Genomic DNA, 56868 nt, shown 5'->3' with positions numbered 1-56868 from the left:
CTCAGGCCCGGCCGCATCATCGATCTGAATGAGCGGACGATGCGCCATTTCGATCCGAGCATGGAGCTTGGAGTCATTCCCGACGTCGCGGTCAGACCGCTGTCTGGCGACGATTGGACGCCTGGGCCGGTCGGCTGACGGCGTGACGTCGCGGCGCAATCCCGTTCGCATCGCGCCAAGACCGTGGGTCTGCGCGGCCCTGGTGCAATTTTAGTGATGGTCCCAGGGAGACCGCTCGCGTAGTGTCATTCGCTAAGCCCACGCAGTTGCTCCATGCCTCCGATCTTTACCCATCGCCTCCGCCGCTCCATCAGGGTCGTTTCAGTCCGCTGGCGAAGACGCCTAACCTTCTTGATCGGCGGCATCGCGGTCGGGGCCTCGGCCGTCGCTCTGGCCAAGTTAGCAGACTGGGCGCAAGTCGCGTTCGCCTACCTGCTGTCGGAATCGCGCTACGCTGCAGTCCTGGTGACCCCGCTCGGGTTTGCGCTGTCCGTCTATCTGACGAACCGCTTCTTTCCAAACTCGCAAGGTAGCGGCATCCCACAAGCGATTGCCGCGCGCCAGCTCACCGAGCACGCAGCGCGCAAGAAGCTCGTCTCGATCCGCATTGCCGTCGGGAAGGTGTTGTTGACGCTCCTCGGGCTGCTTTGCGGTGCGTCGGCGGGCCGGGAGGGGCCGACCGTGCAGGTCGGGGCTTCCGTCATGTTCGCCCTTGGCCGCATGTCGCCACGCCGCCAGCCGGGCCTGATCCTGGCCGGCGCTGCGGCCGGGGTCGCAGCCGCATTCAACACGCCGCTCGCGGGCATCGTGTTCGGCATCGAGGAGATGAGCAGAGCCTATGAGACCAGGACGAGCAGCCTGGTCATCGGCGCTGTGATCGCGGCAGGCCTGACCTCGTTGGCCCTGGTTGGAAACTACGATTACTTCGGTAGCAGCTCGACGATGCTGCGAAACGGCGCGGACTGGCTCGCCGTGCCGTTATGCGGCATCGCCGGCGGATTGGCGGGTGGCGCGTTCAGCAGGCTTCTCATCGAGGTCGCGCGCGGATTGCCTGGCCGGCTGGGACCACTGACAAAGCGATATCCTCTGCCGTTTGCCGCGGCATGCGGCCTCGGCGTTGCCCTTTGCGGCCTGGCCTCTGGAGACATGATCTATGGCACCGGCTATGCGCAAGTGAAGTCGGCGCTGGAGAGCGACATGCCGCTTCCCTGGGATTTCGGGGTGTTGAAGCTCGCTGCGACCGCGCTTTCCGCGATCAGCGGCATTCCCGGCGGGATCTTCTCGCCTTCGCTCGCCGTTGGCGCCGGCATCGGCACGAACATCGCTCATCTGTTTCCGGACGCCCCGCTCGGTGCGTTCATGTTGCTCGGAATGGTCTCCTATTTTGCCGGCGTCGTGCAGGCTCCGATCACGGCTTTCGTCATCGTGACCGAGATGACCAACAATCACGCCATGGTGGTGCCGTTGATGGCCTCCGCATTGATCGCCCAGGCAGCGTCGCGCCTCGTGTGCCCTGAAGGCATTTACCACGCGCTCGCCAAGGGCTTTCTGCGAGCGCACTCCACGGAAGTCCCTGCGCCGTAATTGCCTTCGACCTGAGCGTTCCCTGCACCTGCTCAAGCCTTAACACAACGCAGTCGCGTGACGGCTTGTGGCAGCGAGGCCAGGAGCAGCACGAGGCAGACGCAGAACAGTACGATGTCCTTGAACAGGAACTCGCCCGCCAGATTCCAGGCCATCGGGTCGGTCGAGATGCTCCATTTCACGACTCCAGGGGTCGTGAAAAAGAACGACCAGGTGACGGCGAATGTCACCACGCCCATGAACGAACCCAACGCCGACAGGATCGGGCTGAATGCGCCGGCGGCGAGCAAGCCTGCGATCACAAATTCGGCGACACCGAGGAAATAGGCTTCGCCTCTAAATCCAAAGATCGACAACCATGAGACAAAAGGACTGTTGCTGATGAATTGCACGATGCCTTGCGCCGACTGAAGCGTGAACTTCTGCATGCCGAACGACACGAAGATCACGACCATGACCCAGCGCAAGATGGACAGAGGTCGATAGGATCCCGCCCCATCTTCTGCAATGTGGAAGGTCGTTCTCGTCAGCTCTCTCATTTTTGCCAGCCTTTGTGATGATGCGTTGCTGGCTCTACGGCGGCGCTCCTCGGCTCGTTACGTGCGCTCGGTCGGTTTCAGTTCACGGTTATGTGCGGCGCGGCCGGGCCTCGATGACACAAGATTACAGTTGGTCGCAGGAATATTTGATCCCGAGGCGTAATATTCCCCGGCGCGGCCCCGAATACGCTCTTGGGCTGAACTGAATTGCGGAGGACGGATATGCTCGGAGAGGTGATCGTCATTGGGGACCTCAAGCTGCGGGATGGCGCTTCGCGTGAAGAGTACGATCGCCTGGGCGAGCGCATGTATGGAATAGTCAGCGCCATTCCGGGATTCCTGTCGGTGAAGTCGTTCAAGGCGGATGACGGAGAGGAGGTCACCGTCTTTCGCTTTGCTTCAGAGCAAGCGCTCGAAAGCTGGCGCACCCAGCCCGACCATGTCGAAGCCATGAAGCGAGGCCACGCTGAATTCTACGCCAGCGGATTTTTGCAGGTCTGCAAGGTCATCCGCGAAGTTGGACCGTTTGAGCACGGGTAATGCCCTGACGGCCAACGAAAAACTGCCGCCCCAAAAGTCTCAAATGCCGTTTTGGCACAAACTGCACAGGCTTGCGGCCCTGTCATGGGGGCATGGGCAGCGAGCTGATCGTGCGTGTGGTGACCATTGCGGCCGGTGTTTTCACCGTCGTCGCCGTGTCCGCGCTCTTATTGTTCAGCTATTGATCTATCTCAACTGGCGCGCCCCAAGCGGGTGTTTCCTGTCATGGCAGGACATGCGAACGGGGTGCAATAATGCGGCCGTGGGCTTTGCATTTGCTGGTTTGGGGGCTGACCGCCATCGGCCCGATAGCCATCGCTTCCATGATGCTCTGAGACCGTTGGTTTGCGACGGCCCATTGCAGGTCGCGGCATGCCGATGGATGATGAGGCATGACAGGTCGGCAACCCATCCTCATCGTTTTCGGCGGCCTTCCGGCGACCGGAAAGACCACGCTCTCGCGCGAGCTGACGAGACGGTTTGCTGCGACCTATATCCGCGTCGACGCGATCGAGCAGAGCTTGCGTGCGGCGGGCCACGAAGTCGGCCCGATGGGCTACGTCATCGCCAATGCACTGGCGGCCGAGAACCTGCGGCTCGGCCGCGTGGTTGTCGCGGATTGCGTCAATCCGGTGTTGGCAAGCCGCGATGGCTGGCGGCAAACGGCCATGCAATCATCGGCGCGCATCGCCGAGATCGAAGTGATCTGCAGCGACGTCGCTCTGCACCGGCAGCGCGCAGAAGTGCGCACGTCCGACATCGCCGGCCTCAAACTGCCGACCTGGCAGAACATCGTCGGCCCGCATTATGAGCCGTGGGATCGCGACCATCTGGTGCTCGATACCGCCCATGATTCGATCGATCGCCTGCTCGAACGCGTCGAGATCTATCTTCGCGACGGGATCGGGTGATCTGGTTCCGCTCCCGCGCGACATATTGTCAGCGCCATCTCGTCATCATCCGTTCAAAATGCGTTGCTAGTTTCCTGTCTGACGATTGGTCCGCCGGATGTACGTGGACTGCATCGCGAGCCTCGGCCCTCGTGCCGGGGCTTTTCGTTGTCGAAGCACGCATCAGCGCGGCTGTTCGCGCTATCGCTCGCGACTCCGCAGGGTCCCGATCAGCCGCCCAACCAGGTCGTCGATCTTGCGCAGCGCCGTTGGCGGATCGAGCAACTCGATATCGTCCACGTTCCAATATTCGACACGGTGGGCGACAGCAGCAAAGCGGCGCTCGATCATGGGGCGATGCTCGGCATCCTTCAGCGCGACCACAAGCGCCGCTTGCGCAAAGTCGTCGACAGTGCAGAGCACCGGGTTGCGCGTAGCGCCTTCCGGCGCGACGCCTTTCGCTTGCAAGGCATTCAGGGTGTAGGGCGACATCGGCCCCACGTTTTCAGGAAAGAGATTTTCGGCGACCGCGCGCGAGAAGGCGTGCCATTCCAGTCGTTCGACCCCGGCCTGATGGTTGAAAATCTCCTCGGCATAGCGGCTTCGATAGTAGTTGCCCGTGCAGAGAAACAGCACGCGACTGGTCTTGTTCATCAGACAATGCTTCCGTGATCGATTTCAGGCGCGGATCGTGCGATCGAGCGATATCCCCGTCTCGCGGATCATCATCTCGTCATCCTGATCCTGCCGGCGGAGCGTTACGCCAATCCTAACGCTTCATGAGTGCTGATGCTCAGTCAAAGTAACTTTGAGCCTGAGGATTTAGGTCGCCATCCAGGCATCGTCGGATGGTTTCCGCTCCTGACCGGCAGCGAAGGAGCAGCGCACGGTGCTGAGGTCTGTTCAGCGAGGCATGGCGGACTAGATATACTTCGGTTGATATACTCCGGTTGAGCCCTTCGCATTGTGACCCGCAGCGGACGTTCGATGTTGAGCCGAGATGGCCGCGGTGCTACGTCTCCGACTACATCATTCCTGTGAGGTCTGATGCGGGCGGGCGACCAGGCTTACGGACTGCCGCCCACCATTTGGAAATTGGAATACTTGAAGCCATTGGCTCCGCCTCCGGACGTTTTTCAAAATCGGCCGGGAAATGTTCATGGACGTCATTTCCCTCCGTTCTTCCCATTGACTCGGAGGCGGGCTTTTTCTGTCAAACGCTACGAAAAAGCGTTTCGCCATGTCTTTTCTGATAGGCCGAGCCCATTGCAGGGCAGGTAATGATCGCAGAGCAGGTAATGATCGTTCGAGCGCCGGACGAGTGTATCATTACGTCCTGGCTTCCCTAATATGTGCAACTTGCGGTATTCAATTCGTAAGCACCGCATCGGCTCAATGCGCAGCCCGCGATGTGTTGCAGAACCAGCTAAAGTTCAGGCCGCGCTCGGCCCAAGCGTCCCAACAGCCTATCAAGTCCGCCCGCGATATTGCCACATGGAAGACGATTGCAGTCGGCTCCTTCGCTGACTCGATAAGTCTGCGCAATGCGCTGGATGGTATGGGCTGCAATGTCGGTGGGCAGGCCGCCGAAATCTTGGCTCGGCCGGCGTTCAGTGTCAGCTCTCAAGAGATAGATGTAGAGCTTGTCATCGTATCTCCGGCCCAGCTTGGACTCACGTCCGATACCGTGCCCTTGGCCAACATTTACGCACGCGCTCGACAGCTCGGCTTTGAACTTGCTGCGGCTGAGGTCGGCCCGCAATTGCGTATCCAGTACTTCGACCAGCCCATGGGCGAATTTCTCACCATCGGAATGAATCCAATCAAGACGTGGGGTGGCGAGCTCGTCATTTTCAATGTGGCAAATGGCGGAGCCGGACTGATCCTAATCGGCCAAGACGGCAGAGCCGGAGCGGAGATGCCAGCAGCAACTCGTTTCGTTTTCGCTCGGTCTCATCACCCCGCACCGGGTGCCGAGCTCGTCGAGGGGGCAGAAACATTGTTAGCACCGATCGCTGATTGGTAGTCCGCTTCTGGCCCGCTGCTGACGCGCCCCGACGAGGTGGCAATGTTCGCTTGCGGGGTCGGGCGGACGTGCCTTCGCCGGTTGATCGGATTCGCGAGAGCCGCTCACTCGAGGAGGCGTTTTCGGTGACAGGCCAAGCGTCCACCGCCGCCATGATGCCATCATGCCAGTGCTTTGCCCGACGCGTCAAATGGATTTCGTAAAATCCGCAAATATCCGGGCTCGGTCCGTCAAGCCATTGATTTGGCTCACCCCGTCTACTGTGCATGGGGTTGTTTTCGAGATTTTGCTGGAAGCGGGCACACTTCTGGCGTCGCGGGCGGCGGCCGCGCGATCATCCCGCCTTTGCGATGCGGCTCTCGGCGGCGTCCGAGCGCAGGTTCTGGAAGAACTTTTCGACCTCGCGCGACAGCGTGTCCGCCGTCGCAGTCAGGCTGCTTGCGGCCGTCAGCACCGAGGCTGCCGCCGTGTCGGTCTCGCCGATGGCGTCGCGGAGCGAGGTGATGTTGGCGACCAGCGTCTCGTTGCCCTGGGCTGCGCTTTGTGCGTTGGAGGAGATTTCGCGGGTGGCCTGGTCCTGCTGGCCAACGGCGCCGGCGATCGCTGAGGTGACCTCGTTGATCTCGCGCACCGCGCCGCCGATCTCGCGAACGGCTTCGACCGCGTTGCGGGTGGACGACTGGATCATCGCGACGTTCTCGCTGATGTCCGCGGTCGCCTTCGCGGTCTGACCCGCCAGCGCCTTGACCTCGTGGGCGACGACGGCAAAGCCGCGGCCGGCGTCGCCGGCACGTGCAGCCTCGATGGTGGCGTTGAGCGCGAGCAGGTTGGTCTGCTCGGCGATCGTCTGAATCAGGGTCAGCACGCCGTCGATGCGCTGCGTGGCGGCGGCGAGGCTCTCGATCTCGGCGATCGATTTCTCGGTGCGCTGGCCAGTCTGCTCGACCGCGCCCGCGGACTGCCGCACCTGGCGGCCGATCTCTTCGACGGATGCCGACAGCTCCTCGGCGGCACCTGCCACTGCGGTGACGTTGTGCGAGGCCTGCTCGGTGGCGTTGGCCGCCGTGCCGGCGCGGCTGTTGGCATCCGCGGTGACGCGGGTGATGGTCTGCGCGGTCTCGCGCATGACCGAGGCGTTGTCGCTGAGGCCGCGCATGATCGCGCCGATCGCCTCGCGGAACGCTTCGACGGACTGCTCGATGTGATGTGCGCGCTGCTCGCGCGCCGCGGAATCCTGCGAGACCTGCGAGGCGAGGTTGCGGTTGCGGCCCATCGCGTCCTGGAACACTTCGATGGCGCGAGCGAGCGCGCCGATCTCGTCGGCGCGGCCGGCGTGCGGCACCACGACGTTCTCGGCGCCGTCGGCGACCTGCTTGATGGTCGCGGTGATCGCGGCGAGCGGCCGGGCGATCGAGCGGGCGATAATGATGATGCCGATCACGACCAGCGCCAGCGCGACGCCGCCGAGACACGTCAGCACGAAGGAGAGCGTGCGGTTGGTCTCGGTTTCCTGGGCGATCTGCCTGGCGCGCCCGGCATAGACCTTGGAGAGCGCCTCGAGGTCCTTGTTCAGCGCCGAGCGCACGGCGCGGTTGGCGTCGTTGTCGCCCCATTCGCGGCCCGCGGCTGCGTTGATCTCGACGCCGCGGCGCACCAGCTCCTTGCGGAAGTCGACGAACTGCTCGATGCGCTTCTTGAAGGTGGCGAACTGCTCGGCGTCGTCGGCCTTGACGATGCTCTCCCATCCCTTCACCACGCCCAGGATCTGCCCGTTGAACTTGAGCAGGCCGTCGCCGTATTTCTTTACCACGGCCGGTTCGGTCGACATGTAGACGCCGCGCGATTCCATCACGACCGCGTAGACCAGCGAGTTGACGCGCTCGACGTTGAGCGCCGCCGCATTGGCCGTCTCGATCGCGCTGGTCAGCTCGGCGCCGCGACGGCTGTTGTAGTCGGACAGCATCGAGATCGCTGCGGTGAGCAGCGCAAACAGCGCGAAGATCGCATAGAGCTTGGTGGCCAGCGAGAAACGGCCCGCCAGGCCGGCGGCATTCCCAGATCGATTGGATGTCATGGTGTTCGGGGCCCGAATGGCGAGGTGTGGCCGGACAGCTCGGTTTTCTAAAATTGATGCAAAACTATGCAGAATGAAGATGGACGCTGCGTTAACGCGCCCGTTGGCCCCCTTCGCCCTTGGTCGAAGGAAAGGTAAGATATTTCAGCGTCTTGATCCCAAGGTATAGTTTCGGGATCGCCGCGAAGTCGGTCATTGGCCGACGAACCCCGGAGGGGCCCTTGATCTACCGCCACACGATCGACGCCACGACCTACACCTTCCCCGATCTGCGCGACCTCCTCGCCAAGGCGACGCCGCCGCGCTCCGGCGACCGGCTCGCCGGCATTGCCGCGGCCAGCGCCGAGCAGATGATCGCCGCGCGGATGGCGCTGGCGGATGTCCCCCTCGGACAATTCCTTAACGAGGCCGTCATCCCCTATGAGGCCGACGAGGTCACCCGCCTCGTCATCGACAGCCATGACGCCAAGGCGTTTGCCCCCGTGGCCTCGCTGACGTTAGGGGCTTTCCGCGACTGGCTGCTGTCGGACGCCGCCACGCCGGAGGTCTTGCGCAAGCTCGCGCCCGGCATCACGCCGGAGATGGCGGCCGCGGTGTCAAAGCTGATGCGCAACCAGGACCTGATCCTGGCGGCGCGGAAATGCGAGGTCGTCACCGCCTTCCGCAACACCATCGGCCTGAGGGGCCGGATGAGCACGCGGCTGCAGCCCAACCATCCCTTCGACGATGCCAGGGGAATCACCGCCTCGATCCTCGATGGCCTGCTGTTGGGGGCTGGCGATGCCTGCATCGGCATCAATCCGGCGAGCGACGATCCGGCCGTGATCGCGCAATTGCTGCTGTTCTTGGACGAGATCATCGCGCGACTGAAGATCCCGACGCAAGGTTGCGTGCTGACCCATGTCACCACGACGCTGGCGCTGATCGGGCAGGGCGTGCCGGTCGACCTCGTCTTTCAGTCGGTCGCCGGCACCGAAGCCGCCAACCGCAGCTTTGGCATCGACCTCGCGCTGCTGAAGGAAGCGCAGGCGGCCGGGCTGTCGCAGAAGCGCGGCACGGTCGGCGAGAACGTGATGTATTTCGAGACCGGGCAGGGCTCGGCGCTGTCGGCGGGCGCCCATCACGGCGTCGACCAGCAGACCTGCGAGGCGCGCGCCTATGCGGTGGCCCGTGCCTATGCGCCATTGCTGGTCAACAGCGTGGTCGGCTTCATCGGTCCGGAATATCTCTACGACGGCAAGGAGATCATCCGGGCGGGGCTGGAGGACCATTTCTGCGGCAAGCTGCTCGGCCTGCCGCTCGGCATCGATATCTGCTACACCAACCATGCCGAGGCGGATCAGGACGACATGGACAATCTCCTGACGCTGCTCGCCGCCGCCGGCGTCACCTTCATCATGGGGGTGCCGGGCGCCGACGACGTCATGCTGAACTACCAGTCCACCTCCTTCCACGACGCGCTCTATGTCCGCGACGTCTTCGGTGCGGCCCGTGCGCCCGAGTTCGACGACTGGCTGGTCCAGACCGGACTTGCGGGGGCCGACTTCCGGCTTGCCGGCGACCCAGGCCTGTTGCCCGATTTCGCCTCCCGGCTGATCGCGTGACCAGAAAAGTCGCAAAAATCTTCCCCTCACCGGCATGAACCGGGGAAACCATTGGCGCGTCTCATGAATTAGTTCGGTGCCACAATATTGAGGAATTCCGGTAGCAGCGTTACGTTATGTTTCTGGAGACCTCGTCAGTACCGTTCGTAGAACGTGATTGGGGGAAGTTCGATGCGCGCTGAAAGCAACGGAACGAGCCGGCATATTCTCTGCGTCTTCCCGCGTTACACGTCGTCCTTCGGCACCTTCGAGTACGCCTATCCGCTGACCGACGGCGTCCGCGCCTTCATGCCGCCGCAGGGCCTGCTGTTGCTCGCGGCCTATCTGCCGAAGGAGTGGCAGGTCAAATTCGTCGACGAGAACCTTCGCCGCGCGACGAAAGAAGAGTTCGAATGGGCGGAGGCCGTCTTCGTCAGCGGCATGCACATCCAGCGCCAGCAGATGAACGACATCTGCCGGCGCGCCCATGAGTTCGACCTGCCGGTCGCGCTCGGCGGCCCCTCGGTCAGCGCGTGCCCGGACTATTACCCGTCGTTCGACTACCTCCATGTCGGCGAGCTCGGCGACGCCACCAATCAGCTGATCGAGATTCTTTCGCGCGATACCTCGCGTCCCGAAAGCCAGGTGGTGCTGACGGCCAAAGACCGCGTGCCGATGACGGAGTTTCCGATCCCGGCCTATGAGCTCGCTGACGTGAAGCGCTATTTCCTCGGCAGCATCCAGTATTCCAGCGGCTGCCCCTATCAGTGCGAGTTCTGCGACATCCCCGGCCTGTACGGCCGCAACCCGCGCATCAAGACGCCGGAGCAGATCATCGCCGAGCTCGATCGCCTGCGCGAATGCGGCATGACCGACACGGTCTATTTCGTCGACGACAATTTCATCGGCAACCGCAAGGCGGCGATGGACCTGCTGCCGCATCTGATCGCGTGGCAGAAGAAGACCGGCTACGTGATGCGGCTCGCCTGCGAGGCGACGCTCAACATCGCCAAGCGCCCGGAAATCCTCGAGAAGATGCGTGAGGCCATGTTCCTCACCATCTTCTGCGGCATCGAGACCCCTGATCCCGACGCGCTGCACGCGATGCACAAGGACCACAACATGATGGTGCCGATCCTCGAGGGCGTGCGCACCATCAACTCCTACGGCATGGAGGTCGTCTCCGGCATCATCATGGGACTCGACACCGACAAGCCGAATACATCCGATGCGTTGCTGGCCTTCATCGAGGAATCCCAGATCCCGCTTCTCACCATCAACCTGCTTCAGGCGCTGCCGAAGACGCCGCTATGGGACCGTCTCGAGCGCGAGGGACGCCTGGTCGACGACGACGGGCGTGATTCCAACGTCAACTTCCTGCTGCCTTATGACGAGGTCGTTGCATCCTGGAAGCACGCGATGGCCGTGGCCTACGAGCCCGAGAATGTCTATGGGCGCTTCCAGTATCAATGCGACCACGTTTATGTGCATCGCCTCAAGGTGCCGACGCCGGACGAGATGAAGACCTGGCCGAACATCCGGCGCGGCCTCATCATGCTGCGCAACATCTTCTGGAAGGTCGGCGTGCTCGGCGACTACAGGCGCGTATTCTGGAAGTTCGCGCTAGGGCGCATCAGACGCGGCGATATCGAGGGCCTGATCGGCTGCACCATGATCGCGCATCATCTCATCACCTTTGCGCGTGCGGCATCGAGCGGCAAGCAGAACGCGTCGAACTATTCGATCCGGCTGCGCGAAGCGGCCGTTCCCGCCGAATGAGCGACAAGCCCGTTCCGGCGCGCCAGACCGTCGACCTGAAGTCGTTCACGCCTGCGCGCGTCGCGCTCGGGCGCAGCGGCGCCAGCCTGCCGACAAAGCCGCTGCTCGATTTCACGCTGGCCCACGCCCGCGCCCGCGATGCCGTGCACGCCGCCTTCGATGCGCCGGGTCTGGTTGCCGGGGTGAGGGCGCTCGGCCTCGGTGCCACCGAGGTCACGAGCCGGGCCGCCGATCGCAGGGATTATCTGCGCCGGCCGGATCTCGGACGCCAGCTCGATGCCGGCTCTGCCGCGGCGCTGGCGGACGGTGCCAGCGCGCCGTGCCAGCTTGCGATCGTCATCGGCGACGGGTTGTCGGCCGCCGCGGTTCATGCTCATACGGTCGCGCTGCTGCAAAGCCTGCTGCCGCTGCTCGGCGAGGACGCCGCTGTCGCGATCGGCCATGTCGTCGTCGCCTCAGGCGCGCGGGTTGCGCTCGGCGACGAGATCGGGGCCATTCTCGGCGCCCGCATGGTTTTGATGATGATCGGCGAGCGGCCAGGCCTGTCCGCACCCGACAGCCTCGGGGCTTATCTGACCTTCGCGCCGAAGCCCGGACTGACCGATGCCGAGCGCAACTGCGTGTCAAACATCCACAAGGCTGGGTTGAGCTATCGTGAGGCAGCCCTCAAGATAGCCTGGCTGGTCCGCGAGGGACTGGCGCGGGAGGTCACGGGCGTGGCACTCAAGGACGAGAGCGCCGACCGTGCGCCGCGTCGAATTGGCACGGCTTTGCCCGAATGACGGGCATTCCGGCAAAATCGCCGCATCTTGATCGATTTGGAGACCCTTGGCGTGCTTGCGAGAAGGGTGATTGACCTGCTAAACCGCTGCCGGCGATTTTCCGCGCATTTTCAAAGGGCAAGCCTCCCATTGGCATGGCGTTTTCAAGCCGTTCGCGGGGCGCAATAAGCTCACAGACCGAGCCGATTTAGGAACTGGACAAGGCATGCTCGAAAAGCACCGCGAGAATGAGGTTCATGTCGACAAGGTCGAGCAGGGGCCTGCAACCTCCATCGCCTTCGGGCTGGAGCGTCTCGGGCTGATTGCGGTCCGGGCGCCGATCGTCTCCTGCATCATCCTGCTCGTTCTGATCGTCGGTGCTGTGTTCGGCATTTATCGGATCAAGATCGACGATTCGCTGTCGCAGCTGTTCCGCTCCAACACGCGCGAGTTCAAGCAGTACGAAGAGGTGACGAAGAAGTTCCCGGCCGAGGAATTCGACGTCCTCGTCGTGGTCGAGGGCAAGACCCTGCTGGCGCGGAACAACCTCGAGAAGCTGCGCGATTTCATCACCGACATGCAGCTGGTCGAGGGCACGCGCGGCCTGGTCTCGCTGTTCTCGGCGCGCCAGGCGCCGGCGCCGGGCAAGCTGCCGGCCGCATTGTTCCCGGCCGAGCTGCCCGAAGGCGCGGCCTATGACCAGTTCATCGAGACCGTCAAAAACAACGAGATCATCCGCGGCAAGCTCTTGTCCGAGGACGGCACGCTCGCGCTGATCGTGCTCTCGCTCGATCCGCAGGTGGTCGCCTCGAGCAAGCTCACCAAGACCGTCGGCGACATCCGCGCGCTGATGAAGGAGGATCTCGGCGACACCGGGCTCAGCGTTCAGCTCTCCGGCGTGCCGGTGATGCAGCTCGAGATCCGCAACGCGGTCGAGCGCGACGGCCTCACCTACAACATCCTCGGCATTCTCGCCGGCTGCGTCATCGCCATCATCTTCTTCCGCAAGATCTCGTTCATGGTGGTGGCCGCGTTCCCGCCGATGATCGCGATCCTGATCGCACTCGGCGCGCTCGGCTGGGCCAATTTCAATCTCAACATGTTCCTGAACGTGATGACGCCGCTCATCATGGTGATCTCGTTCTCGGACTCGATGCAGCTCACCTTCGCCGCACGCGACCGGCTGATCGCGGGCCAGGACAAGTTCACCGCGTTCAAGAATGCGGTGCTGGTGGTGGGCCCGGCCTGCGTGCTAACGCACGGCACCGCCGGCATTTCCTTCATCGCGCTCCAGTTCTCCGACTCCGACCTGATCCGCAAATTCGGCGAGGCGGGCCTCGCCGCGACCATCATTGCGCTGATCACGGTGCTTTCGCTGGTGCCGGTGTTCGGCGTGCTGTTCGTGCGCAACGAAAAGATCTTTGCCGTCAAATTCCAGAGCGCGGACGCCGGCGTGCAGGCGTTGCGCAATTTCTGCTACTGGATCGCGGTGCGCATGGTCGGCCGGCCCGGCCTGTTCAGCTTGATTGCGGTGCTGTTCGTCGGTGGCCTTGGCGTCATCTACGCCCATCTGGAGCCGCGCTACCGGCTCGCCGACCAGGTACCGGACAAGCGCCAGGCGGTGGCCGCCAGCAATCGGCTCGACGCCAAGCTGACCGGCGCCAATCCGGTCAACGTGCTGATCCAGTTCCCCAAGGGTGAAACGCTCTACTCGCCGGAGACGCTGCAAACCATCGCGGACGTGCATGCGACCGTGGAGAAGGCGGCCGGCGTCGGCAATGTCTGGTCGCTGGAGACGCTGCGCCGCTGGCTGGCCGAAAAGGCCGGCAGCGACGACGTTGCGACTCTGGAGGAATATGTCAACGTCATCCCCGAGCATCTGGTGCGACGGTTCATCGACGCCGAGCAGGATGCGGTGGTCGTGGCCGGTCGCGTGCCGGACAAGGACTCCAGCCAGCTCTTGCCGATCGTCGACAAGCTCGACTCCGAGCTCGACGCCGTCCGCAAGAAGCACCCCGGCTACGAGGTTGCCGTCACCGGTCTCGCCGCCATCGCTGCGCGCAACTCGGCCGGCATGATCGAGAAGCTGAACCGCGGCCTTACCGTCGAATTCGCGCTGGTCGCGATCTTCATCGGCCTCGCCTTCCGCTCCTGGGTGGTGATGTTTGCCTGCATCCTGCCGGGCATCTTCCCGGTGGTGATGTCGGGAACGGTGCTGTGGGCGATGGGCGAGGGGCTGCAATTCGCCAGCGTCGTGGCGCTCACCGTCTCGTTCGGCCTGGGCTTGAGCGCCACCATCCACTTCCTCAATCGTCTGCGGCTGGAGAGCAGGCCAGGCGTCGGCTCGGCGCTTGCGGTGGAACGCGCGACCGTGCTGGTCGGCCCGGCGCTGATCCTGACCACGGTGGTTCTGGCCTGTGGCCTCGTCGTCACCGTGTTCTCGGACCTGCCGTCGCTGCGGCTGTTCGGCTGGCTCAGCGCCTTCTCGATGGTGGCGGCGCTGGTCGCCGATCTCTTCATCCTGCGGCCGACGGCGATGTGGCTGATCAACCTGCACGCCAAGCTTCAGGGCCCCGATAAGCCGGCGATCTGAGCGGGGTCATCACGCGGCCATCGAATCGCAGCAAGCTGGCAGCGGTTCGGAGGCTTTATGCGCGACGTGCGGCACGATTTCTCGATCACGGCGTTTCAGCAGAAGCGGGGCGGCGATGCGGCCGCCTTCTTCGTCCCATTCCTGGCGCCGGGCATGACCTTGCTCGACGTCGGCTGCGGTCCGGGGACCATTACCGCCGCGCTTGCAGGGGTTGTGGGTACTGCGATCGGCGTCGATATTGAGCCGCATGCTATCGCGATGGCCAAGCAGCTTGCTACGCGTTCGGGCTCGACCAATCTGTTCTTTGTCGAAGCCGACATGACCGCGCTGCCGTTCGAGGACGGTGCGCTCGACGCGGTGTTCTTTCACGCGGTGCTCTATCATCAGAGCCAGGCGAAGCTGACGAAAACGCTGGCGGGAGGCACGACGTGTACTGAAGCCGGGTGGCCTGCTGGGCATGCGCGATGCCGATGTCGGCGGCAACATTCTCTATCCTGAGCTTGATGGAGTGCGCCTCGCGTTCGGACTCTGGCAGCGCTGGTACGAGCACGACGATCCGGAGGCGCTTTGCTTTGGTCTCCGGCAGAGCGCCATTGTTCGCGCTCACGGCTTCATGCCGGTCTGGGCCGGCGCAAGCTACGTCAACCATAGCGCCGATGCGGTGAGCCGCGCCGAGGCGGTCGCGGATGCCCGACGAAGCCTGCTTGGCCTCGGGCCGCAGCTTGTGCGCAAAGCGCTTGCCACCAATGACGAGATCCAGGCGGCACTCGCCGGATGGGAGGCCTGGGGAGGCGATCCGGACGCCGTGTACTTCAGGTCTCGATGTGAATGCGTCGCGCGGAGAGACTGATCGCGTCGGCGGATATGTCGAGGCGGACCCTGATCTGCCGTCCATGTCAGCAAAAGCCCCGGGCTCGCGAAAACCGGGGGCGCATTTCCTTGGAAGAGGGAAGGGCTTTCAGCCCTTCGTCATCGTGATGTTGACGCCGCGGATCTCGCCCTTGGATGAGATCTGCACGGTCTGCTTGGAGCCGTTGGTGCGCAGAGACAGATTGGCGGCGAAGCCGTTGGCCTCGACGAATACCTCGATCTGGCCGCCGCCGGCGGTGCCCTGAAGGTTGCCGAAGATGTTGCGGTTGGACTCGCTCCAATTGCCGGAGATGCGCTCGCCCTGGCTGGTCACGTCGCTGGTGAGGTCGAACTTGTAGCTGTCCGACGCGCAGTGCAGCGCCTGCTTGAGGCTGAGACCGGTGCCAGCGACCTTGTAGTCGGCCTTGCAGCGGATGCGCTCGGTCGAGCCGTCGGAGAGCGACACGGTGCCGGTGCCGGTCCACGCGCCGTCGAAGCCGGCGAACGGCCCGGACGACTGAGCATGGCCTGCCGCAACTGAGAAGAGCAGCGCCGCACCAATGCCGGCCGCCTTGATCGTCAGTTCAGATCGCCGAAAGAATTTCATCATCAATATCCCGTTTTGGAACGACGCCCGTTCATGAAAGGTCGTCTCGCCGCATCGAAGGTTTAGTGTTGCGAGCCCGTCGCAGGTTCAAGAGCCTGCGTCGGGTTCAAAGCCTAACCACCCCCAATGTCAGGCTCGCCAAGCAGTCTTGCCACCGTCTGACCCCGCATTTTCTCTGTTTCCATGTATTTCTGGCCGAGATGGTCAGTCGGACAGATGCAGCTCTGCAACAGGTATGCAGTAAAACGCCGCGTTCCCGAATTATGACGTAGTATCAACCCCTTACATCTGCCAATGAAGACCGAGGGAAGACCTGATTTGGTAGGCGTGGCGCCAATTTGGCCGCATTTGCCAGCGCTTGTGCCTTCTCCGGAGCCGCTCTTTCCGCGGCAACTTGCCATCAGGACAATCCGTTCCCGTCGTCCGCTCTGTGCTGCCCGGGATTGGTGCGATTCTGCCGTCAGAATGAAGGAATACAATGCGTAAGCTTCTCGTCGCTCTCACCGTGGTGTCGGCAACCCTGTCCACGGGTGCGTTCGCCCAGCAGGGGCGTGGCACGGATGCCGAGCAGAAGGCCTGCACGCGTGATGTGCAGAAGTTCTGCCGTCCGGTCATCGACCAGGGCGATTTCACCGTCCTGGCCTGCCTCAAGGAGAACCGGGCCAAGATCTCGCAGGCCTGCGACCAGGTCCTGAAGAACCACAACCAGTAAGCTCGGCCACTGGCCCACAAAGGCGGCCGTGGGGCCGCCTTTTTCAGGCCGGATCCGCAGGGCTGCCATCGAGAGACAGGATTGGTTTTGCGGCCGTATTCCCCTATATGGGGGCCGCGGCGGCGCCGGCATTAGGCCCGCGCGAGCGCAAAAGCCCTTCCTGTCCAAACGATTGTTGATCAGCCCTCGATGACCTCTGCGAGCGAATTGCGATCCGGCAAGGGTGACCGCGACGAGAATTTTCCCGTCGCGTCCTGGATCATTCATCCGCGTCATCGCGCTCTTATCCTGGCGTACTACAATTTCGTCCGCACCGCCGACGACATCGCCGATCACCCGACCCTGCCGGCGGACGACAAGCTTCGCTATCTCGACCTGCTCGAGGCGGAGCTGCTCGGCAAGGGCGACACCCAGGCCGAAGCCGTCGCGCTGCGGCGCGCGCTGACCGAGCGGGGCATGGCGCCGCGCCACGCGCTGGACGTGCTCATCGCGTTCCGCATGGACGTGACGAAGCTGCGCTACGAGAACTGGGACGAGGTCATCCATTATTGCCGCTATTCGGCGATGCCGGTCGGCCGCTTCATGCTCGACGTCCATGGTGAGAGCACCTCGACCTGGGCTGCGTCGGATGCGCTCTGCGCGGGCCTCCAGATCAACAACCATCTTCAGGATTGCGGCAAGGATTTCCGCGAGCTCAACCGTGTCTATCTGCCGCGCGATGCGCTGGCCGCAAGCGGCGCCTCGGTCGAGCAGCTTGGGCTTGCGCAGTCGCCGCCGGCGATGCTGGCCTGCCTCCAGGGGCTCGCCGTGCGCAACGAAGCGCTGCTCAACGAGGGCAGGTCGCTGAGCGCGGAGATCAGGGATTTCCGCCTCGGCGTCGATGTCTCGGTGATCCAGGCCTATGCCGACCGCATCGTGCGTCTGTTGAAGGCGCGCGATCCCCTGCGCGAGCGCGTGCATCTGAACAAGTTTGAACTGCTCACCTTCAGCCTCGCCGGCATGATCGGCGAAGTCGGCCGTCGCGCGATCGGCCGCAAGCCCATCTCGAATCCGGGGACTGCCCATGACGCTTGAGGCGACCGCGCCCAGCGCCAATTATGGCTCGTCCGCATCCGGCAGCTCCTTCTACGCTGCGATGCGCATCCTGCCGCGCGACCAGCGCGAGGCGATGTTCCAGATCTACAGCTTCTGCCGCCAGGTCGACGACATCGCCGATTCAGACGGCCCGCGCGACGAGCGGCTCGCTGCACTTCAGCAGTGGCGCAACGACATCGATGCGCTCTACCAGGGCAATCCGCCGCCGCGGCTTGCCGACTATGTCGGCTCCGTGAGGACCTTCGGCCTGAAGCGGGAGGATTTCCTCGCCATCGTCGACGGCATGGAGATGGATGTACCGCAGGACATCCGCGCGCCCGACATGGCGACGCTCGATCTCTATTGCGATCGTGTCGCGAGCGCGGTCGGACGGTTGTCCGTGCGGGTGTTCGGCCTGCCCGAGCAAGACGGCATCGAGCTCGCTTACCATCTCGGCCGCGCGCTGCAGCTCACCAACATCCTGCGCGACATCGACGAGGACGCAACGCTCGGCCGGCTCTATCTGCCGCGCGAGGCGCTGCTGCATGCCGGCATCACGTCCAACGATCCGAATCGCGTGATCGCCGAGCGCGCGCTGCCAAAGGTCTGTCTGCCGCTGACGCAGCGCGCGAAAATGCATTTCGAGAAGTCGGACGAGATCATGAACCGCAACAAGCGCCGCACGGTGCGCGCGCCCCGGATCATGTCGAAGTACTATCACGCCATTCTGGACCTCTTGATCGCGCGCGGCTTCAATGCGCCGCGCGAGCCGGTGCGTGTGTCGAAGGTCACACGCTTCGCGATCCTGTTCCGCTACGCTTTCATCTGATGCAAAACACAGCTCACATCATCGGTGCCGGAATTTCCGGCCTCTCCGCAGCCGTGCGGCTCGCCAATGCCGGCTTCAAGGTCGCCGTGCACGAAGCGACACACCAGGCCGGCGGCCGCTGCCGCTCCTATTTCGACGGCGCCACCAATCTCATGATCGACAACGGCAATCATCTGCTGCTGTCGGGCAATAGCCACGCGCGCGCCTATGCGCGCTCGATCGGCACCGAGGCGGGCCTGGTCGGGCCCGAAACCGCGCAGTTTCCCTTCGTCGACATCAAGACCGGGCAGCGTTGGCAGATCGATCTCGGCGCCGGCCGGTTGCCGACCTGGGTGCTCGATGAGAGCCGCCGCGTGCCTGACACCGGGCTCACCGATTATCTCAAGCTGGCGCCGCTGATCTGGGCATCGGAACAGACGCTGGTCGGCAAGTCCATTCCCTGCGAAGGCATCCTCTATCAGCGCCTGGTGCAGCCGCTGCTGCTCGCGGCGCTCAATGTCGATCCGCCCGAGGGTTCGGCCGGGCTTGCCGGCGCGATCGTGCGCGAGACGCTGCTGGCGGGCGGGCAGGCTTGCCGTCCGTTGATCGCGCGCGACGGCCTCAGCGCTGTGTTGATCGAGCCTGCCGTGAAATTTTTGGCTGAGCGCGGCCATACCGTTCAGCTCGGCCATGAGCTGCGTTCTTTCGTCACCAATGACGGCAAAGTCGGTGCGCTGAATTTCGGCGGCGAGGATGTGGTCCAGCTCGCTGCGGGCGATGTGATCGTGATGGCGGTGCCGCCGCGCGCGGCGACGAGCCTGCTGCCGGGCCTGACGGCGCCGACCGAATTCCGCGCCATCGTAAATGCGCATTTCCGCGTTGAGCCGCCGCCGGGCTCGGCGCCGATCCTCGGCGTGATCGGCGGCATCGTGGAATGGCTGTTTGCGTTTCCGAACCGACTCTCCGTCACCATCAGCAATGGCGACCGTCTCGTCGACATGCCGCGCGAGGAACTCGCGCAGGCGATCTGGAACGACGTCTGCGAGGCGAGCGGCGTGTCCGGCGAGCTGCCAGCTCAACTTCCTCCGTGGCAGATCGTGCGCGAGCGCCGTGCCACATTTGCGGCCACGCCGGCGCAGAATGCCCTGCGTCCTGGGCCGGTCACCGCGCTGAAAAACCTGTTCCTTGCCGGCGACTGGACTGCTACGGGATTGCCGGCAACGATCGAGGGATCGGTCCGGTCCGGTGATCGCGCCGCCGATCTGGTTTTGGCCGCCAAAGGATTTTGAAAAGCGGCCCTGACGGGCAATGTCCCCGTCATTTTCAATCGACTATCGGAGCAATCGAGCGACATGGATTCCGTGAACGCGACCAGCCGCGAAGCTTTGGAATCGAGCACTCTGGAATCGAGCATCGCGTCAGCCACGCAAGGCGTGCTCGGCTTACAGCAACCCGACGGCCATTGGGTGTTCGAGCTCGAGGCCGACTGCACGATCCCGGCCGAATACGTCCTGCTGCGCCATTATCTCGCAGAGCCGGTCGACACCGCGCTCGAGGCCAAGATTGGCAACTATCTGCGCCGCGTCCAGGGTGCCCATGGCGGCTGGCCGCTGGTGCATGACGGCGCGTTCGACATGAGCGCCAGCGTGAAGGCCTATTTCGCGCTGAAGATGATCGGCGATTCCGTGGACGCGCCGCACATGCTGCGCGCGCGCGAGGCGATCCACGCGCACGGCGGTGCGATCCACAGCAACGTCTTCACCCGCTTCCTGCTGGCGACGTTCGGCGTCGTGACATGGCGCGCGGTGCCGGTGCTGCCGATCGAGATCATGCTGCTGCCGTTCTGGTCGCCGTTCCACCTCAACAAGATTTCCTACTGGGCGCGCACCACCATGGTGCCGCTGATGGTCATCGCCGCGCTGAAGCCGCTGGCGAAGAATCCGAAGGGCGTCGGCATCGACGAATTGTTCCTCCAGGATCCGCGCTCGATCGGCATGACCGCCAAGGCGCCGCACCAGAGCATGGCCTGGTTCCTGCTGTTTCGTTCGCTCGATGCCGTCTTGCGTGTCGTCGAGCCGATGTTTCCGAAGCGCCTGCGCCAGCGCGCGATCGATGCCGCGCTCGCCTTCACCGAAGAGCGGCTCAACGGCGAGGACGGCATGGGCGCGATCTATCCGCCCATGGCCAACATCGTCATGATGTACGATGCGCTCGGCAAGGACGAGAACTTCCCGCCACGCGCGATCACGCGCCGGGGCATCGACAAGCTGCTCGTGATCAAGGACGACGAGGCCTACTGCCAGCCCTGCGTCTCTCCGATCTGGGACACGACGCTGACCGCGCACGCGCTGCTGGAAGCCGGCGGCGACAAGGCGGTGCCTGCGGCCAAGCAGGGCCTCGATTGGCTGATCCCGAAGCAGGAGCTCGAGGTGAAGGGCGACTGGGCGGTGAAGCGCCCCGACGTGCGTCCGGGCGGCTGGGCGTTTCAGTACAACAATGCCCATTACCCCGATCTCGACGACACCGCCGTGGTGGTGATGTCGATGGACCGCATGCGCCGGGAACACGGCGTGACCGGCTATGACGCGGCGATCGACCGCGGCCGGGAGTGGATCGAGGGCATGCAGAGCGACGACGGCGGCTGGGCGGCGTTCGACGTCAACAACCTCGAATATTATCTGAACAACATCCCGTTCTCGGACCACGGCGCGCTGCTCGATCCGCCGACAGAGGACGTCACGGCGCGCTGCATCTCGATGCTGGCGCAGCTCGGCGAGACCGAGAAGACCAGCAAGCATGTGGCCGACGGCGTGGCCTATCTGCGCAAGACCCAGCATCCGGAAGGCTCCTGGTACGGCCGCTGGGGCATGAACTTCATCTATGGAACCTGGTCGGTGCTCTGTGCCCTCAACATGGCCGGCGTCGATCGCAACGATCCCATGATGCGCAAGGCGGCCGGCTGGCTGGCCTCGATTCAGAACAAGGACGGCGGCTGGGGCGAGGACGCGGTCAGCTACCGGCTGGACTACAAGGGCTGGGAACCCGCTCCCTCGACCGCCTCGCAAACTGCATGGGCCTTGCTTGCTCTGATGGCTGCTGGCGAGGTTGATCACCCGGCCGTCGCTCGCGGAGTGGAGTACCTGATTGCAACACAGAACGAAAAAGGACTGTGGGACGAGAGCCGCTACACCGCCACAGGCTTCCCCCGCGTGTTCTATCTGCGGTACCATGGTTATCCAAAGTTCTTCCCGCTATGGGCGCTGGCGCGGTACCGGAACTTGCGGAGCACCAACAGCAGGGTGGTAGGGGTCGGAATGTGACTTTGGGGACGGGGGACTATGTTACCGCGGGCAATGCCATTGATCCGCGGCCGATATTGATCGTGACCGGTTTGGTTCAGGAGGCCCGCATTGCTGCCGGGCCAGGAATGGCTGTCATCTGCTCGTCCAGCAGCCCGACTCAGTTGCGGGCGCTTCTGACGGTGGTGGATCCCGAGACGATTCGCGGTGTGATCTCGTTCGGCGTGGCCGGCGGGCTCGACCCGACGCTGCGTTCCGGCGACGTCGTGGTGGCGACCGAGGTGCTCTCGGGCGATGCCCGCTGGGGCGCCGGCCTGTCGCTCAGCGACGACCTCATCGACAAGCTGACCTCCGGCCGTCGCCGGGTCGTGCGCGGCAGCCTTGCCGGTGCCGAGGAAGTGGTCACGGGCAGCACCTGCAAGGCGGCGCTGCATTCCGAGACCGGCGCCTCGGCCGTCGACATGGAAAGCCACATCGCGGCCGCCTACGCTGCGGAAGCCGGGCTGCCCTTTGCCGCGGTCCGCGTCATCAGCGATCCCGCCCACCGCGCACTGCCGGCGCTGGCCCGCGCTGCCATCAAGCCGAACGGCCAGATCGACCTCGCCGCCGTCCTGCGCGGCATCGTGCGCAATCCCGCGACGCTCCATGCGCTGGTCTCGACCGGCCTCGACTTCAACCGCGCGCTCCGCAGCTTGCGCGGCTGCCGCGACTTCCTGATCGGCACCGAACTGACAGGCAGCGAGGTCCTGGTCTCGAGAGCGGCCTGAGCGGCTTCGTCGAGCTGAGAATGCTGACAATAAGGGCCCGGTCGCCATTGGCGCCGGGCCTCATTCTTTGAGTGCCTAGCGGGCGGGGCGAACCCATTGAACGTGAGCCCGTCTGCGCCTATCTTACCTTTGTCTTACATCGGAAGGTCAGGCCAATGGCTGGCGCGGAAAAGCTCACCACCACCGTTTCCACGAAGGGACAGGTCATCCTGCCCAGCGCCATTCGTCAGCGGCGGGAATGGAAGGCGGGAACGCGGCTCACGGTTGAGGAAACACCGGAGGGCGTGCTGCTGAAGCCAGCGCCGGCCTTTGCCGAGACGCGGCCGGAGGACGTATTCGGCGTACTCGCCTACAGGGGCAAGCCGAAGACGCTGGAAGAGATGGACGCAGGCGTGCTTGCGGAAGCCAGGCGCCGGCATGCTCGCGATTGATACCAACCTGATCGTCCGCTACCTGACCGGGGACCATGCCCAACAGTCGGCACGTGCCCGCGCCTTGATCGACGGCGAGTCGGTCTTCGTCGCCATCACGATCATTCTCGAAGTCGAATGGGTGCTGCGAAGCGCCTACGGGTATCAGGCTGCGAACGTCGCGCGTGCGCTTCGCGTCTTCGCGGGGCTTCCAACCGTGAGGGTCGAGGATGGCGCGACGGTCGCGGAGGCACTAGACCTCGCCGAGAAGGAAATGGATTTCGCAGATGCGCTGCATCTGACACGAACCGGACATTGCGAGGGGTTCGTCACGTTCGATCGCAAGCTTGTTAAAGCGGCGAAAGCCGCTGGCCATCAGGGGGTGCGCGACGCATGATCATTGCGGTGACACCGAACTAACAAAAGGCCCGATCGCCATGGGCGATCGGGCCTAGACAAATGTTGGGCATTGCTTCTACTTGATAGAAGTGGCTCGCGCTCAGCCATGTCACCCAGCGTGGCAATGGCCGGGCCCGCACGTTCTTCGAGGATGGCGACTATGCGCTCTATCGCGATCTGCTCGCCGCCAATTGCAGGGCGGCCGGGGTCGAGATGTGGGCGTGGTGCCTGATGCCGAACCATGTGCATCTCATCCTGGTGCCGTCCGACGCCGACGGGCTGCGCCGCGCACTTGCGCGCGTGCATCGGTCCTATGCCGGCACACTTCAGGCGCGGCGCAAACGCACGGGGGCATTTTTGGCAGGGCCGGTTCGGCGCGGTCGCGATGGATGAGGACCATCTCGCGGCGGCGCTGCGCTACGTGTCGCTCAACCCAGTGCAGGACTGCGATGGTCGAGCACGCGCGCACATTTGCGCGGCAAGGACGACGGGGTAACTGCGCTGGCACCGATCAGGGACCGCTTTCCGCGTTTCGCCGATCTGCTCGACAGCGTGCCGGAGGACGATCTGTTCGCATCGCTGCGCGCCGCTGAGAGCATCGGCCGGCCGCTCGGCAACGATCGCTTCATGGCACGCCTCGAGCGACTGGCGGGGCGACCTCTGAGACCAGCCAAACGCGGACCGAAGCCTAGGAGCGACCGTGATGGCGAATAAAGTGCACCGCAATCGCACCGCAATCGATCCCGACCCTGCGAGGGTTTCGTCACTTTCGATCGCAAGCTTGTTAAAGCGGCTGGCTATCAAGGGGTGCGCGACGCATGATCTTTGCGGTGACACCAAACTAACAAAAGAATAGGCCCCGGTCACCGTAATGGTGGTTCCTATCCGCCGCGCCGAATCGTCAGCCACTCCTGTTACGTCACCACACGCACATCATTCAAATTGCGCATGCTGATCGCAACGAACCGAAGCGCCGTCCACAATATCGGGAATACTGTTGCAAAACGTCGCCAGAAGCCGAGTTCGGAAAGCCTCCATGACAAAACCTTGGATGGTATGTGACCACTTTGCGCCGCTGCCCGAAAGTAGCGAAGGGCTTCGCTCTTGTTTATCTCGCCTCCGTTCCTGGCCAAATCCGCCGCCATCAGATAAAGCGCAGGGCCATACCCGGCGTCGCAATCGGCCTTGATGTCGTCTCTTAAGGATGCATCCCCCTCAAGATATTTCATTTTCGCGATGTTAAAGCGTGCCCACTCAGGCGACTTCTCTTCCAACTGACGAAGCAATGCCATGGCCATTGGGACGTCTTTCGAAACCAACCGCCCTTTGAAATAATCCCAAGCCAGATGGAACAAGGCTTCCGTGTCGCCCAAAGCGGCGCGCCGACGATATTCTCCTTGCGAGCGATATTCTTGTTCAAGCGATAGTTTCACCATGTTCCTCGCCTTGCCCAGGATGAGGACGAAGATTGGCGCCAAGGGATGCGCCCGCAGCGCACTCAATGTTACCATCACAGCTGCCCCGTAGAGAACGAAGTTACGGCACCGGTGGCGATGTAATTATGGTGGTAATTACGGTGACGCGCGGTGGACTGCGCGGTGATACTGAGGAGGCTGCGAACCCTCTCGCAATTTCTTAGTCGGCAGCTGCTATTGATTCCGCTTGATAGAAGTGGCGCTGGCGCTCAGCGAGGGTTCAACCGGCTGCGCCCAATCCGGCTGATAAGCTCATATGCGGGTTATGACCAATGAAGAGTGACTGATCTTGAACCTGAGGTCAGGCGAATTTTTCGCGTCGCTATCAGAGCTGCCCTCAGTCGACATCACGTCGACGCAATCCTTGAGCTTCAGTGGACTACGGCCTGCTCTGATAGGCCGAGATCGAAACGGATATCCCGAACTCTGCGAGCATTGCAATAAGCTCTCTGTCGAAGGCGGCGGTTCTTGATAGAACCTCATCCATAAAGATCCCAACATCAAGATTCATCAGCTGTACTTGTTCCCGGCACTCAAGTGCGCCGATGAGCCCGTCTTTGTTTTGGGCTATAAACTGTTTTATTTGTTCCGCGAGCTCAGTGCTGCTTGTCGCGCTGGCGACATCATAGAACAATAGTTCATCTCCATCGTCTGACACGTCCGCTCGGTAAAAAGAGTTCGCAAAGCGCGTGGAGATCCCCGCCTTGAGGGAAGTGCCCTTAATTTGCAGAACACAAAGCATTGATCCCCCTAAAAGACAGGCATCGGGATGGGCATCAAGGGACCACCACCCCCTGGAGGCGTACCCGGCCGCGGTCCGGGCATCGGAATTATAGGAGGCGGGGCAAATCTGAACCCCCGTCCACCCTTATTGTCGGGCCCCGGGCGACCTTGTCTGCACCACTCCTCATAGGGCTCTTTCGTATCTTCCGGGGTCTCCATGTCAGGATCCCCCGGTCTCTTCCACTTGCGATGATACCATTTCCAAAAATCAGGAGGCAAACCAAAAGTTTTGTCCTTTGGCGCTAGACCATCTAGGTCTACATCATTCACCGGATTCCCACCGGCATAGCTATAGAGATTCGCAACCGCATCGCTCGACTCGCCGATGGGATCGCGCGATAACCATCGCCCGGCAACCGGATCGTAGGCGCGATACTGCGTGAGATAGAGACCACTATCCGCATTGTAGAACATGCCAGCGAAATTGAAGTCAGTGAGCGGCGTTGTACCCTGTAGGGTGCGGCCATAAGGGTCATATCCAAAGGCTGGCGCGCTCGCTGTAGTGGCAAAGACGCGTCGAGTTGATCCGATCTGGTCAGGTCCATAGTAGTAGGATTGAGCCGAGGAACCCGGAAGGAACTCGCCCTCCGCGTAGTAAGCGCGTGTGGGGACATTGCTTGGTGCCTGACAGATGCTGCTCCCACACCACAAATATGAGGTCGTCGTCGCGACGCCGCTCAAGGGCGTGCTCGATATGGCTGTGCGCCGACTCAATCCATCATAGGCGAGCTCGGTTTGCTTGCCCGACTGTCCCGGATAGGTGATCCTGATCAGGCGATTCTCGGCATCCCAAATATAATTGCGCTGTCCGTCTGCTAGGAGGTTGCCGTTAGCGTCGAACGTCAGCGCTTGCCCAGAGAGATTGGTGAGCTGATTGAGATTGTTGTAGCTCGCCGTCTGTGTCAACGTACTTGGATAGACGGTCCCGCTCTCGCTGGTCTCGCTGATTGCACTGATCAAGTTCTCAGGGGTCGTGGAGTAGCCATACGTCGAGAACTGTCCGGACGAAAGTCCGACATTGCTGATACTTGCGAGACGCCGGTCTCCGCTATTTGGCAGATAGCTCCAGACCGTCGACATAGTCGAATTAGTCAATTGGCGCTGCGTAATCTGGCCGGTCTGCCCGAGATAGCTCAGCGTGAATGTGCCGAGATCGCTCGTATGGATGGCCAGACGGCCTATCGGATCATAGCCAAACGTCTCTGCGTATTACGGTGACAGTGCACTAAATTGACACCACGCGCTTTCGCGGTCATGCTGCGGCATGGCTCGTCTTGCCCGTGTCGTCATCCCCGGTCATCCCCACCATGTCACCCAGCGTGGCAATGGCCGGGCCCGCACGTTCTTCGAGGATGGCGACTATGCGCTCTATCGCGATCTGCTGGCAGCCAATTGCAGGGCGGCCGGGGTCGAGGTGTGGGCGTGGTGCCTTATGCCGAACCATGTGCATCTCATCCTGGTGCCGTCCGACGCGGACGGGCTGCGCCGCGCACTCGCGCGGGTGCATCGGTCCTATGCCGGCACGCTCCAGGCGCGGCGCAAACGCACCGGGCATTTCTGGCAGGGCCGGTTCGGCGCGGTCGCCATGGACGAAGACCATCTCGCGGCGGCGTTGCGCTACGTGTCGCTCAATCCGGTGCGTGCCCGGCTCGTCGCGCGGGCGCAGGACTGGCGATGGTCGAGCACGCGCGCGCATTTGCGCGGCAAGGACGACGGGGTAACTGCGCTGGCGCCGATCAGGGACCGCTTCCCGCGTTTCGCCGATTTGCTCGACAGCGCGCCGGAGGACGATCTGTTCGCATCCCTGCGCGCCGCGGAGAGCATCGGCCGGCCGCTCGGCAACAATCGCTTCATGGCACGTCTCGAGCGACTGGCGGGACGACCTCTGAGACTGGCCAAACGCGGACCGAAGCCTCGGAGCGACGGTGATGGCGAATAATAAAGTGCACTGTCACCGTAATCCCGAGAACAACAATTGATCGACTTCCATGGCGGCGCGCAGAGCATGGGTGGGACATCAAGAAACATGATCAACGGCATATCGAATATAAACCCGCTCAGATCGTACTACATCCAACAATCAATCAACCTATTTGGAGCTTTGCCAGACAACTCGCCTGGGGCTCGTGGGCAGTGACGGATGATTGGGATGCAAGACGAACCTGAATTGGAATATGCTAAGATGAAAGAGTTTCTTTCATTTTATGCTGAGCGATTTCTCAAGGCTGAGGGTTTGCCGCCGAACAAACAGCCCATAGCCAGCCTTGAAGCGTTAGAGAAAAAGAGCATGAAGTTGGCCTTCAATGGGCTCCGCCAAGCGATCAATGATTGCGTGGAAATGTCGTTACATTTTGACCATGCGGAGGTTGAGAAATTAGACTCCCAGCTTCGAAGTCGCGGCATTATCACACTCTCTGAATTGCGGAGGCGATATTCGAAAAGCTACGCAAAGATCATGAAGCGAGGCCAGATAAAAAACGAAACCGAGTATTATCTCGTCCTCAACGTTCTGCACGATCCAACTGAAAAGACTCCTGAAGAGCGCAAGTTGCTAGAAGAACTGATTTCCGACTATGAAGCCGCATAGTATGGCCAGGCCTAAGTGGCTCAGCGGCTTTGCCGTGCCGATTGCTTTCTGTGCCGTTATTCTATGCTCTGACCCAGCCTCAGCCGGTGGCTGGGCCGCTGATACGCTTGCCAACGATGATGCATCTGATCTCTTGGGCCAGATTGTTCCTAACGGCAGTGTGGAATTGATCCGTAGTGCTCTCGACGCCGCTTTAACCCCTGTATCGCCTGTCAACGATGAGAGAGCTTCGCGCGCTTTGGCAGCCGCCGAAATGGTTGCGGCGATGATGGGAAGTCCGTCACGTTATCTACCTGCTCCATGCAAAGAATGGGCGGCGCTCCATTCAAAGGATGCAAATCGAGACCTCATACAGTTGGCGGTCAGAACCGTCGATCGGGTCGTTAAGGACTCGGGGACGCAAGAGCTGATGCAAGAAGGCGGCGCAAAGAATTTACAGGATTGGCAGATGAGTGTGACGAATCTCAAGGCGCGGCTTATCAGCCGGTGACGGAGAAACCGGCGCTTCGCGCAACAAACTGCAACAGTTCGCAACAAAACGCTTCGCAATGCTCTGTCGCGAAGTGGCCTCCAGCATGCAAATCCCTGCAGTGTTCTGCGTAATTTTGTCGAGATTTGCAGAAGAAAGCAGAGGTTTGCAGAACTCGCACCTGTGCATCCACGGGCCGGATGCTTCCGGAAGCGAGCGCGCGGATGTCTTATGCGCTGGGCGTGGAGTGGGCCAGCCCGTCGTCGAATTACGGAATTACGGTGACAGTGCTGCGCTGGACTGCACCCTCAAGTGAGACACGATAATTGCTGTGACAGGCTCTCGATTCGTCGATCGTACTGCTCGCCTGCAAGTTGGTTTTCGAGAAAGCAGGGATTGCGCGCGTCGCCTACGGGCTGGCCGGTGCCACTTTCGATGATGGCATAGTGCCACTGTTTTGCCCGACGCGTCAAATGGAATTCGTGAAATACGAAATTGAGGCCGACCTTCGATTGCGCTCGAATTGACGGCGCGCCTCGAATCGCGGTGCAGCGCTGCGGAATCGCCGTCCCGTTGTCCGTTTGTCGCTGATCTGCGCGATGCCGCAATGGCTTAGCCGTACGGCGTGGTGCCGTTCGGTCGGCGCGTTTCTACTGTGCATGGGGTTGTTTTTCACTTTTTTGCTGGAGGGGCGAGCCGGCCTCGTCCTGCAAAGAAAAGAGAGGAGTGGATGCGGGCCGCGTGCCTTGTCCCTGGATTCTCGTTAAGCTTGAGTTAGGCAAATGAAAAGGCCCGGTCGCCAACGGCGGCCGGGCCTTCTTGTTCAGGGTGTCGTCCGCGCTTACGCCGCAGTCGAGGCCTTCCGTGCCGCCTTCTCCTGGGCGGCGAGGGCCTCGTCCTTGCGAATCTCCGACAGGCGCTTCTGCACTTCCGCGGAGAAGATGTACTGCGCCGGGCGCTGCTTCGACATGTCGATCTCCGGCGCCATCGGGCCCGAGGTCCTGATGCCGCGCAGCGACACCCACATCGCCTTGATCGGGTTGTTGAGAGCGGCGGTCGCGGCCGTCGGCTCGTAGCCGCAATGGGCCATACAGTCGGCGCACTTCTCGTACTTGCCGGTGCCGTAGGTCTCCCAGTCGGTGGTGTCCATCAGCTCCTTGAAGGTCTTTGCGTAGCCTTCACCGAGCAGGTAGCAGGGCTTCTGCCAGCCGAAGATGTTGCGCGCGGGCATGCCCCACGGCGTGCACTCGTATTCCTGGTTGCCGGCGAGGAAGTCGAGGAACAGGCCGGAATGCATGAAATTCCACTTCTTGCCCTTGCCCATCGCAAAGACGTCGCGGAACAGCTTCTTGGTCTTGGTGCGGTTGAGGAAGTGCTCCTGGTCCGGCGCGCGCTCATAGGCGTAGCCGGGCGACATCGACACGCCGACACCGAGCTCGACGGTGAGGTCGAGGAATTTTGCGATCTCCTCGGCCGGATGGCCGTCGAAGATGGTGGCGTTGACGTTGACGGTGAAGCCGCGCGCCTTCGCCGCCTTGATCGCGGACACGGCGCGGTCGAACACGCCCTTCTGCGACACGGCCTTGTCGTGATGGTCCTTCAGGCCGTCGAGATGCACCGAGAAGAACAGGTAGGGCGAGGGCTCGAACAGGTCGAGCTTCTTCTCGAGCAGCAGCGCGTTGGTGCAGAGCGAGACGAACTTCTTGCGCGCGACGAGGCCGCGCACGATCTCGCCGATCTCCTTGTGGATCAGCGGCTCGCCGCCGGGAATCGCCACCATCGGCGCGCCGCACTCGTCGGCCGCGTCCCAGCACTCCTGTGCGGTCATGCGGCGGTTGAGGATCGCATCCGGATAATCGATCTTGCCGCAGCCGACGCAGGCGAGATTGCAGCGGAACAGCGGCTCCAGCATCAGCACGAGCGGATAGCGTTTGCGGCCAAGCAGTTTCTGCTTGAGCAAATAGCCGCCGATACGCATTTCCTTGAAGAAGGGGATAGCCATTACACGTTTCTTTCTGGGCTTGAAATTCGGGTAGGGTCAGCTTGCAGCCAGTTGGGCCGGAAGCCTGAATTCGATGTTTTCCTCGCGGCCCGGGAGCACCGAGACCGTCACCGGTCCGATCCGCCGCAGCGCTTCGATCACGTCATCCACCAGCACCTCGGGCGCCGAGGCGCCGGCCGTTAGGCCGACGGTCCTGGCACCTTTCAACCACTCCGGATTGAGCTCGCGGCCATCGGCGATCAGATAACTCGCGACCCCGGCCTCAGTGCCGATTTCGCGGAGCCGATTCGAGTTCGAGCTATTGGTAGCGCCCACCACCAAGATCACGTCGACCAGCTTGCTCAGTTCCCTTACCGCAGATTGGCGGTTCTGTGTCGCATAGCAGATATCCCGGATGTCTGGGCCTTGAATATCTGTAAATTTGGCTTGAAGAGCCCCGATAATGTCCCTGGTGTCGTCGACCGACAGCGTGGTCTGGGTGATGTAGGCCACTGGCGTATCCGCCGGCAGCGCCAAGGCCTTGGCTTCTTCAGCGCTCTGGACCAGCAGAACGGGCCCGGGAACCTGGCCCATCGTGCCCTCGACCTCAGGGTGGCCGGCATGGCCGATCAGGATCAGGGTGCGGCCCTTGGTGATGTAGCGCTTCCCCTGATTGTGAACTTTCGTGACCAGGGGGCAGGTGGCATTCAGCACTGGAAGATCCCGCGCGGCGGCTTCTTCCTCAACGCTGCGGGCGACGCCATGGGCACTGAAAACGGTGACAGCTTTCGGTGGGACTTCGGACAGTTCCTCGACGAAGATCGCGCCTTTGTCCCTCAGGCTCTCGACGACGTATTTGTTGTGCACGATCTCATGGCGCACGTAGACGGGCGGGCCGTATTTCTCCAGGGCCCGCTCCACGATCTCGATCGCGCGCACCACGCCCGCACAAAAGCCGCGCGGCTGCGCTAGATAAACTTCCATTGGACGCCCATCACGCAAATTGCACCAATCCGCTCAATTGTCCCAGGCGGCACCTTGATACGGGCCAATGCTGCAATATCCGCACCACTGGTCTCTCGATCGCGGTAACCGCCCACCCCATCTGGAACCCCGGCGCATGCAGGCACAGCACTTTGTGTCAAAAAATCGGCGAAAAGAAAAGGCGGAACAAGTCGCGGGTTCCCGGTCGGGTCAATTTCAGGTATTATAATACTTCATTTCGTCTAAGCAAGACGACGACTTTGCGCTCACCCCTTCGTCACTTTACCGCCTCAACTCGACGGCTATACCGCCCTCTTCGCATGATTTCGCCATGGTCTCCCGGCGTTTACTTCGAACCTGGTTCCCGCGAGAGCCACTCAAAACAGCAATAGGTTTCGCTCGGGAACTCCGATAAACAGCGGGCGTTTCCGGCAGGCTGTTAACACTAGAAAGAAAAGAAGTGCTGCAGAGCGTAGTCGTTGCCATCGTCAGGGCCTGTACCCGGTTTGCCTCCCTCGTCGTCGTTCTCGGGCTCCTGCTGGCGGTGGGGGCGGGCTATTACACGTCCCACCACTTCGCCATCAACACCGACATCAATTCGCTGATTGCCCAGAACCTCGACTGGCGCCAGCGCGACCAGCAATTCGACAAGGCCTTCGACCGCGACGCGACGATTCTCGCGGTGGTCGAGGCCAGGACGCCTGAGATGGCGACCGCGGCCGCGGACGCGCTGTTTGCCAAGCTGAAGGACAACAAGACCGAATTCCAGTCGATGCAGCAGCTCGGCACCGGTGAGTTCTTCGAGAAGAACGGTCTGTTGTTCCTGCCGACCGAGGAAGTCGGCAAGATCACGAGCCAGTTCGAATCCGCAGCGCCCCTGATCGAGATCATGGCCGGCGATCCGTCGATCCGCGGCCTGACCGGCGCACTGGAGACGGGGCTCGCCGGTGTCAAGCGCGGCCAGGTCAAGCTCGACAGCACAGAGCGGCCGTTCAACCAGATCGCAGAGACGGTCGAGACCGTGCTCAACAAGGGCAATGCGATCTTCTCCTGGCGCGAGCTCGTCAGCGACAAGCCGCTGGAGGATTCGGACAAGCGTGCCTTCATCGAGTTCAAGCCGATCCTTGACTACAACGCGCTGGAGCCCGGCAAGGGCGCAACCGACGCGATCCGCAAGGCAGCGGTCGATCTCGATTTTGCGACAAAATATCAGGCGCGAGTACGGCTGACAGGTCCGGTCCCGATCGCCAACGAGGAATACGCCACCGTCCAGGAAGGCGCTATCGTCAACGGCGTCGGCACGGTGCTCGTCGTGCTCCTGATCCTGTGGCTCGCGCTGCACTCTTCGAAGATCATCTTCGCGGTGTTCGTCAATCTCTTCGTCGGCCTCGCGCTGACGACCGCGGCGGGCCTGATGATGGTCGGCTCTTTCAATTTGCTGTCGATCGCCTTCGCAGTGCTGTTCGTCGGTCTTGGCGTCGATTTCGGCATCCAGTACAGCGTTCGCTATCGCTCGGAGCGCTACAAGCACAATGATCTGACCGGCGCGCTGGTGCTCGCGGCGAAGCGCTCGGCGGTGCCGCTGTCGCTGGCGGCAATGGCGACCGCCGCCGGCTTCCTCTGTTTCCTGCCGACCGACTACAAGGGCATCTCCGAGCTCGGCCAGATCGCCGGCGTCGGCATGCTGGTGGCGTTCGTCTCCAGTATCACCGTGCTGCCCGCGATGCTGAAGCTGCTGAATCCGCCCGGTGAGATGGAGCCGGTCGGCTATGCCTTCCTGGCGCCGCTCGATTACTTCCTGGAGAAGCACCGTGTATTGGTCGTGGGCGGCACGTTGGTGCTGGCGCTCGCCGGCCTGCCGCTTCTCTACTTCCTGAAGTTCGACTTCAACCCGATGAACCTGCGCAACCCGAAGGCGGAATCGATCGCGACCTTCCTCGACCTGCGAAAGGATCCCAACACTGGCGCCAACGCCGTCAACGTGATGACCACGTCGGAAGAGCAGGCCAAGCAGGTCGAAGCGAAGCTGGAGAAAGTACCTCAAGTGTTGCGCGTGATGTCGCTCGACAGCTTCGTGCCGGAAGACCAGCAGCCGAAGCTGAAGCTGATCGCGCAGGGTGCCAAGATACTGAACCCCGCGCTCAACCCTGACCAGGTCGACGCGGCGCCGTCGGATCAGGAAAACGTCGAGGCGCTGAAATCCTCAGCCGACAATCTGCGCCGGACCGCTGGTGACGCCAAAGGCCCAGGCGCGGTCGCCTCGCGGCGGCTCGCGGACGCGCTCGAGAAGCTCGCCAATTCGGATGAGCCGACCCGCAACAAGGCGCAGGACGTATTCGTCACACCGATGAAGATCGTGTTCGACCAGCTCAGGAACGCAATGCAGGCCGAGCCGGTCACCCTGAAGTCACTGCCGCCCGATCTCGTCAACGCCTGGAAGAGCAAGGACGGAATCATCCGCGTCGAGGCGCAGCCGAAGGGCGATCCCAACGACAACGATACGCTGCGCAAATTCGCTGCAGCCGTGCTCGAGGCCGAGCCGACCGCGATCGGCGGGCCGGTCTCGATCCTCAAGTCGGGCGACACCGTGGTGAGGGCGTTCATCCATGCCGGCATCTACGCGCTGCTGGTGATCGGCCTGTTGCTGTGGATCACGCTGCGCCGCATCGTCGACGTGCTGATGACGCTGGTGCCGCTTCTGGTTGCGGGCGCGGTGACGCTCGAGATCTGCGTGTTGATCGGCCTGCCGCTCAACTTCGCCAACATCGTCGCGTTCCCGTTGCTGCTCGGCGTGGGCGTTGCGTTCAAGATCTATTATGTCGTGGCGTGGCGGTCCGGCAGGACAAACCTGCTTCAGACCAGCCTGACGCGCGCGATCTTTTTCAGCGCACTGACGACGGCGACTGCGTTCGGCAGCCTGTGGCTGTCGAGCCATCCAGGCACGTCCAGCATGGGCAAGCTGCTCGCACTGTCTCTGGTGACGACGCTTGCCGCAGTGCTGTTGTTTCAGCCGGCCCTAATGGGCAAACCCCGCAATCTCAGGGAGTAGGCAGATGTCGCCGACGGGATCGGCGGTTGCGCTCTTCTGGCCAGGCTTGCCGGCGGCGGCAGCGTTCTTCGGTGCCGGGGTAGCGGGCGCTGGCGCTGCAGCAGGTGGCGTGGTTGCGGCTTTTGGCGCCGCGCCTGTGGTTTTCGGTGCGCCCTTGGCCATCGCACTGTTGGCCATCGCATTAGAAGAGCTCAAAGGAATCGGCGGGCCAACCCGGGTCCAGGTCTCGCCGCCGCACAGGAAGCCCAGCACGCAGCCCTTGATCTCGAGCTGGTCGGTGCCGACAGGCGTGATGGTCGCACTATACATCTGACCATCCTTCGCGTTGTAGACTTGGCCTTCCCACTGCTCGGCGCCGGCCGTCTTCTTCATGTTGATCAGGGTCGCCATGCCCAGCGTCGGCCTGTTCTTTTTTGAGACATCCGGGTTATTCTCGTCGCGGCCTCCGGGCTGCTTTTCCCAGGAAACCGCGCCCCACATGCCGCCGTTGCATTGGGCGACGCGGATATTGGCAACGCCATCGGCGACCCGCCAGTCGCCGGTGGGATCGGCGGCGAGCGCCGGTGTCAGGCCGGCGTAACCGCCCGCCAGTATTATTCCGGTGTAAATGGCCAAACGCATGAGTGTTCCTTGGCAGTGCAACATGGTTTAAAGCTGTGCTTGCGAAGATGGTCCGAAAAAGGGCAAAAGGCCGCACAGACCCTTTTCCGTTTGCTGACCGTTTTCAGTTGACGAAGCGGCCCTCAACCGAAGTATGTAGCGGATGAACAGTCCAAATCCAGACATGTCCCAGTTGTTCGCGGACCGTCAGGCCCAGCGCAGCGCCCTGCATAATCGGTATCTGAACGAGCAGTTCGTTCGGGTTCTGAAGACGATCGGCTACGATGTCGGCTTCCAGAAGGGGCAGGGGCAGTATCTCTACGACCGCGAGGGGGCGCGCTATCTCGATCTCCTGTCCGGCTTTGGCGTGTTCGCAATCGGGCGCAACCATCCGGTAATGCGCGATGCGCTGAAAAGCGTGCTCGACGCCGATCTGCCCAATCTCGTTCAGTTCGACGTCTCGGTGCTGGCCGGCGTGCTCGCCGAGCGTCTCCTGAAATATGTTCCCTATCTCGACAAGGTGTTCTTCGCCAATTCCGGCGCCGAATGCGTCGAGGCGGCGATCAAGTTCGCGCGCGGCGCCACCGGCCGCCCCGGCATCGTCTATTGCGCCCACGGCTATCACGGCCTGACTTATGGCGCGCTGTCGCTGACCGGTGATTCGAACTTCCGCACTGGCTTCGAGCCGCTGCTGCCGGGATGCACCCCGGTTCCATTCAACGATCTCGCCGCGCTCGAAAAGGCGCTGGCCTCGCGTGAGGTTGCGGCCTTCGTGGTCGAGCCGATCCAGGGCAAGGGCGTCAACATGCCCTCCGACGAGTTCCTGCCGGGCGCGGCGGCGCTCTGCAAGAAGTACGGCACGCTGTTCGTCGCCGACGAGATCCAGACCGGCATGGGCCGCACCGGCCGCTTCCTCGCGGTCGAGCACTGGAACGTCGAGCCCGACATGGTGCTGCTGTCGAAATCACTCTCGGGCGGCCATGTGCCGGTCGGCGCCGTGCTGACGCGCAAGAGCATCTTCGACAAGATCTTCAACCAGATGGACCGCGCCGTGGTGCACGGTTCGACCTTCTCCAAGAACGATCTCGCGATGGCCGCGGGCATTGCCACGCTCGACGTGATGGAATCGGAGAAGCTGATCGAGTCCGCCGCCAAGCGCGGCGCCGAGCTTCGCCTCGCGCTCACCCGCATGGTGCCCGGCTACGAGCTGCTGAAGGAAGTGCGAGGCAAGGGGCTGATGATCGGCATCGAGTTCGGCCCGCCGAAATCGCTGCGGCTGCGGGCGTCCTGGAACGTGCTGGAAGCTGCCAACAAGGGCCTGTTCTGCCAGCTCATCACCGTGCCGCTGTTCAAGGATCACAAGATCCTGACGCAGGTCGCCGGTCACGGCAGCCATACCATCAAGCTGCTTCCGCCGCTCACCATCACCGAAGAAGACTGCGGCTGGATCGAGCGCGCCTTCGACGACGTCATCGCCGGCAGCCACAAGGTCCCCGGTGCGATCTGGTCGCTCGGCAAGACGCTGGTGGACAACGCGGTGCGGCGGTCGGCGTAAGTTCGCCGATCTATCTCAGCAATCGTCATTGCGAGCGAAGCGAAGCAATCCAGTATCCCTCCGCGGATACAGTCTGGATTGCTTCGCTTCGCTCGCAATGACGGTGGATGCCGCTACCCCTCGACATTCGCCTTCATCGCCGCCTCGAACTTGTCGACGAATTCGGTGAGCTCGTCGCCGCCGATATCGCTGACGGCCCAGAAATTCAGGCCGCGTTCGCCCCAGCGGCGGCAGTTGAAGCCCTGCATGGTCTGCGTCTTCGGCGGCCGATGCTCGGTGCTCGCGGTCTGCGACACGAACAGGTTGATGATGTGCTGCCGCCGCCGGTAGACGACGGCACCGATGGCGCGGGCATCGACATAGTCGAGCCGGCCGCCGACCAGCGTAAAACCTTGCGCGGTGAGGTCGATCACGGGCGGGGCGACGTCGAGCTTGCCGTTGAACCAGGGCTTGACCGTGTGCTGGTCGGTCGAGACGACGTCGATGAGGTGGCCGGCCTGGAGCGAGCGCAGATGCGCGGAGACGACCTCCGAGAGGATGCGCTGCTGGTCGTCCTGGCGCAGCACGACGGCGACGACGCCGGAGGCGGCGAGAGCCGAGACCGCCGAACCCATCGCGAAACCGCGCAGCACGGAACGCCGGCTCGGCTGCGGCCGCGCCTGCGGCATCGACGCCTCGATACGGGCGCGCAAGGTCGCCGGCGCGCTGTAGCGCAGCTTGGTATCGGCCAGCACGCGCTTCATCTCGCGCTGTGCCGCGAACTCGGCCGTGCAGGCCGGGCAGCCGGCGATATGCGCTTCGACCTGGCGCGCATGGCCGGCATCGAGCTCGTTGTCGAGCAGCGCGTGAAGCAGGATTTTTGCTTCGTCGCAGGTCATTTCGAATGCTCCTCTTCCGCCGTCCAGGCCGCGCGCAGCATGGCGCGGGCGCGGGCGAGGCGGGACATCACGGTGCCGACGGGGGCACCGACGGTCTCTGCAATTTCACGATAGGACAGGTTGTTGATCTCCCGCAGCACGAAGGTTTCCTTGAACGGCTCCGCGAGCGCGTCGACCATCTTGCGAATGGCGCCGGCGTCGCGGCTGCGCAGCACTTCCGTCTCCGGGCTCGCCTCGTTCTCCTGCCACATCGGCGTCTGGTCGGCGGCGCCGGGCGTGTCCTCGATCGCGGCGTGCGAGTGTGCGCGTCTGGCATATTCGGCGTTGCAGACGTTGCGCAGGATCGCGAACAGCCACGGTTTCATCGCCGGGCCGCGATAGCTGTCGAAGTGCTTCAGCGCGCGCAAATAGCATTCCTGCACCGCGTCCTCCGCGTCGGCGGCGTCGCGCAGCAGATAGCGTGCGAGCGTGTAGACGTCGTCGAGATAGGGGAGCGCCGCCTCGCGGAACCGCTGCGCCTTCTGGAAATCGTCGCTGACGGGCATCGCCTCTCGCTTTGCCTCTTGCTGCATTTCGTATGTCGTTGCGCGCTTCGTGTCGTTTTTGGGCCGGACCGAAGGCACGCGAGCCCGGCCGGCGTCGAACCACCGGCCGGGCAAGACAGAGATGCCTTGGTTGGAGACGTTACTCAACCTTGATCATCCCGGTCATGTGCGGGTGCAACGAACAAAAATACTTGTAGTCGCCCGCGTTGGTGAAGGTGAACGTGAACTTGTCGTCGGTGTCCAGGGTCTTGGACCTGAACTTGCCGGCCGACACCACGGTGTGGGGGATGTCGTCCCGGTTGGTCCAGGTCACGGTCGTGCCGACTTTGATGCTGAGCTCGGCCGGCTGGAAGGTGAAATTGTCGATGTGGATCTCCAGGTTGGTGTCGTCGGCACGGGCGGTTGTGACGGGCAGCAGGATGGCCGCGGCCACAGCGACCCCGAAGTCGCGGCGATTGAGTCTCTTCATTGTCAGCTTCCGTTTCAGCCCTGGATCAACCCTGTAGTGGCGTGTCGATGATCGCGAGCCGCTGCTCGTTCTGCTTGAAGTTGATGCTGGCGACCCCGAGCATCGAACGGAGCTTGGCGTCCTCGACCTTCATCGGTCCGGGCGAGGCCGCGGCGCCCGGCGCCGGTTGCGGGAAGGCGGTCGAGCGCGCGGTGTGGAAGGTGACGTTGCCCTCGACCTTCTGCATCACCTGGTGGATGTGGCCGTTCAGCACGGTGACGGAGCCGAAACCCTTGACGTATTCGAGCGCGCGGCCGCCGTCCTCGGTGCCCCAACCCCATTGCGGGTAGACGGTCCAGAGCGGGATGTGGGCGAACAGCACGACCGGGGTGGATTTCGACTTGCCGCGGAGGTCGTCCTCGAGCCAGGCGAGCTGCTCCGCGCCGAGATTGCCGAGGCCGCCGCCCTTGAGGTCGACGACGTTGACGAGGCCGACGAAGTGCACGCCGCCGGCGTCGAAGGAGTACCAGCCCGCGCCCTTGGTGCCGCGGCCGTAGCGTTCGCGATAGAACTTCACCTCTTCGTCGAGGAAGTCATGCTCGCCGGGCACGTAGTGCACGTCCAGCTTGGACTGCGAGATGATGCGATCTGCGTTGTCGAACTCGGACGCCTTGGACAGATGGGTGATGTCGCCGGTGTGGATCATGAAGGACGGCTTGACCGGCATCGCATTGATCTTGTTGACGGCTTCCTCCAGCGTGCCCAGCGCATTGGGGTTGGCTGGCTTGTCGAAGCCGACATGGCTGTCGCTGATCTGGAGGAAGGTCATGCCGGGCGTCGCGGCGGTCGCTGCCTTCGCGGAATCGATGATGCCGAGCGAGCGCGGCACGCCGCCCGTGATGGTCCAGAGCACCCCGGTGCCGGCCCATGTCATGCATTCCAGCACCTTGCGGCGGTTGACGCCGTCGTCCCCGTGATCGTGTCCGCTCATCTCACGTCTCCTTTGGCCCGGAATTGGGCTTCGGGGAGGTGATCGGGGGAGGGACGGGTTTATTCGCGGGGGTCGATGACGTTTTCGTGAGGTGGGGTCACACACGCCGGATGCGGTTCGGCAGCGCGCAATCTGTTGCGGTGCGTCCGGGACAAGGGAGATGAACGGAGATCTACGCCGAAAATTCCCGGACTGCCCGCAGCACAAGGGCTGGGGCTTCCTGCGCCACACAGTGGCCGGCGCCTTCGAAGGCGAGGGCCCTGGCGTGCGGGATGAGCGCCATGGCCCGTGAGGCCATCTCCTTGTAGACCGGCCCCGAGGTCTCGGCGGTGGTCACCGTCACGGGGCACGCGATTTCGCCAAACCAGGCGAAGGGATTGCCACGCGCGTCGCCGACGTAAACCTGCTCCATTGCTTCGTAGATCGGACGCAGCATCGCCGACTCGATCTCAGGCGTGCAGCAAAGCCGCACCCGGCCATTGTCGAGTGGCGCAAAACCGTGCCGCACATAAGCCCAGAGCGAAGCCTCGGTCCAATCCGCAAAAGCGGGCGCGGCACGGTAGCGCTTGAAGGCGGCATCGTGACTGTCGAACTCCGCCTGCCGGCGCAGCGCGCCCTGCACACGGGACAGCGATTGTTCGCTCAGTCCCACGGACGGATCGCGCGCCGCGTGCGGGTTCATCACGGTCGGCTCCATCACGAACAGCCGCGTGAAGCATCCCGGGAGCAGCTTCGCTGCCAGCAACAGATCGGTCGCGCCCGCGCTGTGACCGATGCCGTAGACGTCGCGCAAGCACAGCGCGTCGATAACCCGGCAGATGTCGTCGGCATAGTCCGCAAAGTGATAGGTGCGGGGCTTGTGGCTTGCGCCATGGCCGCGGCGATCGAGCGCATAGACGGTGTAGGTCGAGGCGAGATCGCGCGCGACCTCGTCCCAGACGTCGGCGACGAAGCCGGTGCCGTGCACGAGCAGGGCGGGCGGCTTGCCGCTCTCGCCCCATTGCAACATGGCGATCTCTGCGCCGGCGGGGCCGATGGAAAAGCGGTGACTGATCATGGTGATTGGATGCTACTTCGCATCCTCCAGGATCATCGTCGCGCCCTTCTCGGCGATCATCGCGGTCGGCGTGTTGGTATTGCCCGAGGTGATCGTCGGCATGATCGAGGCATCGACGATGCGAAGACCACTAAGGCCATAGAAGCGCAGGCGCTCGTCGACCACGGCCATGGGATCATTCGCCGCGCCCATCTTCGCCGTGCCGACGGGATGGAAGATGGTGGTGCCGATATCGCCGGCGGCTTTTGCGAGCGAGGCATCGTCGTCGCCGACGGTGGGGCCGGGCAGATATTCGCTCGGGCGATATTTGGCGAGCGCCTTCTGCTGCATCAGGCGACGGGTGGTGCGGATGGCGTCGGCGCCGACCTGGCGGTCGTCATCGGTCGACAGATAGTTCGGCGCGATGATCGGCTTTTCATCGGGCGTCGCCGAGCGCAGCCGCACTGTGCCGCGCGAGGTCGGCTGGAGATTGCAGGCGCTCACGGTGATCGCAGGGAAGCGATGCAGGGGATCGCCGAATTTGTCGAGCGACAGCGGCTGCACGTGGAACTGGATGTTGGCGCGTGCGCGTGTCGCATCGGAACGCGTGAAGATACCGAGCTGCGACGGCGCCATGGTCAGCGGACCACGGCGGCGGAAGGCATAGTCGAGGCCCATCAGGCCGCGGCGGAACAGATTGTAGTAGGTTTCATTCAGCGTCCGCACGCCCTCGACCCTGTAGATCGCGCGCTGCTGGAGATGGTCCTGCAGGTTGCGCCCGACACCGGGCTTGTCCATCACGATGTCGATGCCGAGCGGCGACAGCCAGTCTGCGGGCCCGATACCGGAGCGATGCAGCACCTGCACCGAGCCGATCGAGCCTGCCGAGAGGATCACCTCGCGCCTGGCACGCGCCTCGATGATCTCGCCGTTCTGGATGAAGCGCACACCGACGGCGCGGCCCCGCTCGATGATCAGACGATCGACCAGAACGTTCTTCTCGAGCCGCAGGTTCGGCCGGTTCAGTGCCGGCTTGAGGAAGCCGCGCGCCGACGACCAGCGCCGGCCGCGCTTCTGGTTGACGTGAAAGTAGCTCGTGCCTTCGTTGTCGCCGGTGTTGAAATCCGGGATGCGCTTGATGCCCATTTCCTCGGCGGCGTCGCCGACGGCATCGAGAACGTCCCAGGACAGCCGCGGCGCCTCGATGCGCCAGCCGCCGCCGGCGCCGTGATGCTCACTCGCGCCCAGGAAATGATCCTCCAGCCGCCTGAACAGCGGCAGCACGTCATCATAGCCCCAGCCGGTCATGCCGAGCTGGCGCCAATGATCGTAATCGGCGGCCTGGCCGCGCATCGAGATCATGGCGTTGATCGCCGAACAGCCGCCGATCACCTTGCCGCGGGGATAGGCGAGCGCGCGGCCGTTCAGGCCCGGCTCCGGCTCGGTCTTGAACATCCAGTCCGAGCGCGGATTGCCGATCGCGAAGAGATAGCCGACCGGGATGTGGAACCAGATCCAGTTGTCGTCGCCGCCGGCCTCGAGAATGAGGACGCGGTTTTTGGGCTCGGCCGACAGCCGGTTGGCAACGACACAGCCGGCCGTGCCGGCGCCCACGACAATGTAGTCAAACTCACCTTCGAGCCGCCTCGGCATTCTGCTTCCACCCGGATGGTCTCTAAACGTTCCATCTTAATAGGCAGACGGAGACGACCGGGACAAGTCCGGCCATGCCGCACGGACAGGGCCAGACCCGATCCCTGCCAGTTGGGTGGACTGGTGCTTGCATGGTAGACAGGTCTGCATTTTCAACAAAGCTCGAGACCTTCCATGCCCATCGTGAACCGCGTCGCCGACCTTCAACCCGATATCCAGGCCTGGCGGCGGGACATCCACCAGCATCCCGAGCTGCTGTATGACGTTCACCGCACCGCAGCATTCGTCGCGGATCGCCTGCGCGAGTTCGGCTGCGACGAGGTCGTGACCGGCATCGGCCAGACCGGCGTGGTGGGCGTGATCAAGGGCAACAAGCCGGCCGGCGAGGGGCTCAAGGTGATCGGCATGCGCGCCGACATGGACGCGCTGCCTGTCGATGAGCAGACCAACCTGCCTTACGCCTCCAAGACTCCGGGCAAGATGCACGCCTGCGGCCATGACGGCCACACCGCGATGCTGCTCGGCGCCGCACGCTATCTCGCCGAGACCCGCAACTTCGCCGGCGACGCCGTTGTGATCTTCCAGCCGGCCGAAGAAGGCGGCGCCGGCGGCGCGGCCATGGTCAAGGACGGCATGATGGAGCGCTTCGGCATCGAGCAGGTCTACGGCATGCACAACGGCCCCGGCATTCCGATCGGCTCGTTCGCGATCCGGCCCGGCCCGATCATGGCGGCGACCGACGAGGTCGACCTCATGATCGAGGGCCTCGGCGGCCACGCCGCGCGTCCGCACAAATGCGTCGATTCCGTTCTGGTCGGTGCACAGCTGATCACCGCGTTGCAGTCGATCGTCGCGCGCAGCGTCGATCCCTTGGAATCCGCCGTGATCTCGATCTGCGAATTCCACGCCGGCAACGCCCGCAACGTCATCCCGCAAACCGCGGTTCTGCGGGGCACCATCCGCACGCTGACGCCGGAGGTGCGCAAGCTGGTCGAGAAGCGTGTGCGTGAAGTGGTGGCGGGCGTCGCGCAGATCACCGGCGCGAAGATCGATTTGCACTACAAGCGCAACTATCCCGTGGTGAACAACCACGCCGCGGAGACCGAGGTGGCGTCGCGCATTGCCAAGCAGGTCGCGGGCGATGCCAATGTGCTGGAGATGTCGCCGCTGATGGGCGGCGAGGATTTTGCCTACATGCTGGAAGCGCGCCCCGGTGCGTTCATCTTCTGCGGCAACGGTGACAGCGCGGGCCTGCATCACCCCGCCTACAATTTCAACGATGAGGCGATCGTGTTCGGCACGTCGTACTGGGTCAAGCTGGTCGAGGAACAGCTCGCGGCGTCGTAAGCTAAGACGCTGGCAGAAATGAAAGGGGCCCGTGCATCGCACGGGCCCCTTTGACGTTAGTCAGCGGCGGTCTCTCAGAAGAGGTGAGAGAACAGATAGTACAACGTACCCGAGATGATCATCGCGGCCGGCAGGGTCAGCACCCAGGCCATGGCGATGTTGCGGATCGTCGACCATTGCAGGCCGGAGCCGTTGGCGGCCATGGTGCCGGCGATGCCGGACGACAGCACGTGGGTGGTCGAGACCGGCAGGCCGTAGATGTCGGCGGCGGCGATGGTGGCGGCCGCAGTGATCTCGGCGCAGGCGCCCTGCGCGTAGGTCAGGTGCGTCTTGCCGATCTTCTCGCCGACCGTGACGACGATGCGCTTCCAGCCGACCATGGTGCCGAGGCCAAGCGCGATGGCGACCGCGATCTTCACCCAGCCGGGGATGAACTTCGTGGCGCTGTCGAGCGAACCCTTGTAGGCGTTGAGCACGGCGACGTCGGCGGCGCTGAGCTCGGCTTCCTTGTCCTTCATCAGGAAGCGGAGCGCTTCCGAGACGAGGTACATGTCGTTGCGGGTGTTGCCGACGAGGTCGGCCGGCACCTTGGCGAGCGAGCCGTAGGTGGTCACCTGCTTGGCGATGTCGCGCACCAGCACGGCAAGCGACGGGAACGTGCCGCCGTTGACCTCGTGTTGCGCGACATAGTTGGTCACGGCGGGACGCGGATTGCCGATCACGCTGTAGCCGGCGGCCTTGCCTTCGATGATCTTGCTCGCGGCCTCCGAGTTCTGGCTGAACGCGACGATCTGGCTCTCCGGCAGCGCGCGGTTGAGCGCGTAGGCGGTCGGCACGGTGCCGATCAGGATCAACATGATCAGGCCCATGCCCTTCTGACCGTCATTGGAGCCGTGGAAGAAGCTCACCAGCGTGCAGGTGAGGACCAGGATGCCGCGGATCCACAGGGGCGGCGGCTGGTCGCCCTTCGGCTCGCCGAACAGAGCCGGCGTGGCGCGCAGCAGCGCGCTGCGCAGGATCAGCAGCAGGCCGGCGGCAAGCGCGAAACCGAACAGCGGCGACAGCAGCAGCGCCTTGCCGATGTTGGTGGCCTGGGACCAGTCGACACCCGAGGTGCCGCTGCGGCCGTGCAGGATCGCGTTCATGATGCCGACGCCCATGATCGAGCCGATCAGCGTGTGCGAGCTCGAGGCCGGCAGGCCGAAATACCAGGTGCCGACGTTCCAGATGATGGCGGAGATCAACAGCGCGAACACCATCGCGAAGCCTGCGCTGGAGCCGACCTGAAGGATCAGCTCGACCGGCAGCAGCGAGACAATGCCGAACGCGACTGCGCCGGAGGACAGCAGCACGCCGAACAGGTTGAACATGCCGGACCACACCACGGCGACGTGGGCGGGCAGCGAGCGGGTGTAGATCACGGTCGCGACCGCGTTGGCGGTGTCGTGGAAGCCGTTCACGAACTCGAAGCCGAGTGCGATCAGAAGCGCGACGAAGAGCAGGAGGAAGGGAGCGAAGCTCTTGACCTGCGCGCCGGCCGCGTCGACGTCGACCCAGATGCTGTAGGCGACGAAGAGCAGTGCGGCGGCGATCACCCCCATATAGATCACGCCGGTGAGCGGATGGAATCCGCGATTGAGGTCTGGCCCCTTACTCAAGGCCGGCTCGATGGAGCCTGGCAAAGCAACGTCACTCATTGGAAATTCTCCTGTCCCAAGGCCCCGATTTTGCGCGCGGCATGTGACAGGCAGTTGAAGCAGCGGGCAGACAGTTGAAATGATGCGAGTTCTCTACGGCTTGCTGCCGTGCAACCGGGTGACGTCAGGCGGCGCGCGGGGATTTCCTCTGCAACGACGCCGCGATCTTCAGGTCTTCGACAAAGCGCTGATATTCCAGCACCTTCGCCTCCGGATCGGGCAGCCGTAGCAGATAGGACGGATGCACCGTCACCAGGGCCTTGCGTCCGTCGGGGAGGTCTATGAGCCGGCCGCGGGTCTTGCCAATCGGCGTGATCTTTCCGAACACGCTTTGCGCGGCGGTGGCGCCCATCGCAACGACGAGATCGGGCTGGATTGCCGAAACTTCCCGCTCATACCACTGCCGACAGGCTTTGATCTCCGGCGTTGTCGGCTTCTGGTGCAGACGAATTTTTCCGCGCGGCACAAATTTGAAGTGCTTCACCGCGTTGGTGACATAGATCTTCTTGCGATCGACGCCGGCTTCCACGAGGGCGCGGTCGAGCATCTGGCCGGCCGGGCCGACGAAGGGATGACCGGCGAGGTCTTCCTTGTCGCCGGGCTGCTCGCCGACCAGCATGATGGTGGCGTCCTTCGGGCCTTCGCCGAACACGGTCTGCGTCGCGTCCTTGTAGAGCGGGCAGGCGCGGCAATGCGCGGCCTCCTCGCGAAGCGATTCTAGATCATTGGCGGTAGTCTTGCGTGCCATCGGGGCCTCCGGCCGCTTCTGAGGCTTGTGCGGATCGGTTGCGGCATTGGCGATCATGGCGCCGGTCATGCGTTCGGCGTCCTCGATCAGGGGCTTAATGATCGAAGCCTCGGGCAGGTTCCTCCAATATTTCTTCGGCATCTCCGTCTGCATCGCCTTCACCTTCAACCGCGCCGGATTGAAGATACTGGCGTAATAGCGCCGCCAGGTTTCCTCGAGCCGGTCCTCGCCCGGTGCTTCGTTCTTGCTCACGCCCGGCGTGAATGAAAGCGCGTGGCCGTCCCAATGCGCGCAGAGATCGGGCGTCAGGATCGACCACGGCATGTCGGCAAAGCGCCTGGCGAAGAATGGGGCGGCGAGCTCGACGATATGATGCTCCGGCTCGAACCAGGCGACGTAATGCGCGGCGCGCTCGCGGCCGATCTCGCGGAAGCGCACGAAGGCGTGCATCTTGTGCTCGTCGCGATGAACCGCTCTTGCCATCGCCGTGACCTGCCCGACGTCGGGATCGGTCGCGACATCGATGAGATCGTGATTGTCCTTCAGCCGCCAGAGCAGGCGATAGAGGATCGCAAAACGCTGGGGATCACGATGCAGGATGGCGGCCTGGGCGAGATCGACGAATTTTGCCGAGACGTTGAAGGTGCCGTCGTTCACCTCGAGGATTGGAGACAGCGCGGGCGGCGCGAACAACTCGGCTTCGCCGCCTTGCACGGCCCAGGTGACATCGGTGGGCTTCGCGTGATGAAGCACGAGCGTGCGCGCGGCTTTGCGCCAGCCGTCGAAATCGGTTTCGGTTTCGAGGATGATGTGCTGCATCAGAAGCCAAACCCCAGTTGCGTTGTTTTCGACTTGAACCGATCGATCAGCCGCGCCTCGTCGAGGTGATGTGGCCTAGGCCGGTGATCGCTGAGCACGATGAACGGCAGCGCCTTGTTGCGGGGCACGTGCAGCCGCGCCAGATCGGAAAGGCGGATCGTGGTGGTGCGCCGCGTCGCGATGATGCGCTCGACTGCCTTGGTGCCGAAGCCCGGCACGCGCAAGAGCTCCTCGCGGCTGGCACGGTTGACGTCGAGCGGGAAGCGATCGCGGTGGCGCAGCGCCCAGGCGAGCTTTGGATCGATGTCGAGCGGCAGCATGGCGCTGTCGTCGACGATCTCGCCGACGTCAAAACCGTAGAACCGCATCAGCCAGTCGGCCTGGTAGAGCCGGTGCTCGCGCAGCAGTGGCGGCTGTACCAGAGGCAACGCGCGGCTGGCATCGGGGATCGGGCTGAAGGCGGAGTAATAGACGCGCCGCAGCCGGTATGAACCGTAGAGATTGGCGCTGGTGTGGAGGATGGTGTGATCGTTCGCGCCATCTGCGCCGACGATCATCTGCGTGCTTTGTCCTGCCGGCGCAAAGCGCTGCGGTTTCGCCTTCGTCTTGGTGCTGCAATTGTCCTCGGCTTCGTCCAGCTTCAGCCGCAGCCGGCCCATGGTGCGGCGGATCGCGCGCACGTCTTTTTCCGGCGCGAATTGCTGCAGGCTCGTCTCCTCGGGCATCTCGATATTGATGGAGAGACGGTCGGCATATTTGCCGGCCTCCGCGATCAGCGCGTCGTCGGCCTCCGGAATGGTCTTGAGATGGATGTAGCCGCGGAAGTGATGCTCCTCGCGCAGCTTTCGCGCGACGCTGACCACTTGCTCCATGGTGTAGTCGGGGCTGCGAATGATGCCGGAGGAAAGAAACAATCCCTCGATGTAATTGCGCCGGTAGAAATCGAGCGTCAGCTTGACCACCTCGTCGATGGTGAAGCGGGCGCGCGGCACGTTCGAGGAGGCGCGGTTGACGCAATAGAGGCAGTCGTAATTGCAGGCGTTGGTGAGCAGCACCTTGAGCAGCGAGATGCAGCGTCCGTCCGGCGCGTAGGAATGACAGATGCCCATGCCGGGCGCGGTCGAGCCCATGCCCTTGCCGTCGCTGGAATCCCGCTTTTCGGTGCCGCTGGAGGCACAGGAGGCATCGTACTTGGCGGCGTCTGCCAGGATCACCAGCTTGCGTTGTACGTCCATCCCGGAATCCCTTTGATTCGGCTCATGAATTCGATTGAGCGCAATTCGGTTGACTCTTCGTGCGCCGTTAGCTTTATATTAGAACATATCATGAACAAATGAGCCAGCCGTTGGTTCTTCTTTTGAAAGCCACGGCATCAATCTTTTGAGGAGCGGCGAGCATGCAGAGCGCGATCAGCAAAAGTGGTCGCCGGTTTTGCGTCCGATCGCGCTCTTCTTTTTAAGAGGGCGCATGATCTTGTCGCCAAACCGCTCACACTTTGGCGGATCATGCGCCACCGCACGCATGAGCGCGCTTGCGACCTTGCGCAGCCAGATCGAACGGATCGAGACGGCGGAGGTCGTGCATCATCACGACCGCGTCGCGCTCGGCCACGGTGAGGTGGACCGCGCGTTGAAAGGCGGGCTCGCGCGCGCGGCGATCCACGAGGTGTTTTGCGAGGGGCGTCAGGGTGCGGCCGCGACGGGTTTTGTCACCGGTCTTGCGGGCCGCGTCACGGTGCGCAAGCCGTTGCTGTGGGTGCGGCAGGATTTCTCGGAACTTGAAACTGGCGCGCTGTCGATGAGCGGGCTCGCCGAGCTCGGCCTCGATCCGCGCCGGGTGGTGATGGTGCGTGCGGCTGATGTCGAGAGCGCGCTGCGCACCTCGGCCGATGCGCTCGCCTGCGATGCGCTCGGCGCCGTTGTGCTCGAGCTCTGGGGCGAGACCAGGCAGTTCGATCTGGTGGCAAGCCGCAAGCTGACGCTGGCCGCGCAATCGTCCGGCGTCACCGGCCTCTTGTTGCGGATGGCGGCGCAGCCATTGCCCTCGACGGCGGAGACGCGATGGATGCTGCGCGCCGCGCATTCGCCGCCGGGGTCAGCATGGAGTGCTTGGGGCGCGCCGCGCTTCGATGTCGAGCTGTTGCGTAATCGTCATGGCCCGTGTGGCCGGTGGATCATGGAATGGAAATGTGATGAGTGCCAGTTCAATGAACCGTCGGCGTATCCTCAGCCTGTGGCTGCCGCGCCTGCCGATCGACCGGATCCAGCGGTTCTTCAGCAGCGCCGGGCTGGGTAGAACCAATGATCCGAGCATCGTTGTCATCAAGGACAACAACGCGCTGGTGATCCATGCGCTGGATGAAGCCGCCGAGCGCCTTGGTCTGCATATTGGTCAGGCGCTCGCGAATGCACGGGCGATGTGCCCGGACCTGAAAGTGTTCGACGCCGATGTCGTGGCCGACGCGAAGACGCTGAGCGACATCGCCGACTGGTGCGACCGCTTCACCCCGCTGGTGGCGCTCGATCCGCCGCACGGGCTGTTCCTCGACATCACCGGCTGCGCGCATCTGTTCGGCGGCGAGGCAGCATTGTTGCAGACGCTGGTCCGGTCGCTCGCGCGCCAGGGCTTTGCCGTCAGTGCGGCGATTGCCGGCACCTCGGTCTGCGCGCGCACGCTGACACGGCAGGCCACGGGCTCCATCGTTGCCGATGGCGGGGAGGCAGCGGCGATCGACCGGTTTCCGGTGTCCGCACTCGGTGCGGACGAAGCCATTACCACCGGCCTGCGCCGCGCCGGGCTGAAAACCATCGGCGATGTCGCTTCGCGCGCGCCGAGCGAAATCACGGCGCGGTTCGGCGCGCGGTTCTCGACCTTGCTTGCGCATGCGCTGGGGCAGGGCGATGCGCCGATCAGCCCGCGCAAGCCGCTGCCCGACTACATCGTGGAAAAACGTTTCGCCGAACCGATCGCGACCGACACCATGATCGCGATGACGCTGTCGCGGCTGGCGGACACGTTGATCACCTCCATGGAAAAGCAGGGCAAGGGCGCACGGCGCCTTGAGGCCGCGTTCTTCCGGACCGACGGCGTGGTGCGCGCGATCATGGTCGAGACCGGACGTCCCGTGACGCGAAGTGCGGTGATCGACCGGCTGTTCCGCGAGCGGCTCGATGCGCTTGCCGACCCTCTCGATCCCGGCTTCGGCTTCGACATGGTGCGGCTGTCGGCGAGCCGCACCGAGATCGTGGTGCAGGAGCAGCGCGATCTCGATGCTCATGTCCACGACAATGACGAGCTTGCCGCGCTGATCGACCGCATCGCCGCGCGGATCGGCGGAAAACGCGTCGTCGTGCATCTGCCTGAGGATACCCATATCCCCGAGCAGGCGGTGCTGGCCGCGCCCGCGCAGCATCATCTCGCCGCTGCCATGCAGGCCGAATGGCCGGCGCGTGCGGAGAGCGAGCCGCCGCTGCGTCCCCTGCGGCTGTTCGACAAGCCGGAGCCGGTCACAGTGCCGTTCGCGACCGTGCCTGACGGTCCGCCGCATCAATTCACCTGGCGGCGCGCAAAACATGCGGTGGTGCGGGTGGAAGGACCCGAGCGCATCGCGATGGAATGGTGGCGGCAGGACGGCAAGCAGCTGACGCGGGATTATTTCCGCATCGAGGATGCCGAGGGCCTACGCTTCTGGATTTTCCGCGACGGTCTTTACGAAGGGGAGGTGTTCGACGCCGACGGCAAGCTCGCTTCTCCCGGCTGGTACGTGCACGGTCTTTTTGCATGAAAACGCCCGATTATGCCGAGATCGGCATCACCACCAATTTCTCCTTCCTGCGCGGCGGCTCGGATCCGCGCGCCTATGTGCATCAGGCGAGCAAGTTGGAAATCCCCGTGATTGGCATCGCCGATCACAACACGCTGGCCGGCGTGGTGCGGGCCTACAAGGAGCTCGACAATGACAAGGTTCTGCACAAGCCAAAGCTGCTGATCGGTGCGCGCATCGTCTTCATCGACGGCACGCCCGATATTTTTGTGTACCCGCGCGACCGCGCCGCCTATGGCCGGCTGTGCCAGCTCCTGACCCGGGGCAAACGCGGCGACGACATCACGCGGATCGAGAAGGGCGAGTGCCGTCTCACCTTCGCTGATCTGCTGGAGTTTTCGGAAGGCCAGCTCCTGATCCTGACATTGCCGCATCGGTTTGATGATGCGAAAGCGCTGGATGTACTTTCAAAACTCAAAGCGAGCCGCGCCGAAGGCGCGTGGCTGGCGGCAAGTCTGATCTATCGCGGTGACGACCGCCGCCGCCTGGCGCGGCTCGACGATCTCGCCGCCCAAGTAAAAGTGCCACTGCTCGCCACCAACGAGGTGCTCTATCACGATCCCGGCCGCCGTCCCCTGCAGGACGTGCTGACCTGCATCCGGGAAAAGACCACGATCGAGGCGGTTGGACGCAAGCTGGAAGCCAATGCAGAGCGCTTTATGAAGACGCCCCGCGAAATGGCGCGGCTGTTCCGCGATTTCCCCGAGGCGATCGCGGAGACCATGCGCTTTGCCGACAGGATCGACTTCTCGCTCGACCAACTCAAATACCAATATCCGGACGAGCCGGTGCCGCCGGGCAAGACCGCACAAGGGCATCTGGAAGATCTGACATGGGCGGGTGTCGACACATATTTCGGCGGCAAGATCGACGACAAGCTGCGCGCCACCCTGAAGAAGGAGCTTGCGCTGATCGCGGAGCTGAAATACGCGCACTATTTCCTCACCGTGCATGACATCGTCCACTACGCGCGCAGCCAGAACATTCTGTGCCAGGGGCGAGGCTCGGCGGCGAACTCGGCCGTGTGCTACGTGCTCGGCATCACCTCGGTCGATCCGACCAAGGTCGATCTGCTGTTCGAGCGCTTCATCTCCAAGGAGCGGCTGGAGCCGCCCGACATCGACGTCGATTTCGAGCATTCGCGCCGCGAAGAGGTGATGCAGTATGTCTATCGCCGCTACGGCCGCCACCGCGCCGCGATCATCGCCACCGTCATCCATTATCGCCCGCGCAGCGCCATCCGCGATGTCGGCAAGGCGCTGGGGCTGACCGAGGACGTCACCGCCGCGCTCGCCGACACCGTCTGGGGCAGCTGGGGCAAGGGTCTCAACGACATGCAGGTCAGGCAGGCCGGGCTCGATCCCCAAAATCCCATGATCAACCTCGCGGTCGAGCTGGCGACCGAGCTGATCGAATTCCCACGCCACCTTTCGCAACATGTCGGCGGCTATGTGCTGACGCAGGACCGGCTCGACACCTATGTGCCGATCGGCAATGCCGCGATGGACGACCGCACCTTCATCGAATGGGACAAGGACGACGTCGACGCACTCAACATGATGAAGGTTGACGTGCTTGCGCTGGGCATGCTGACCTGCATCCGCAAGTGTTTTGACTTGATCGCGGATCACAAGGGGCAGCGTTACGAGCTTTCGGATATCAAGTCGGAGGATGACGACGAAGTTTATCAAATGCTGCAGCGGGGCGAGTCGCTCGGCGTATTCCAGGTCGAGAGCCGCGCCCAGATGAACATGCTTCCGCGCTTGAAACCGCGGACCTTCTACGATCTCGTCATCGAGGTCGCGATCGTGCGCCCGGGTCCGATCCAGGGCGACATGGTGCATCCGTATCTGCGGCGGCGGAACGGCCTGGAGAAGGTGAGCTATCCGTCTCCGTCGCCGGATCACGGCGACAAGAATGAGCTTTACAATGTGCTGCACAAAACGCTGGGCGTTCCGCTGTTCCAGGAGCAGGCGATGCGCATCGCGATCGAGGCGGCGAAATTCACCTCCGAGGAAGCCAACGGCCTGCGCCGCTCGATGGCGACCTTTCGCAATGTCGGCACCATCGGCCAATACGAGGAGAAGTTGATCGGCAACATGGTCGCGCGCGGCTACGATGCCAATTTCGCCAGAAGCTGCTTTGACCAGATCAAGGGTTTTGGCTCCTACGGCTTCCCGGAGAGCCATGCCGCGAGCTTCGCCCAGCTCGTCTATATCTCCTCATGGCTGAAATATCATCATCCCGACGCCTTCTGCTGCGGCCTCTTGAACTCGCAGCCGATGGGCTTTTACGCGCCGGCGCAGATCGTCGGCGACGCCCGCAAGAACGGCGTCGAGGTGCGCGAGATCGACGTGTCCTACAGCTTTGCGCAGAACACGCTGGAGAATACAGATGACAGATATTGTGCCGTTCGCCTGGGCTTCCGCCAGATCGACGGCTTTCACTGGCTCGATCCCGATGAGGAATTTCTCAAAAGGGAGCAGGCGAAGCAGCAGGGCAAGGTGTATGTCACTCAGGAAGACTGGGCCGACCGTATCATCAAGGCTCGCGACCGCCAACGGTTCACCTCGCTCGAAGATTTTGCCCGCGACACTGGCCTGCCCAAGCGCGCGCTGATCCTGCTCGCCGATGCCGATGCGTTCCGCTCGCTCGGGCTCGACCGCCGCGAGGCGCTGTGGCAGGTGCGGCGGCTGCCCGACGATGTGGCGCTGCCGCTGTTCGAGGCGGCCACCGCGCGTGAGCAACCGGACGAGCAGGCCAAGCCGTTGCCGGTGATGCCGCGTCCCGAACAGGTCGTCGCCGACTACCAGACCATCAGGCTGTCACTCAAAGGCCATCCCATGGAATTCCTGCGCGAGATGTTTTCGCGCGAGCGGATCGTCGCCTGCAAGGAGATCAGCCATGAGAACGAGCGGCGCCGCGTTCGCTGCGCCGGCGTGGTGCTGGTGCGGCAGCGGCCGGGCAGCGCCAGTGGCGTCGTGTTCATGACGCTGGAGGACGAAACCGGTATCGCCAATGTCGTGGTGTGGCCCAAGATCATGGAGCAGTACCGGAAAGAGGTGATGGGCGCGCGCCTCATCGAGGTCCAGGGCTATATCCAGAGCAGTCCCGAGAAGGTGACGCATCTGATCGCCCAGCGCATGATCGACCGCTCGCACGATCTGGTCGGCCTGGCCAACGATGCCCTGAGCCGCAAGCCTTCAGTCCCGGCAGGCGCCACTGTGGTCGAGCCGCTCAACGATGACCGCCGCGACCACGCGGACATGCCGGCCCAAAAAATCCGCCACCCCCGCAACGTCCGCATCCTGCCGCCGTCGCGGGATTTCCATTGAGGTTTGTTCAACGCGCAAATCTCTCACCGTCATCCTGAGGCGGCCGCTTCTTCAGCGGCCCTCGAAGGGCGACGGCCCGGCTGCACCTCGGCCGTTCATCCTTCGAGGCTCGGCCTGCGATGCGCTGCATCGCAAACCTCGCACCTCAGATGACGGAGCAGATGCGGAACGCGTCGCGCTTCTCTAAAAATTCACCCGGTTCGAGATCGCTCCGTCCACGACGAGATTCGAGCCCGTGGTGAACCCCGACACCGGGCTCGCCAGAAACACCGCGGCGTTCGCGATCTCCTGTGGCGTGGCCATGCGTCCCGTCGGATTGCGCTTCATCGCGTCGTTGTAGCGCTCAGGCATGTTCTGCTCGATCATGTTCCAGACGCCGCCCTTGAAATAGACGGTGCCGGGCGAGACCACGTTGACGCGGATCTTCTTCTTTGCGTATTGCCGCGCCAGTCCCTTGGCCATGTGGATCAGCGCCGCCTTGATCGGGCCGTAGGAGCTGGCGAGATCGGCCTGCGCCGCCGAGATCGAGGAGATGATGACGAAGGCGGCATCGCCGCTCTTCTCGCCGCTGGCCTCGAGGAACGGCCGCGCGGCGTCGAACGCATGTACGGCGCCGAGCACGTCGAGCCGGAAATTCTGCTCCCATGATGCCGGATCGTGGCCTTGCGCCATGGCGCCGGCATTGGCAAACAGCAGGTCGATGCCGCCGATCTCCTTGGCCGCGCCCTCGACCCACGCCTTCAGCGCCGCGCCGTCGCTGACGTCGACGGTGCCCCCCGTGGCGCGGATGCCGCCGGCCTTCAGCTCGGCCACGGTGGCCGCGACCTGCTCCGCATTGCGGGCGCACACCGCGACATTGGCGCCTTCACCGGCCAGCGTCGCCGCAATCGCCCGCCCGATGCCGCGGGTGCCGCCGAGCACGATGGCGTTTTTTCCTTTGAGACTGAGATCCATTGTTTGGTTTTCCTTCTTGTTGATCGCAGGGAGTGTAGCTGTTTCAAGAGGCGCCCAGAAGCCTCCACGTCGTCATTGCGAGGAGCTCTTGCGACGAAGCAATCCAGACTGCCGCTGCGGAGAACGATTCTGGACTGCTTCGCTGCGCTCGCAATGACGGTGTGGCAACAGCGACGCCCTCACTCCGGCGCAGCTCCCACTGGCGGGCCGCCGGGTGGACGGTGCAGGAAGGTCAGCGACGCGTAGGCGCCGACCCAGGAGCCGAGCGCCGCGAACGCGACATAGAAGGCGTTTTCAGTGTAGCTGATCACGGCATATGACGACAGCAGATACCAGACTGCGCTCCAGTTCGCGGCCGGCACGCGCTTGCGCGCAATCACGGCCGAGGTGAACATCACGTAGACTGCGTCGGTGGCCGCCGTTGCGACGAACACGGCGCCCGCGGTGAGGGGATCGATGGCGGCCATTGCATTCCCTTGTGTGGTAATGGAGGGGCGCAGAAAAACTAAGGGAGAGAAGAGGCCATGCAAAGCCCCATCGACATTCTCAGGGATATCTGGACCTCCGCCGGCGGTGATGTGGCCGCGCTCGCGCGCGTGCGGCTGACCGGCGACGAGCCGCAGATCCCGTCCTCGTTTCGCGTCGCCGTCGCTGGCCAAACCACGATCGCCGCTGCCGGCCTTGCCGCCGCCGAGATCTGGCGGCTGCGCAGCGGCGACACGCAGGACGTGGCCGTCGACATGCGCCATGCCGTCGTCGAATGCCGTTCCGAGCGTTATCTGCGCCGCGACGACAAGCCGCCGCCGCCAGCCTGGGACGCCATCGCCGGCGTCTACAAGACCGGCGACAACCGCTTCGTCCGTTGCCACACCAACTTCCCGCATCACCGCGACGCCGTCTGCAAGGTGCTTGGCTGCATGCCCGAGCGCGAGAAGGTGCAGGCCGCGCTGATGCAATGGAAGGGCGAGGATTTTGAGACCGCGGCCTATGCCGCCGGCGGAGTCGTTGCTTTGATGCGCTCCTACGACGAATGGTCGTTGCTGCCGCAGGCGCGCGCTCTCGCCGAGCTGCCGCTGATCTCGATCGAAAAGATCGGCGACGCTCCGCCCAAACCGTGGCCTAAAGGCGATCGCCCGCTCGCAGGTCTTCGCGTGCTCGATCTCTCCCGCGTCATCGCCGGTCCCGTCGCCGGCCGCACGCTCGCTGCGCACGGCGCGGATGTGCTGCTGGTCTCGGGGCCGGAGCTGCCCGCCATTCCCTGGCTCACCATCGACACCGGCCGCGGCAAGCTTACCACCTTCATCGAGCTGAAGAGCGATGCGGGTCGGGCGCAAATGCGCGAACTGTTGAAGGACGCCGACATCTTCTCGCAGGGCTATCGCCCGCGCGCGCTGTCAGCCCTCGGCTTCTCGCCGGAAGAGGCCGCGGAGATCAATCCCGGCATCGTCTATGTCACGCTGTCGGCCTATGGCCAGGCCGGTCCGTGGGCCGAGCGGCGCGGCTTCGATTCGCTGGTGCAGACCACGACCGGATTCAACGATGCAGAAGGCAAGGCCGCCGGCATCGATGGTCCGAAGGAATTGCCGGCGCAGATGCTCGACCACGCCACCGGCTATCTGATGGCGTTCGGCGCGATGATGGCGAAGGCGCGTCAGGCCCGCGAAGGCGGCAGCTGGCACGTGCGCGTGTCGTTGGCGCAGACCGGACGCTGGCTGTGGAATCTCGGCCGGCTCAACGACGGTCTCAACACCCCGGATCTTACGGGCGAGGTTGTACATACTGCGTTCATGGAAGCCGTGTCATCTGGCTTCGGCACG

At 63.3% G+C, this 56868-nt stretch carries 51 protein-coding genes and 1 pseudogene (2 of these 52 only partly in view); 31 read left to right on the top strand and 21 right to left on the bottom strand.

What is annotated here, in order from left to right; translation table 11 throughout:
* Together JJC00_RS27485 and JJC00_RS27480 are read left to right on the top strand one after the other, a co-directional pair.
* A protein-coding gene (locus JJC00_RS27485) for a septal ring lytic transglycosylase RlpA family protein (protein WP_200468979.1) crosses the window boundary here: on the top strand, positions 1 to 138 show its 3' end. 357 nt of this gene lie to the left of the window's left edge; 138 of the gene's 495 nt are visible here — the last part of the coding sequence; its start codon lies beyond the left edge, outside the window; it ends in the stop codon at positions 136 to 138.
* Positions 139 to 273: 135 nt separating this feature from the next.
* Entirely contained in the window at positions 274 to 1584 is a 1311-nt protein-coding gene (locus tag JJC00_RS27480) for a chloride channel protein (protein WP_200468978.1), read from the top strand.
* 32 nt (positions 1585 to 1616) lie between these two features.
* Here JJC00_RS27480 and JJC00_RS27475 read toward each other — a convergent pair whose 3' ends face one another.
* The gene (locus JJC00_RS27475) at positions 1617 to 2123 is read right to left on the bottom strand and encodes a DUF417 family protein (RefSeq protein WP_200468977.1); all 507 of its coding nucleotides are present in this window, start codon (positions 2121 to 2123) and stop codon (positions 1617 to 1619) included.
* Between the two features lie 222 nt (positions 2124 to 2345).
* Here JJC00_RS27475 and JJC00_RS27470 point away from each other — a divergent pair, with 222 nt between their 5' ends.
* Positions 2346 to 2663, top strand: a complete 318-nt coding sequence (locus tag JJC00_RS27470) for an antibiotic biosynthesis monooxygenase family protein (RefSeq protein ID WP_200468976.1) — start codon at positions 2346 to 2348, stop codon at positions 2661 to 2663.
* Positions 2664 to 3055: 392 nt separating this feature from the next.
* On the top strand, positions 3056 to 3574 hold the full coding sequence (locus JJC00_RS27465; protein WP_200468975.1) for an AAA family ATPase: 519 nt from the start codon (positions 3056 to 3058) through the stop codon (positions 3572 to 3574).
* Positions 3575 to 3754: 180 nt separating this feature from the next.
* Here the strand turns inward: JJC00_RS27465 and JJC00_RS27460 are convergent, their stop codons facing one another.
* Positions 3755 to 4189 carry a low molecular weight phosphatase family protein gene (locus tag JJC00_RS27460; protein WP_246773947.1) on the bottom strand — a complete coding sequence of 145 codons (435 nt, stop codon included), beginning with the start codon at positions 4187 to 4189 and terminating at the stop codon, positions 3755 to 3757.
* A gap of 775 nt (positions 4190 to 4964) precedes the next feature.
* Between JJC00_RS27460 and JJC00_RS27455 the strand changes: the two genes are divergently transcribed.
* Positions 4965 to 5579, top strand: coding sequence for a hypothetical protein (locus JJC00_RS27455; protein WP_246773946.1), 615 nt, complete (start codon positions 4965 to 4967; stop codon positions 5577 to 5579).
* A gap of 334 nt (positions 5580 to 5913) precedes the next feature.
* On the opposite strand, the gene JJC00_RS27450 is transcribed toward JJC00_RS27455, so the two are convergent.
* A complete protein-coding gene (locus tag JJC00_RS27450; RefSeq protein WP_200468972.1) occupies positions 5914 to 7653 on the bottom strand; it encodes a methyl-accepting chemotaxis protein in 1740 nt (579 codons plus the stop codon).
* A 221-nt stretch (positions 7654 to 7874) separates the two neighbouring features.
* On the opposite strand from JJC00_RS27450, the gene JJC00_RS27445 reads away from it, so the two are divergent.
* The 6 genes from JJC00_RS27445 (at position 7875) to JJC00_RS27420 (ending at position 15219) form a co-directional block, all read left to right on the top strand.
* Complete coding sequence (locus tag JJC00_RS27445; RefSeq protein ID WP_200468971.1) at positions 7875 to 9257, top strand: ethanolamine ammonia-lyase subunit EutB; 1383 nt, start codon at positions 7875 to 7877, stop codon at positions 9255 to 9257.
* 171 nt (positions 9258 to 9428) lie between these two features.
* The gene (locus tag JJC00_RS27440; RefSeq protein ID WP_200468970.1) at positions 9429 to 11015 is read left to right on the top strand and encodes a B12-binding domain-containing radical SAM protein; all 1587 of its coding nucleotides are present in this window, start codon (positions 9429 to 9431) and stop codon (positions 11013 to 11015) included.
* Complete coding sequence (gene eutC / locus JJC00_RS27435; RefSeq protein WP_200468969.1) at positions 11012 to 11797, top strand: ethanolamine ammonia-lyase subunit EutC; 786 nt, start codon at positions 11012 to 11014, stop codon at positions 11795 to 11797. The genes JJC00_RS27440 and eutC overlap by 4 nt, the downstream gene beginning before the upstream one ends.
* 205 nt (positions 11798 to 12002) lie before the next feature.
* On the top strand, positions 12003 to 14369 hold the full coding sequence (locus tag JJC00_RS27430) for an efflux RND transporter permease subunit (RefSeq protein WP_200468968.1): 2367 nt from the start codon (positions 12003 to 12005) through the stop codon (positions 14367 to 14369).
* Positions 14370 to 14426: 57 nt separating this feature from the next.
* Positions 14427 to 14867, top strand: a complete 441-nt coding sequence (locus JJC00_RS27425; RefSeq protein ID WP_200468967.1) for a class I SAM-dependent methyltransferase — start codon at positions 14427 to 14429, stop codon at positions 14865 to 14867.
* Positions 14827 to 15219, top strand: a complete 393-nt coding sequence (locus JJC00_RS27420) for a hypothetical protein (RefSeq protein WP_200468966.1) — start codon at positions 14827 to 14829, stop codon at positions 15217 to 15219. The genes JJC00_RS27425 and JJC00_RS27420 overlap by 41 nt, the downstream gene beginning before the upstream one ends.
* Positions 15220 to 15327: 108 nt before the next feature.
* On the opposite strand, the gene JJC00_RS27415 is transcribed toward JJC00_RS27420, so the two are convergent.
* Entirely contained in the window at positions 15328 to 15825 is a 498-nt protein-coding gene (locus tag JJC00_RS27415) for a hypothetical protein (protein WP_200474259.1), read from the bottom strand.
* 478 nt (positions 15826 to 16303) lie between these two features.
* Here JJC00_RS27415 and JJC00_RS27410 point away from each other — a divergent pair, with 478 nt between their 5' ends.
* From JJC00_RS27410 to JJC00_RS38335, 10 genes and pseudogenes are all read left to right on the top strand, one after another.
* Positions 16304 to 16537 (top strand): cysteine rich repeat-containing protein, encoded by a 234-nt coding sequence (locus tag JJC00_RS27410; RefSeq protein WP_200468965.1) that lies wholly within the window; start codon positions 16304 to 16306, stop codon positions 16535 to 16537.
* A 189-nt stretch (positions 16538 to 16726) separates the two neighbouring features.
* A complete protein-coding gene (gene hpnC, locus JJC00_RS27405; protein ID WP_200468964.1) occupies positions 16727 to 17611 on the top strand; it encodes a squalene synthase HpnC in 885 nt (294 codons plus the stop codon).
* Positions 17601 to 18440, top strand: a complete 840-nt coding sequence (gene hpnD, locus JJC00_RS27400; RefSeq protein ID WP_200468963.1) for a presqualene diphosphate synthase HpnD — start codon at positions 17601 to 17603, stop codon at positions 18438 to 18440. The genes hpnC and hpnD overlap by 11 nt, the downstream gene beginning before the upstream one ends.
* Positions 18440 to 19708: a hydroxysqualene dehydroxylase HpnE gene (gene hpnE, locus JJC00_RS27395; RefSeq protein WP_200468962.1), complete on the top strand. Its 1269-nt coding sequence runs from the start codon at positions 18440 to 18442 to the stop codon at positions 19706 to 19708. Before hpnD ends, hpnE begins: the two co-directional genes overlap by 1 nt.
* Positions 19709 to 19771: 63 nt before the next feature.
* Complete coding sequence (gene shc / locus JJC00_RS27390; protein WP_200468961.1) at positions 19772 to 21739, top strand: squalene--hopene cyclase; 1968 nt, start codon at positions 19772 to 19774, stop codon at positions 21737 to 21739.
* Positions 21673 to 22485: a phosphorylase gene (locus JJC00_RS27385; RefSeq protein WP_246773945.1), complete on the top strand. Its 813-nt coding sequence runs from the start codon at positions 21673 to 21675 to the stop codon at positions 22483 to 22485. The genes shc and JJC00_RS27385 overlap by 67 nt, the downstream gene beginning before the upstream one ends.
* A 155-nt stretch (positions 22486 to 22640) precedes the next feature.
* On the top strand, positions 22641 to 22916 hold the full coding sequence (locus JJC00_RS27380) for an AbrB/MazE/SpoVT family DNA-binding domain-containing protein (RefSeq protein WP_200468959.1): 276 nt from the start codon (positions 22641 to 22643) through the stop codon (positions 22914 to 22916).
* Positions 22903 to 23292, top strand: a complete 390-nt coding sequence (locus tag JJC00_RS27375; RefSeq protein ID WP_200468958.1) for a type II toxin-antitoxin system VapC family toxin — start codon at positions 22903 to 22905, stop codon at positions 23290 to 23292. Before JJC00_RS27380 ends, JJC00_RS27375 begins: the two co-directional genes overlap by 14 nt.
* 167 nt (positions 23293 to 23459) lie before the next feature.
* Positions 23460 to 23687 (top strand): annotated as a pseudogene (locus JJC00_RS38340) (transposase); the annotation flags it as partial.
* Positions 23688 to 23765: 78 nt separating this feature from the next.
* On the top strand, positions 23766 to 24008 hold the full coding sequence (locus JJC00_RS38335) for a hypothetical protein (protein ID WP_246773944.1): 243 nt from the start codon (positions 23766 to 23768) through the stop codon (positions 24006 to 24008).
* A 200-nt stretch (positions 24009 to 24208) separates the two neighbouring features.
* On the opposite strand, the gene JJC00_RS27365 is transcribed toward JJC00_RS38335, so the two are convergent.
* The 3 genes from JJC00_RS27365 to JJC00_RS27355 all read right to left on the bottom strand — a co-directional run bounded on the left by JJC00_RS27365 (position 24209) and on the right by JJC00_RS27355 (position 26632).
* Positions 24209 to 24772 carry a tetratricopeptide repeat protein gene (locus JJC00_RS27365; RefSeq protein ID WP_200468957.1) on the bottom strand — a complete coding sequence of 188 codons (564 nt, stop codon included), beginning with the start codon at positions 24770 to 24772 and terminating at the stop codon, positions 24209 to 24211.
* Positions 24773 to 25148: 376 nt separating this feature from the next.
* Positions 25149 to 25403 (bottom strand): hypothetical protein, encoded by a 255-nt coding sequence (locus tag JJC00_RS27360; RefSeq protein ID WP_200468956.1) that lies wholly within the window; start codon positions 25401 to 25403, stop codon positions 25149 to 25151.
* A 116-nt stretch (positions 25404 to 25519) separates the two neighbouring features.
* Complete coding sequence (locus JJC00_RS27355) at positions 25520 to 26632, bottom strand: RHS repeat-associated core domain-containing protein (protein ID WP_200468955.1); 1113 nt, start codon at positions 26630 to 26632, stop codon at positions 25520 to 25522.
* A 184-nt stretch (positions 26633 to 26816) separates the two neighbouring features.
* Between JJC00_RS27355 and JJC00_RS27350 the strand changes: the two genes are divergently transcribed.
* The 3 genes from JJC00_RS27350 (at position 26817) to JJC00_RS27340 (ending at position 28629) form a co-directional block, all read left to right on the top strand.
* Positions 26817 to 27491, top strand: coding sequence for a transposase (locus JJC00_RS27350; RefSeq protein WP_200468954.1), 675 nt, complete (start codon positions 26817 to 26819; stop codon positions 27489 to 27491).
* Between the two features lie 210 nt (positions 27492 to 27701).
* Positions 27702 to 28139 (top strand): hypothetical protein, encoded by a 438-nt coding sequence (locus tag JJC00_RS27345; protein ID WP_200468953.1) that lies wholly within the window; start codon positions 27702 to 27704, stop codon positions 28137 to 28139.
* 1 nt (position 28140) lies between these two features.
* A complete protein-coding gene (locus JJC00_RS27340; RefSeq protein WP_200468952.1) occupies positions 28141 to 28629 on the top strand; it encodes a DUF4259 domain-containing protein in 489 nt (162 codons plus the stop codon).
* Positions 28630 to 29449: 820 nt separating this feature from the next.
* On the opposite strand, the gene hpnH is transcribed toward JJC00_RS27340, so the two are convergent.
* On the bottom strand, positions 29450 to 30610 hold the full coding sequence (gene hpnH / locus JJC00_RS27335; RefSeq protein ID WP_200468951.1) for an adenosyl-hopene transferase HpnH: 1161 nt from the start codon (positions 30608 to 30610) through the stop codon (positions 29450 to 29452).
* A 36-nt stretch (positions 30611 to 30646) separates the two neighbouring features.
* Positions 30647 to 31573 carry a 4-hydroxy-3-methylbut-2-enyl diphosphate reductase gene (gene ispH, locus JJC00_RS27330; RefSeq protein WP_200468950.1) on the bottom strand — a complete coding sequence of 309 codons (927 nt, stop codon included), beginning with the start codon at positions 31571 to 31573 and terminating at the stop codon, positions 30647 to 30649.
* Positions 31574 to 32033: 460 nt separating this feature from the next.
* Between ispH and JJC00_RS27325 the strand changes: the two genes are divergently transcribed.
* Positions 32034 to 34622 carry an MMPL family transporter gene (locus JJC00_RS27325; protein WP_200468949.1) on the top strand — a complete coding sequence of 863 codons (2589 nt, stop codon included), beginning with the start codon at positions 32034 to 32036 and terminating at the stop codon, positions 34620 to 34622.
* On the opposite strand, the gene JJC00_RS27320 is transcribed toward JJC00_RS27325, so the two are convergent.
* Positions 34590 to 35243 carry a DUF2147 domain-containing protein gene (locus JJC00_RS27320; RefSeq protein WP_200468948.1) on the bottom strand — a complete coding sequence of 218 codons (654 nt, stop codon included), beginning with the start codon at positions 35241 to 35243 and terminating at the stop codon, positions 34590 to 34592. The two genes, JJC00_RS27325 and JJC00_RS27320, sit on opposite strands and share 33 nt — an antisense overlap.
* Before the next feature lie 142 nt (positions 35244 to 35385).
* On the opposite strand from JJC00_RS27320, the gene hpnO reads away from it, so the two are divergent.
* The gene (gene hpnO, locus JJC00_RS27315) at positions 35386 to 36777 is read left to right on the top strand and encodes an aminobacteriohopanetriol synthase HpnO (protein ID WP_200468947.1); all 1392 of its coding nucleotides are present in this window, start codon (positions 35386 to 35388) and stop codon (positions 36775 to 36777) included.
* A 113-nt stretch (positions 36778 to 36890) separates the two neighbouring features.
* Here hpnO and JJC00_RS27310 read toward each other — a convergent pair whose 3' ends face one another.
* The 6 genes from JJC00_RS27310 to JJC00_RS27285 form a co-directional block, all read right to left on the bottom strand.
* Positions 36891 to 37655, bottom strand: a complete 765-nt coding sequence (locus JJC00_RS27310; protein ID WP_200468946.1) for an anti-sigma factor family protein — start codon at positions 37653 to 37655, stop codon at positions 36891 to 36893.
* Positions 37652 to 38200, bottom strand: coding sequence for a sigma-70 family RNA polymerase sigma factor (locus tag JJC00_RS27305; RefSeq protein WP_200474258.1), 549 nt, complete (start codon positions 38198 to 38200; stop codon positions 37652 to 37654). Before JJC00_RS27305 ends, JJC00_RS27310 begins: the two co-directional genes overlap by 4 nt.
* A 139-nt stretch (positions 38201 to 38339) precedes the next feature.
* Positions 38340 to 38669 (bottom strand): cupredoxin domain-containing protein, encoded by a 330-nt coding sequence (locus JJC00_RS27300; protein ID WP_200468945.1) that lies wholly within the window; start codon positions 38667 to 38669, stop codon positions 38340 to 38342.
* A 25-nt stretch (positions 38670 to 38694) separates the two neighbouring features.
* On the bottom strand, positions 38695 to 39639 hold the full coding sequence (locus JJC00_RS27295; protein WP_200468944.1) for a metallophosphoesterase family protein: 945 nt from the start codon (positions 39637 to 39639) through the stop codon (positions 38695 to 38697).
* A 172-nt stretch (positions 39640 to 39811) separates the two neighbouring features.
* Positions 39812 to 40696, bottom strand: coding sequence for an alpha/beta fold hydrolase (locus JJC00_RS27290; protein WP_200468943.1), 885 nt, complete (start codon positions 40694 to 40696; stop codon positions 39812 to 39814).
* Between the two features lie 12 nt (positions 40697 to 40708).
* Positions 40709 to 42328: a GMC family oxidoreductase gene (locus JJC00_RS27285; RefSeq protein ID WP_200468942.1), complete on the bottom strand. Its 1620-nt coding sequence runs from the start codon at positions 42326 to 42328 to the stop codon at positions 40709 to 40711.
* Between the two features lie 174 nt (positions 42329 to 42502).
* Here JJC00_RS27285 and JJC00_RS27280 point away from each other — a divergent pair, with 174 nt between their 5' ends.
* The gene (locus JJC00_RS27280; RefSeq protein ID WP_200468941.1) at positions 42503 to 43675 is read left to right on the top strand and encodes a M20 aminoacylase family protein; all 1173 of its coding nucleotides are present in this window, start codon (positions 42503 to 42505) and stop codon (positions 43673 to 43675) included.
* A 74-nt stretch (positions 43676 to 43749) separates the two neighbouring features.
* On the opposite strand, the gene JJC00_RS27275 is transcribed toward JJC00_RS27280, so the two are convergent.
* The 3 genes from JJC00_RS27275 to JJC00_RS27265 form a co-directional block, all read right to left on the bottom strand.
* The gene (locus JJC00_RS27275) at positions 43750 to 45372 is read right to left on the bottom strand and encodes an inorganic phosphate transporter (protein ID WP_200468940.1); all 1623 of its coding nucleotides are present in this window, start codon (positions 45370 to 45372) and stop codon (positions 43750 to 43752) included.
* 124 nt (positions 45373 to 45496) lie between these two features.
* Positions 45497 to 46939 (bottom strand): UdgX family uracil-DNA binding protein, encoded by a 1443-nt coding sequence (locus JJC00_RS27270; protein ID WP_200468939.1) that lies wholly within the window; start codon positions 46937 to 46939, stop codon positions 45497 to 45499.
* On the bottom strand, positions 46939 to 48174 hold the full coding sequence (locus JJC00_RS27265; protein ID WP_200468938.1) for a putative DNA modification/repair radical SAM protein: 1236 nt from the start codon (positions 48172 to 48174) through the stop codon (positions 46939 to 46941). The genes JJC00_RS27270 and JJC00_RS27265 overlap by 1 nt, the downstream gene beginning before the upstream one ends.
* Positions 48175 to 48406: 232 nt before the next feature.
* Between JJC00_RS27265 and JJC00_RS27260 the strand changes: the two genes are divergently transcribed.
* From JJC00_RS27260 to JJC00_RS27250, 3 genes are read left to right on the top strand one after another with little or no spacing between them, the layout of a single operon-like run.
* Positions 48407 to 49234 carry an ImuA family protein gene (locus JJC00_RS27260; RefSeq protein WP_200468937.1) on the top strand — a complete coding sequence of 276 codons (828 nt, stop codon included), beginning with the start codon at positions 48407 to 48409 and terminating at the stop codon, positions 49232 to 49234.
* Entirely contained in the window at positions 49131 to 50723 is a 1593-nt protein-coding gene (locus JJC00_RS27255) for a Y-family DNA polymerase (protein WP_200468936.1), read from the top strand. Before JJC00_RS27260 ends, JJC00_RS27255 begins: the two co-directional genes overlap by 104 nt.
* Positions 50720 to 54097 carry an error-prone DNA polymerase gene (locus tag JJC00_RS27250; RefSeq protein ID WP_200468935.1) on the top strand — a complete coding sequence of 1126 codons (3378 nt, stop codon included), beginning with the start codon at positions 50720 to 50722 and terminating at the stop codon, positions 54095 to 54097. Before JJC00_RS27255 ends, JJC00_RS27250 begins: the two co-directional genes overlap by 4 nt.
* 183 nt (positions 54098 to 54280) lie before the next feature.
* Here JJC00_RS27250 and JJC00_RS27245 read toward each other — a convergent pair whose 3' ends face one another.
* Together JJC00_RS27245 and JJC00_RS27240 are read right to left on the bottom strand one after the other, a co-directional pair.
* Entirely contained in the window at positions 54281 to 55051 is a 771-nt protein-coding gene (locus JJC00_RS27245; RefSeq protein ID WP_200468934.1) for an SDR family NAD(P)-dependent oxidoreductase, read from the bottom strand.
* Between the two features lie 179 nt (positions 55052 to 55230).
* Positions 55231 to 55518, bottom strand: a complete 288-nt coding sequence (locus tag JJC00_RS27240) for a hypothetical protein (RefSeq protein ID WP_200468933.1) — start codon at positions 55516 to 55518, stop codon at positions 55231 to 55233.
* A 57-nt stretch (positions 55519 to 55575) separates the two neighbouring features.
* Here JJC00_RS27240 and JJC00_RS27235 point away from each other — a divergent pair, with 57 nt between their 5' ends.
* Positions 55576 to 56868, top strand: the 5' portion of a protein-coding gene (locus tag JJC00_RS27235; protein ID WP_200468932.1) for a CoA transferase. 108 nt of this gene lie beyond the right edge of the window; the window shows 1293 of its 1401 coding nt (coding positions 1–1293); the start codon lies at positions 55576 to 55578; its stop codon lies beyond the right edge, outside the window.

The sequence above is a fragment of the Bradyrhizobium diazoefficiens genome (assembly GCF_016616885.1).
Lineage (GTDB): Bacteria > Pseudomonadota > Alphaproteobacteria > Rhizobiales > Xanthobacteraceae > Bradyrhizobium > Bradyrhizobium diazoefficiens_F.
Note: the sequence above shows the minus strand (reverse complement) of the source record. Positions and strands in the feature narration are given on the sequence as shown.

Coding starts and splice junctions, on each gene's coding strand:
- JJC00_RS27260 (WP_200468937.1), top strand. CDS start 48,407: ATGATCTTGTCGCCAAACCGCTCACACTTTGGCGGATCATGCGCCACC.
- JJC00_RS27295 (WP_200468944.1), bottom strand. CDS start 39,639: ATGAGCGGACACGATCACGGGGACGACGGCGTCAACCGCCGCAAGGTG.
- ispH (WP_200468950.1), bottom strand. CDS start 31,573: ATGGAAGTTTATCTAGCGCAGCCGCGCGGCTTTTGTGCGGGCGTGGTG.
- JJC00_RS27340 (WP_200468952.1), top strand. CDS start 28,141: ATGGCCAGGCCTAAGTGGCTCAGCGGCTTTGCCGTGCCGATTGCTTTC.
- eutC (WP_200468969.1), top strand. CDS start 11,012: ATGAGCGACAAGCCCGTTCCGGCGCGCCAGACCGTCGACCTGAAGTCG.
- hpnE (WP_200468962.1), top strand. CDS start 18,440: ATGCAAAACACAGCTCACATCATCGGTGCCGGAATTTCCGGCCTCTCC.
- JJC00_RS27265 (WP_200468938.1), bottom strand. CDS start 48,174: ATGGACGTACAACGCAAGCTGGTGATCCTGGCAGACGCCGCCAAGTAC.
- JJC00_RS27440 (WP_200468970.1), top strand. CDS start 9,429: ATGCGCGCTGAAAGCAACGGAACGAGCCGGCATATTCTCTGCGTCTTC.
- JJC00_RS27250 (WP_200468935.1), top strand. CDS start 50,720: ATGAAAACGCCCGATTATGCCGAGATCGGCATCACCACCAATTTCTCC.
- JJC00_RS27465 (WP_200468975.1), top strand. CDS start 3,056: ATGACAGGTCGGCAACCCATCCTCATCGTTTTCGGCGGCCTTCCGGCG.
- JJC00_RS27415 (WP_200474259.1), bottom strand. CDS start 15,825: ATGAAATTCTTTCGGCGATCTGAACTGACGATCAAGGCGGCCGGCATT.
- JJC00_RS27240 (WP_200468933.1), bottom strand. CDS start 55,518: ATGGCCGCCATCGATCCCCTCACCGCGGGCGCCGTGTTCGTCGCAACG.
- JJC00_RS27280 (WP_200468941.1), top strand. CDS start 42,503: ATGCCCATCGTGAACCGCGTCGCCGACCTTCAACCCGATATCCAGGCC.
- JJC00_RS27350 (WP_200468954.1), top strand. CDS start 26,817: ATGGCTCGTCTTGCCCGTGTCGTCATCCCCGGTCATCCCCACCATGTC.
- JJC00_RS27270 (WP_200468939.1), bottom strand. CDS start 46,939: ATGCAGCACATCATCCTCGAAACCGAAACCGATTTCGACGGCTGGCGC.
- JJC00_RS27470 (WP_200468976.1), top strand. CDS start 2,346: ATGCTCGGAGAGGTGATCGTCATTGGGGACCTCAAGCTGCGGGATGGC.
- JJC00_RS27290 (WP_200468943.1), bottom strand. CDS start 40,696: ATGATCAGTCACCGCTTTTCCATCGGCCCCGCCGGCGCAGAGATCGCC.
- JJC00_RS27475 (WP_200468977.1), bottom strand. CDS start 2,123: ATGAGAGAGCTGACGAGAACGACCTTCCACATTGCAGAAGATGGGGCG.
- JJC00_RS27425 (WP_200468967.1), top strand. CDS start 14,427: ATGCGCGACGTGCGGCACGATTTCTCGATCACGGCGTTTCAGCAGAAG.
- JJC00_RS27305 (WP_200474258.1), bottom strand. CDS start 38,200: ATGCCCGTCAGCGACGATTTCCAGAAGGCGCAGCGGTTCCGCGAGGCG.
- JJC00_RS27320 (WP_200468948.1), bottom strand. CDS start 35,243: ATGCGTTTGGCCATTTACACCGGAATAATACTGGCGGGCGGTTACGCC.
- JJC00_RS27300 (WP_200468945.1), bottom strand. CDS start 38,669: ATGAAGAGACTCAATCGCCGCGACTTCGGGGTCGCTGTGGCCGCGGCC.
- hpnO (WP_200468947.1), top strand. CDS start 35,386: ATGAACAGTCCAAATCCAGACATGTCCCAGTTGTTCGCGGACCGTCAG.
- JJC00_RS27380 (WP_200468959.1), top strand. CDS start 22,641: ATGGCTGGCGCGGAAAAGCTCACCACCACCGTTTCCACGAAGGGACAG.
- JJC00_RS27420 (WP_200468966.1), top strand. CDS start 14,827: ATGCGCGATGCCGATGTCGGCGGCAACATTCTCTATCCTGAGCTTGAT.
- JJC00_RS27255 (WP_200468936.1), top strand. CDS start 49,131: ATGAGTGCCAGTTCAATGAACCGTCGGCGTATCCTCAGCCTGTGGCTG.
- shc (WP_200468961.1), top strand. CDS start 19,772: ATGGATTCCGTGAACGCGACCAGCCGCGAAGCTTTGGAATCGAGCACT.
- JJC00_RS27355 (WP_200468955.1), bottom strand. CDS start 26,632: ATGTCGACGGTCTGGAGCTATCTGCCAAATAGCGGAGACCGGCGTCTC.
- JJC00_RS27450 (WP_200468972.1), bottom strand. CDS start 7,653: ATGACATCCAATCGATCTGGGAATGCCGCCGGCCTGGCGGGCCGTTTC.
- JJC00_RS27480 (WP_200468978.1), top strand. CDS start 274: ATGCCTCCGATCTTTACCCATCGCCTCCGCCGCTCCATCAGGGTCGTT.
- JJC00_RS27345 (WP_200468953.1), top strand. CDS start 27,702: ATGCAAGACGAACCTGAATTGGAATATGCTAAGATGAAAGAGTTTCTT.
- JJC00_RS27375 (WP_200468958.1), top strand. CDS start 22,903: ATGCTCGCGATTGATACCAACCTGATCGTCCGCTACCTGACCGGGGAC.
- JJC00_RS27385 (WP_246773945.1), top strand. CDS start 21,673: ATGGGCGCTGGCGCGGTACCGGAACTTGCGGAGCACCAACAGCAGGGT.
- JJC00_RS27410 (WP_200468965.1), top strand. CDS start 16,304: ATGCGTAAGCTTCTCGTCGCTCTCACCGTGGTGTCGGCAACCCTGTCC.
- JJC00_RS27245 (WP_200468934.1), bottom strand. CDS start 55,051: ATGGATCTCAGTCTCAAAGGAAAAAACGCCATCGTGCTCGGCGGCACC.
- JJC00_RS27285 (WP_200468942.1), bottom strand. CDS start 42,328: ATGCCGAGGCGGCTCGAAGGTGAGTTTGACTACATTGTCGTGGGCGCC.
- hpnC (WP_200468964.1), top strand. CDS start 16,727: ATGACCTCTGCGAGCGAATTGCGATCCGGCAAGGGTGACCGCGACGAG.
- hpnD (WP_200468963.1), top strand. CDS start 17,601: ATGACGCTTGAGGCGACCGCGCCCAGCGCCAATTATGGCTCGTCCGCA.
- JJC00_RS27430 (WP_200468968.1), top strand. CDS start 12,003: ATGCTCGAAAAGCACCGCGAGAATGAGGTTCATGTCGACAAGGTCGAG.
- JJC00_RS27310 (WP_200468946.1), bottom strand. CDS start 37,655: ATGACCTGCGACGAAGCAAAAATCCTGCTTCACGCGCTGCTCGACAAC.
- JJC00_RS27275 (WP_200468940.1), bottom strand. CDS start 45,372: ATGAGTGACGTTGCTTTGCCAGGCTCCATCGAGCCGGCCTTGAGTAAG.
- hpnH (WP_200468951.1), bottom strand. CDS start 30,610: ATGGCTATCCCCTTCTTCAAGGAAATGCGTATCGGCGGCTATTTGCTC.